General features: G+C 65.3%; 51 protein-coding genes and 1 tRNA gene (2 of these 52 cut by a window edge). 34 read left to right on the plus strand and 18 right to left on the minus strand.

Annotation, left to right across the window (positions count from 1 at the left end):
- Both lpxB and rnhB read left to right on the plus strand, forming a co-directional pair.
- On the plus strand, positions 1-173 hold the final stretch of the coding sequence (gene lpxB, locus ACNSTU_RS02090) for a lipid-A-disaccharide synthase (protein ID WP_418212037.1). The gene continues 1,000 nt to the left of window position 1, outside the view; the window shows 173 of its 1,173 coding nt (coding positions 1,001-1,173); the start codon falls outside the window, past its left edge; its stop codon occupies positions 171-173.
- Positions 170-805 carry a ribonuclease HII gene (gene rnhB, locus ACNSTU_RS02095; protein ID WP_290634674.1) on the plus strand — a complete coding sequence of 212 codons (636 nt, stop codon included), beginning with the start codon at positions 170-172 and terminating at the stop codon, positions 803-805. Before lpxB ends, rnhB begins: the two co-directional genes overlap by 4 nt.
- Positions 806-825: 20 nt before the next feature.
- Here the strand turns inward: rnhB and ACNSTU_RS02100 are convergent, their stop codons facing one another.
- The 3 genes from ACNSTU_RS02100 to lpxA are packed head-to-tail and all read right to left on the minus strand — an operon-like array spanning position 826 to position 3,676.
- Complete coding sequence (locus tag ACNSTU_RS02100; RefSeq protein ID WP_418212038.1) at positions 826-1,926, minus strand: DegT/DnrJ/EryC1/StrS family aminotransferase; 1,101 nt, start codon at positions 1,924-1,926, stop codon at positions 826-828.
- A gap of 14 nt (positions 1,927-1,940) precedes the next feature.
- Positions 1,941-2,906, minus strand: a complete 966-nt coding sequence (locus ACNSTU_RS02105; protein ID WP_290636753.1) for a Gfo/Idh/MocA family protein — start codon at positions 2,904-2,906, stop codon at positions 1,941-1,943.
- Positions 2,903-3,676: an acyl-ACP--UDP-N-acetylglucosamine O-acyltransferase gene (lpxA, locus tag ACNSTU_RS02110; RefSeq protein WP_290632729.1), complete on the minus strand. Its 774-nt coding sequence runs from the start codon at positions 3,674-3,676 to the stop codon at positions 2,903-2,905. Before lpxA ends, ACNSTU_RS02105 begins: the two co-directional genes overlap by 4 nt.
- A gap of 182 nt (positions 3,677-3,858) precedes the next feature.
- Here lpxA and dnaE point away from each other — a divergent pair, with 182 nt between their 5' ends.
- From dnaE to truD, 10 genes are all read left to right on the plus strand, one after another.
- Positions 3,859-7,368: a DNA polymerase III subunit alpha gene (gene dnaE / locus ACNSTU_RS02115; RefSeq protein ID WP_418212039.1), complete on the plus strand. Its 3,510-nt coding sequence runs from the start codon at positions 3,859-3,861 to the stop codon at positions 7,366-7,368.
- Between the two features lie 117 nt (positions 7,369-7,485).
- A complete protein-coding gene (accA, locus tag ACNSTU_RS02120) occupies positions 7,486-8,445 on the plus strand; it encodes an acetyl-CoA carboxylase carboxyl transferase subunit alpha (RefSeq protein WP_290632725.1) in 960 nt (319 codons plus the stop codon).
- Between the two features lie 38 nt (positions 8,446-8,483).
- Positions 8,484-9,794 carry a tRNA lysidine(34) synthetase TilS gene (gene tilS / locus ACNSTU_RS02125; RefSeq protein WP_418212040.1) on the plus strand — a complete coding sequence of 437 codons (1,311 nt, stop codon included), beginning with the start codon at positions 8,484-8,486 and terminating at the stop codon, positions 9,792-9,794.
- Positions 9,795-10,017: 223 nt separating this feature from the next.
- Complete coding sequence (locus ACNSTU_RS02130; protein ID WP_290632721.1) at positions 10,018-11,643, plus strand: CTP synthase; 1,626 nt, start codon at positions 10,018-10,020, stop codon at positions 11,641-11,643.
- 26 nt (positions 11,644-11,669) lie between these two features.
- Positions 11,670-12,503, plus strand: a complete 834-nt coding sequence (gene kdsA, locus ACNSTU_RS02135; protein WP_418212155.1) for a 3-deoxy-8-phosphooctulonate synthase — start codon at positions 11,670-11,672, stop codon at positions 12,501-12,503.
- 54 nt (positions 12,504-12,557) lie between these two features.
- A complete protein-coding gene (gene eno, locus ACNSTU_RS02140; RefSeq protein ID WP_290632719.1) occupies positions 12,558-13,847 on the plus strand; it encodes a phosphopyruvate hydratase in 1,290 nt (429 codons plus the stop codon).
- 61 nt (positions 13,848-13,908) lie between these two features.
- Positions 13,909-14,181, plus strand: coding sequence for a cell division protein FtsB (gene ftsB / locus ACNSTU_RS02145; protein ID WP_290632717.1), 273 nt, complete (start codon positions 13,909-13,911; stop codon positions 14,179-14,181).
- Positions 14,178-14,909, plus strand: coding sequence for a 2-C-methyl-D-erythritol 4-phosphate cytidylyltransferase (ispD, locus tag ACNSTU_RS02150; RefSeq protein ID WP_290636750.1), 732 nt, complete (start codon positions 14,178-14,180; stop codon positions 14,907-14,909). The genes ftsB and ispD overlap by 4 nt, the downstream gene beginning before the upstream one ends.
- Positions 14,910-14,911: 2 nt before the next feature.
- The gene (ispF, locus tag ACNSTU_RS02155; RefSeq protein WP_418212041.1) at positions 14,912-15,391 is read left to right on the plus strand and encodes a 2-C-methyl-D-erythritol 2,4-cyclodiphosphate synthase; all 480 of its coding nucleotides are present in this window, start codon (positions 14,912-14,914) and stop codon (positions 15,389-15,391) included.
- Positions 15,384-16,448, plus strand: coding sequence for a tRNA pseudouridine(13) synthase TruD (gene truD, locus ACNSTU_RS02160; protein WP_418212042.1), 1,065 nt, complete (start codon positions 15,384-15,386; stop codon positions 16,446-16,448). Before ispF ends, truD begins: the two co-directional genes overlap by 8 nt.
- On the opposite strand, the gene ACNSTU_RS02165 is transcribed toward truD, so the two are convergent.
- Positions 16,418-16,960 (minus strand): Smr/MutS family protein, encoded by a 543-nt coding sequence (locus ACNSTU_RS02165; protein ID WP_290636747.1) that lies wholly within the window; start codon positions 16,958-16,960, stop codon positions 16,418-16,420. The two genes, truD and ACNSTU_RS02165, sit on opposite strands and share 31 nt — an antisense overlap.
- A 157-nt stretch (positions 16,961-17,117) precedes the next feature.
- Between ACNSTU_RS02165 and surE the strand changes: the two genes are divergently transcribed.
- The 5 genes from surE (at position 17,118) to rpoS (ending at position 21,136) form a co-directional block, all read left to right on the plus strand.
- Entirely contained in the window at positions 17,118-17,870 is a 753-nt protein-coding gene (gene surE, locus ACNSTU_RS02170) for a 5'/3'-nucleotidase SurE (RefSeq protein WP_290636746.1), read from the plus strand.
- A complete protein-coding gene (locus ACNSTU_RS02175) occupies positions 17,870-18,535 on the plus strand; it encodes a protein-L-isoaspartate(D-aspartate) O-methyltransferase (RefSeq protein ID WP_290635565.1) in 666 nt (221 codons plus the stop codon). The genes surE and ACNSTU_RS02175 overlap by 1 nt, the downstream gene beginning before the upstream one ends.
- Entirely contained in the window at positions 18,532-19,113 is a 582-nt protein-coding gene (locus ACNSTU_RS02180) for a YqaA family protein (protein ID WP_290635561.1), read from the plus strand. Before ACNSTU_RS02175 ends, ACNSTU_RS02180 begins: the two co-directional genes overlap by 4 nt.
- A 75-nt stretch (positions 19,114-19,188) precedes the next feature.
- Positions 19,189-19,935 carry a peptidoglycan DD-metalloendopeptidase family protein gene (locus ACNSTU_RS02185; protein WP_290637760.1) on the plus strand — a complete coding sequence of 249 codons (747 nt, stop codon included), beginning with the start codon at positions 19,189-19,191 and terminating at the stop codon, positions 19,933-19,935.
- A 178-nt stretch (positions 19,936-20,113) separates the two neighbouring features.
- A complete protein-coding gene (gene rpoS / locus ACNSTU_RS02190; RefSeq protein WP_290635563.1) occupies positions 20,114-21,136 on the plus strand; it encodes an RNA polymerase sigma factor RpoS in 1,023 nt (340 codons plus the stop codon).
- Between the two features lie 54 nt (positions 21,137-21,190).
- Here the strand turns inward: rpoS and ACNSTU_RS02195 are convergent, their stop codons facing one another.
- Entirely contained in the window at positions 21,191-21,577 is a 387-nt protein-coding gene (locus ACNSTU_RS02195) for an Mth938-like domain-containing protein (RefSeq protein WP_290634940.1), read from the minus strand.
- A gap of 142 nt (positions 21,578-21,719) precedes the next feature.
- Here ACNSTU_RS02195 and alaC point away from each other — a divergent pair, with 142 nt between their 5' ends.
- The 6 genes from alaC to ACNSTU_RS02225 all read left to right on the plus strand — a co-directional run bounded on the left by alaC (position 21,720) and on the right by ACNSTU_RS02225 (position 31,575).
- Positions 21,720-22,922, plus strand: a complete 1,203-nt coding sequence (gene alaC, locus ACNSTU_RS02200; protein ID WP_290634938.1) for an alanine transaminase — start codon at positions 21,720-21,722, stop codon at positions 22,920-22,922.
- Entirely contained in the window at positions 22,919-24,229 is a 1,311-nt protein-coding gene (locus ACNSTU_RS02205) for a homoserine dehydrogenase (RefSeq protein WP_290634936.1), read from the plus strand. The genes alaC and ACNSTU_RS02205 overlap by 4 nt, the downstream gene beginning before the upstream one ends.
- Positions 24,230-24,267: 38 nt before the next feature.
- Positions 24,268-25,404: a threonine synthase gene (gene thrC, locus ACNSTU_RS02210; RefSeq protein ID WP_418212043.1), complete on the plus strand. Its 1,137-nt coding sequence runs from the start codon at positions 24,268-24,270 to the stop codon at positions 25,402-25,404.
- A 52-nt stretch (positions 25,405-25,456) separates the two neighbouring features.
- Complete coding sequence (locus tag ACNSTU_RS02215) at positions 25,457-26,482, plus strand: hypothetical protein (protein WP_290634932.1); 1,026 nt, start codon at positions 25,457-25,459, stop codon at positions 26,480-26,482.
- Positions 26,479-28,224, plus strand: coding sequence for a single-stranded-DNA-specific exonuclease RecJ (recJ, locus tag ACNSTU_RS02220; protein ID WP_366925965.1), 1,746 nt, complete (start codon positions 26,479-26,481; stop codon positions 28,222-28,224). Before ACNSTU_RS02215 ends, recJ begins: the two co-directional genes overlap by 4 nt.
- Before the next feature lie 120 nt (positions 28,225-28,344).
- On the plus strand, positions 28,345-31,575 hold the full coding sequence (locus ACNSTU_RS02225) for an EAL domain-containing protein (RefSeq protein WP_418212044.1): 3,231 nt from the start codon (positions 28,345-28,347) through the stop codon (positions 31,573-31,575).
- Positions 31,576-31,622: 47 nt separating this feature from the next.
- On the opposite strand, the gene ACNSTU_RS02230 is transcribed toward ACNSTU_RS02225, so the two are convergent.
- Positions 31,623-33,731, minus strand: a complete 2,109-nt coding sequence (locus ACNSTU_RS02230; protein WP_418212045.1) for a carboxy terminal-processing peptidase — start codon at positions 33,729-33,731, stop codon at positions 31,623-31,625.
- 24 nt (positions 33,732-33,755) lie between these two features.
- Positions 33,756-36,377 carry an aminopeptidase N gene (gene pepN, locus ACNSTU_RS02235; RefSeq protein ID WP_290635924.1) on the minus strand — a complete coding sequence of 874 codons (2,622 nt, stop codon included), beginning with the start codon at positions 36,375-36,377 and terminating at the stop codon, positions 33,756-33,758.
- Positions 36,378-36,541: 164 nt separating this feature from the next.
- Between pepN and ACNSTU_RS02240 the strand changes: the two genes are divergently transcribed.
- Both ACNSTU_RS02240 and ACNSTU_RS02245 read left to right on the plus strand, forming a co-directional pair.
- Positions 36,542-37,819 carry an MFS transporter gene (locus ACNSTU_RS02240; RefSeq protein WP_290635922.1) on the plus strand — a complete coding sequence of 426 codons (1,278 nt, stop codon included), beginning with the start codon at positions 36,542-36,544 and terminating at the stop codon, positions 37,817-37,819.
- A complete protein-coding gene (locus ACNSTU_RS02245; protein WP_290635920.1) occupies positions 37,816-38,682 on the plus strand; it encodes an alpha/beta hydrolase in 867 nt (288 codons plus the stop codon). Before ACNSTU_RS02240 ends, ACNSTU_RS02245 begins: the two co-directional genes overlap by 4 nt.
- Before the next feature lie 19 nt (positions 38,683-38,701).
- On the opposite strand, the gene ACNSTU_RS02250 is transcribed toward ACNSTU_RS02245, so the two are convergent.
- The 5 genes from ACNSTU_RS02250 to ACNSTU_RS02270 form a co-directional block, all read right to left on the minus strand.
- Entirely contained in the window at positions 38,702-39,214 is a 513-nt protein-coding gene (locus tag ACNSTU_RS02250; protein ID WP_290635918.1) for a DUF934 domain-containing protein, read from the minus strand.
- Entirely contained in the window at positions 39,207-40,856 is a 1,650-nt protein-coding gene (locus tag ACNSTU_RS02255) for a nitrite/sulfite reductase (protein WP_290636819.1), read from the minus strand. The genes ACNSTU_RS02250 and ACNSTU_RS02255 overlap by 8 nt, the downstream gene beginning before the upstream one ends.
- 124 nt (positions 40,857-40,980) lie before the next feature.
- On the minus strand, positions 40,981-41,427 hold the full coding sequence (locus tag ACNSTU_RS02260) for a DUF6231 family protein (RefSeq protein ID WP_290635914.1): 447 nt from the start codon (positions 41,425-41,427) through the stop codon (positions 40,981-40,983).
- Between the two features lie 70 nt (positions 41,428-41,497).
- On the minus strand, positions 41,498-42,151 hold the full coding sequence (locus tag ACNSTU_RS02265; protein WP_290636820.1) for a hypothetical protein: 654 nt from the start codon (positions 42,149-42,151) through the stop codon (positions 41,498-41,500).
- A complete protein-coding gene (locus tag ACNSTU_RS02270) occupies positions 42,148-43,860 on the minus strand; it encodes a vWA domain-containing protein (RefSeq protein WP_290635910.1) in 1,713 nt (570 codons plus the stop codon). Before ACNSTU_RS02270 ends, ACNSTU_RS02265 begins: the two co-directional genes overlap by 4 nt.
- Before the next feature lie 196 nt (positions 43,861-44,056).
- On the opposite strand from ACNSTU_RS02270, the gene ACNSTU_RS02275 reads away from it, so the two are divergent.
- The 6 genes from ACNSTU_RS02275 to ACNSTU_RS02300 all read left to right on the plus strand — a co-directional run bounded on the left by ACNSTU_RS02275 (position 44,057) and on the right by ACNSTU_RS02300 (position 48,638).
- Positions 44,057-45,115 (plus strand): quinone-dependent dihydroorotate dehydrogenase, encoded by a 1,059-nt coding sequence (locus ACNSTU_RS02275; protein ID WP_290635908.1) that lies wholly within the window; start codon positions 44,057-44,059, stop codon positions 45,113-45,115.
- A gap of 49 nt (positions 45,116-45,164) precedes the next feature.
- Positions 45,165-45,252: transfer RNA gene (locus tag ACNSTU_RS02280), tRNA-Ser, on the plus strand.
- Between the two features lie 542 nt (positions 45,253-45,794).
- Entirely contained in the window at positions 45,795-46,319 is a 525-nt protein-coding gene (locus ACNSTU_RS02285) for a hypothetical protein (RefSeq protein WP_418212046.1), read from the plus strand.
- Between the two features lie 27 nt (positions 46,320-46,346).
- Positions 46,347-46,622: a hypothetical protein gene (locus ACNSTU_RS02290; protein ID WP_290635904.1), complete on the plus strand. Its 276-nt coding sequence runs from the start codon at positions 46,347-46,349 to the stop codon at positions 46,620-46,622.
- Positions 46,607-47,542: an HprK-related kinase A gene (locus ACNSTU_RS02295; protein WP_290635902.1), complete on the plus strand. Its 936-nt coding sequence runs from the start codon at positions 46,607-46,609 to the stop codon at positions 47,540-47,542. Before ACNSTU_RS02290 ends, ACNSTU_RS02295 begins: the two co-directional genes overlap by 16 nt.
- Before the next feature lie 52 nt (positions 47,543-47,594).
- Positions 47,595-48,638, plus strand: coding sequence for a nucleotidyltransferase family protein (locus ACNSTU_RS02300; protein ID WP_290635900.1), 1,044 nt, complete (start codon positions 47,595-47,597; stop codon positions 48,636-48,638).
- A 5-nt stretch (positions 48,639-48,643) separates the two neighbouring features.
- Here ACNSTU_RS02300 and ACNSTU_RS02305 read toward each other — a convergent pair whose 3' ends face one another.
- Positions 48,644-50,908 carry a S8 family serine peptidase gene (locus ACNSTU_RS02305; RefSeq protein ID WP_290636822.1) on the minus strand — a complete coding sequence of 755 codons (2,265 nt, stop codon included), beginning with the start codon at positions 50,906-50,908 and terminating at the stop codon, positions 48,644-48,646.
- Between the two features lie 327 nt (positions 50,909-51,235).
- Between ACNSTU_RS02305 and ACNSTU_RS02310 the strand changes: the two genes are divergently transcribed.
- A complete protein-coding gene (locus ACNSTU_RS02310; RefSeq protein WP_418212047.1) occupies positions 51,236-51,898 on the plus strand; it encodes a CoA pyrophosphatase in 663 nt (220 codons plus the stop codon).
- On the opposite strand, the gene ACNSTU_RS02315 is transcribed toward ACNSTU_RS02310, so the two are convergent.
- Positions 51,891-52,766 (minus strand): fumarylacetoacetate hydrolase family protein, encoded by an 876-nt coding sequence (locus tag ACNSTU_RS02315; RefSeq protein ID WP_290635894.1) that lies wholly within the window; start codon positions 52,764-52,766, stop codon positions 51,891-51,893. The genes ACNSTU_RS02310 and ACNSTU_RS02315 overlap by 8 nt on opposite strands.
- Positions 52,767-52,875: 109 nt before the next feature.
- Here ACNSTU_RS02315 and ACNSTU_RS02320 point away from each other — a divergent pair, with 109 nt between their 5' ends.
- The gene (locus ACNSTU_RS02320) at positions 52,876-53,931 is read left to right on the plus strand and encodes a L,D-transpeptidase family protein (protein ID WP_290635892.1); all 1,056 of its coding nucleotides are present in this window, start codon (positions 52,876-52,878) and stop codon (positions 53,929-53,931) included.
- 91 nt (positions 53,932-54,022) lie between these two features.
- Here ACNSTU_RS02320 and ACNSTU_RS02325 read toward each other — a convergent pair whose 3' ends face one another.
- The 3 genes from ACNSTU_RS02325 to ACNSTU_RS02335 all read right to left on the minus strand — a co-directional run bounded on the left by ACNSTU_RS02325 (position 54,023) and on the right by ACNSTU_RS02335 (position 55,420).
- Positions 54,023-54,313 (minus strand): Lpp/OprI family alanine-zipper lipoprotein, encoded by a 291-nt coding sequence (locus ACNSTU_RS02325; RefSeq protein WP_290635890.1) that lies wholly within the window; start codon positions 54,311-54,313, stop codon positions 54,023-54,025.
- Positions 54,314-54,562: 249 nt separating this feature from the next.
- The gene (locus ACNSTU_RS02330; RefSeq protein ID WP_290635888.1) at positions 54,563-55,144 is read right to left on the minus strand and encodes a L,D-transpeptidase family protein; all 582 of its coding nucleotides are present in this window, start codon (positions 55,142-55,144) and stop codon (positions 54,563-54,565) included.
- A gap of 12 nt (positions 55,145-55,156) precedes the next feature.
- Positions 55,157-55,420: a glutaredoxin family protein gene (locus tag ACNSTU_RS02335; RefSeq protein WP_290635886.1), complete on the minus strand. Its 264-nt coding sequence runs from the start codon at positions 55,418-55,420 to the stop codon at positions 55,157-55,159.
- A gap of 158 nt (positions 55,421-55,578) precedes the next feature.
- Between ACNSTU_RS02335 and dusA the strand changes: the two genes are divergently transcribed.
- The gene (gene dusA, locus ACNSTU_RS02340) at positions 55,579-56,535 is read left to right on the plus strand and encodes a tRNA dihydrouridine(20/20a) synthase DusA (RefSeq protein WP_418212156.1); all 957 of its coding nucleotides are present in this window, start codon (positions 55,579-55,581) and stop codon (positions 56,533-56,535) included.
- A 9-nt stretch (positions 56,536-56,544) separates the two neighbouring features.
- Here dusA and ACNSTU_RS02345 read toward each other — a convergent pair whose 3' ends face one another.
- On the minus strand, positions 56,545-57,212 hold the 3' portion of the coding sequence (locus tag ACNSTU_RS02345; RefSeq protein WP_290635882.1) for a TatD family hydrolase. It continues 118 nt past the right edge of the window; 668 of the gene's 786 nt are visible here — the last part of the coding sequence; its start codon lies beyond the right edge, outside the window; it ends in the stop codon at positions 56,545-56,547.

A 57,212-nucleotide genomic window follows, 5' to 3' on the forward strand; every position in this document is an offset into this window, starting at 1 on the left:
CGGTGCTGGATCTGCTCGAACACCCCGAGAAGCGAGAACGCCTGATTGCGGAGTTCACGGCGCTGCATCGAACGCTTCGCCAGGACGCAAGCGCCCAGGCGGCCGAGGCCGTGGCGCAGCTTCTGGAGGAGCGCGGCCACGCGCGACTGACCGAGGAGGGCGGCTCCGTTTGAACACCGTTACCGGAGGAACAGCAGCGGCTGCCCTGGAGCGAGGAACCCGTTTGACCGCCGGCGTGGACGAGGCGGGGCGGGGACCGCTGGCCGGGCCGGTGGTGGTGGCGGCGGTGATTCTGGACGACCACAGCCCGGTTGCAGGGATCAATGACTCGAAACGCCTCAGTGCCCGGCGACGCGAGGCGCTCGCCGAAGCGATCCGGGCCCGGGCGCTGGCCTGGGCGATCGTGCACGCCACGCCGGAAGAGATCGATACGCACAACATCTTCCAGGCGACGCTCCGCGCGATGAAGCAGGCGGTGGAGGCGTTGACGGTGCCAGCGGAACACGCCCTGGTTGACGGCAAGCATTGTCCGGAGCTGCCTTGTCCGGCGGAGGCGATCGTGGGCGGTGACGGGCTGGAGCCGGTCATCGGGGCGGCGTCGATTCTTGCCAAGGTGGAACGGGACCGGGTCATGGTCGAGCTGGACGAGGCTTGGCCCGGTTACGGATTCGCCCGCCACAAGGGCTACCCCACCCGCGAGCACGTGGATGCGCTCAAACGCCTCGGCCCCACCCCCGAGCACCGCCGCTCGTTCGCACCGGTGCGTGACGCACTGGTAGCGCCGCCTCTGCCGTTCGACGAGTAAACTGGACTCCCGCAGTCGGCTCAGGCGTCCACCGCGTGGCGCACGGTCTCCGCAATGCGATGGATGTCGCGGTCGCTCAGTTCCGGGTAAATGGGCAGAGACATGCAGTACTCCGAGACCTTCTCCGCCATGGGCAGGCTGACGTCTGCGTAGTCGTCACGGAAAACGGGCTGGCGGTGCAGCGGCACCGGGTAGTACACCGCGCAACCAATGTTCGCGGAGCGCAGTGCAGCCATGATCCGTTCCCGCTCATGCACCAGCAGGGTGTACTGATGATAGACGTGGCGCCCGTACCCGGCGTCATGGGGGATCGTTACGCCGGGCACGCCGGAGAGCTGTTCCTTGTAACTCTGGGCGACCCGCCGCCGGCAGGCGTTGTAGCGGTCAATGCGGCGCATCTTGGCGCGCAGGATCATGGCCTGGATCTCGTCCAGGCGGCTGTTGTAGCCAACGATGTTGTGATGGTAACGCTCCCGACTACCGTGGTTGCGCAGCACCCGCAGCTCTTCGGCAATGGCCGCATCGTTGGTGGCCACAAGCCCGCCGTCTCCGTAGCCTCCCAGGTTCTTGCTGGGGAAGAAGCTGTACGCCCCTGCGGCGCCGAACGTTCCCGTCATGCGGCCGTCGATGGGGGCGCCAAAGGACTGGGCGCAGTCCTCGACCACCAGCACGCCGTGGCGGTCGGCCAGCTGCATCAGCTCCGGCATGTTCACCGGCTGGCCGAACAGGTGGACGGGCATGATCGCCCGGGTTTTCGGCCCGATGGCCGCCTCGACCTGGTTGAGGTCGATATTGAAGGTGTCTCCCTCGATGTCCACGAACACCGGGGTCGCGCCCACGTAGCAGATGGCTTCGGCGGTGGCGATGAAGGTGAAGGGCGTTGTGATCACCTCGTCGCCGGGGCCGACACCCAGGGCCGCCAGCGCCAGGTGAAGGGCGTCGGTGCCGGAGCCGCAGGAGACGGCGTGGGATGCGCCCAGGTAGCGGGCCACTTCCTCCTCCAGGGCCTGGACGTTGGGACCGAGAATGAACTGGGCATTGTCCAGCACCTCGCTGAAACCCTGCTCGAGTTCGTCGCGCAGGTCGTCGTACTGGGCCTTGAGGTCCACCATCGGAATCATCGGCCGCGCATCCTTTAGTGTTGCGGTTGGTCGGGAAGGGGATTGTCGCGTAACTGGCGCGTGATTTCGATGGCCGTGGCCAGTGCCTGCCGGCCGTCGGCGCCGGTGACCAGGGGGTCGCGGCCGCTGCGGATGCAGTCCACGAAGTGGGTGATCTCCGCACGCAGCGCGTCGCCGTCATCGAATGCCCGCTGCTCGCTGTGGATGTCTTCCATGGCGGGGGTCGCGCGGCCGCTGTTCACCCGTGAGCGGATGTCCAGACTGCGCTGCTGGAAGTCCAGGGCGATGTAACTGTTGCGCTGGAACAGCCGCATCTTGCGTTCCGCCTTGAGGCTCACGCGACTGGCGGTGACGTTGGCCACGCAGCCATTGTCGAACTGCAGGCGCGCGTTGGCGATGTCGATGTCCGACGAGATGACCGGTGCCCCGTTGGCGTCGATGCGCACCACGGGCCGGTCCACCAGCTTCAGGATGATGTCGATATCGTGGATCATCAGATCCAGTACGACACTCACGTCGGCACCGCGGGGATTGAAGGGTGCCAGCCGCTGGGATTCGATGAACATCGGCGTGCCCACCAGATCAGCCAGTTCCCGCACGGCTGCGTTGAAGCGCTCCAGGTGGCCAACCTGGAGGCGCCGGTCGTGGCGACGTGCCAGATGAATCAGGTCGTCCGCCTCGTCCAGAGAAGTGGTGATCGGCTTCTCCACCAGCACGTGGCTGCCATGGCGGAGAAACTCCGCTGCCACCTGGTGATGGAAGCGGGTCGGCACGACGATACTGACCGCGTCCACGTTGCCGAGCAGCTCCCGGTAGTCCGCGACCGCGTCGGTGCCCACCTCGGCGGCCACCTCGGCGGCACGAGCCTGGTCGGTGTCGGCGACTCCGACGAGATCAACGTTGTCGAGCGCGGCATACTTCTGCGCGTGAAAACGCCCGAGATAGCCGACGCCGATAACCCCTGCGCGGATGGTGCTCATCGCGTGATTCCCCGTTTCGATGCGCGTATGAAGCCGACCAGATGGGCGACCCGCTCATTCTCGCACGAACCGTCCTGCTCCAGTTGACCCAGCGCCTGCTCCAGCCGCAGCCCGGAACTGAAAAGCACCCGGTAGGCGGCGCGCAGTGCCTGGATGCTATCGGCGTCAAACCCTGCCCGCTTTAGGGCGCGTCTGTTCAGCCCGTAAAGCTTTGCGTGATTGCCGGACGACATGGCGTAGGGGACGATGTCCATGGGCGCCATGGTGCCGCCACCGAGCATGGCGTATTCGCCGATCCGGGCGAACTGGTGGATGGCGCAAAGGCCGGCAATATTGACGTGGTCCTCCACTGTGACGTGGCCGGCCAGGGTGGCGCCGTTGGCCATGACCACATGGTTGCCCACAGCGCAGTCGTGCCCGACGTGGGCGTAGGCCATGAACATGCTGTCGTCGCCGATGGTGGTGACGCCCCGGTCCTTCGGCGTGCCGCGGTGGATGGTGACCAGTTCGCGGATCTGATTGCCGCGGCCGATCTCCAGCCGCGTGGGCTCGTCCCGGTAGCCGAGATCCTGGGGTGGCGTGCCGAGGATGGCGTGGGGGCCGATGGTGTTGTCCGAGCCAATGGTCGTCGGCCCCTCGATAACGGCGTGGGCACCGATCCGGCAGTTGTCGCCGATGCTCACGCCCGTGCCAATGCAGGCATACGGGCCGATGGTGACGTCGGCGCCGATAGAGCAGTCATCCGCGATGACGGCAGTGGGATGAATCATGAGCCAGTATCCTTCTGCAGGTTCGCGTTGCGGCACCGGGGCGTGCGCGCGCACGTCGGGCGCACCCTACCGGAGTCGTGCACCCTGAACCACCAGTGCCATTTTCGTTGCCACGCCCCTGGGTCATAATACACGCCCAGCGCCTTCATACCCGCCGACGACCACAGGGATAGCCGGATCACATGGCGAATCAGTTCGTACACCTCAACGTCCACACCGAGTTCTCGCTGGTGGATGGGATCGTTCGCATCAAGCCCCTCGTGAAGACGGCCGCGGAGACGGGCATGCCGGCCGTGGCGATTACCGATCAGGGCAACCTGTTCGGCATGGTGAAATTCTACAAGGCCGCGCTGAACGCGGGTGTGAAACCGCTGGTAGGGGCCGATCTGTGTGTTGAGGACGCCGATGCGCCCGGCGGCTATTCCCGGTGCACCATGCTGTGCCGTGACAGCACCGGTTACACCACCCTGACGCGGCTGATCAGCCGCAGCTATCTGGACGGGCAGCAGGGGGAGCGCCCGGTGGTGCAGCGTGCCTGGATCGAGCAGGATCACCAGGGGGTGATCGTCCTCTCCGGCGGCAAGGATGGGGATGTGGGCCGCGCTCTGTTGCGGAACGACTCGGAGCAGGCCCGCGCCAGGCTGGCCTTCTGGCGCAGTCTCTTCCCCGACAGTTACTACCTCGAGCTCCATCGCTGTGGCCGGCCGGGCGACGAGGATCACCTCCACGCCGCCGTGGCCCTGGCCGGAGAGACGGACACGCCGGTGGTGGCCACCAACGCCGTGCGGTTTCTCAACGCCGACGACTTCGAGGCCCATGAGGCACGGGTCTGCATTCACGAGGGGCGGGCGCTCAACGACAGCCGCCGGCCCCGCGAGTTCACCGACGAGCAGTACCTGCGTACCCCCGAGGAGATGGTGGCGCTGTTCGAGGACCTCCCGGAAGCCATCGACAACACCGTCGAGATCGCCCGGCGTTGCAATCTGGAACTCACCCTGGACAAGGATTACCTGCCGGACTTTCCCATCCCGGAAGGCCTCACCATTGCCGAGTACCTGGCGCAGGAGTCGCACCGGGGGCTGGAGGAGCGCCTGCCCCGGCTCATCGACATGAACGCCCCCGATGCCGAGGCGCACAAGGCGCAGTACGTCGAACGCCTGGAGCGGGAGCTGGGCGTCATCAACCAGATGGGGTTTCCAGGCTACTTCCTCATCGTTGCGGACTTCATCCGCTGGGCCAAGGCCGAGGACATTCCCGTGGGCCCGGGCCGTGGCTCCGGGGCCGGTTCACTGGTGGCGTATGCGCTGGAGATAACCGACCTGGATCCGCTGCGTTACGATCTTCTCTTCGAGCGGTTCCTCAACCCTGAACGCGTCTCCATGCCGGACTTCGACGTGGACTTCTGCATGGAGAAGCGCGACCGGGTGATCGACTACGTGGCCGACAAGTACGGCCGCGAGAAGGTCTCGCAGATCGCGACTCACGGCACCATGGCCGCCCGTGCCGTGGTGCGTGATGTGGGGCGGGTGCTTGGCCACGGCTACGGCTTCGTGGACCGCATCGCCAAGCTGATCCCCTTCGAGATCGGCATGACCCTGGACAAGGCGCTGGAGCAGGAGCCCGAGCTCAAGGAGCGCTACGACAACGACGAGGAAGTGGGCACGCTGCTCAACCTCGGTATGAAACTCGAAGGCGTTGCCCGCAACGTCGGCAAGCACGCCGGCGGCGTGGTGATTGCACCCACCCCGCTCACGGACTTCACGCCGCTCTACTGCGAGCCGAACGGGCAGGGGTTGGCCACTCACTACGACAAGGACGACGTTGAAGCGGTTGGTCTGGTGAAGTTCGACTTCCTCGGGCTGCGCACCCTCACCATCATCGACTGGACGGTGAAGGCGGTGAATGCCATCAAATCGGAGCGCGGCGAGGATCTGCTGGACATCAACACCGTGCCGCTGGATGACCGCGCCAGTTTCGATCTGTTGAAGCGCTGTGCGACCACGGCGGTGTTCCAGCTGGAATCCCGTGGCATGAAGGATCTCATCAAGCGGCTCCAGCCCGACAGTTTCGAGGACATCATCGCACTGGTGGCGCTGTTCCGCCCCGGGCCGCTGCAGTCGGGCATGGTGGACGACTTCATCAGCCGCAAGCACGGCCACTCCCAGGTCGCCTATCCCACGCCGGAACTGCAGCACCCGGATCTGGAGGAGGTGCTCAAGCCCACGTACGGCGTCATCCTCTACCAGGAGCAGGTGCAGCGTATTGCCCAGGTGCTGGCGGGCTACAGCCTCGGCGGCGCCGACCTCCTGCGGCGCGCCATGGGCAAGAAGAAGCCCGAGGAGATGGCCAAGCAGCGCGAGATCTTCCTGAAGGGGGCCACGGAGAACGGGCTCACGGAGGCGCACGCCGAAGGCATCTTCGACCTCATGGAGAAGTTCGCCGGCTACGGCTTCAACAAGTCCCACTCCGCCGCCTACGCGCTGCTGTCCTACCAGACCGCCTGGCTCAAGGCGCATTACCCGGCGCCATTCATGGCGGCGGTGCTGTCCTCGGACATGGATCACACCGACAAGGTCGTGACCCTGATCGAGGAGTGTCGGGCCATGGGGCTTGAGGTGCTGCCGCCGGACATCAACCGCTCCGATTTCCAGTTCCGCGCCGCCGACGAGCGAACCGTGGTCTACGGTATCGGCGCCATCAAGGGGGTGGGCCAGTCGGCCATTGAAGCACTGGTCAGCGAGCGGGATGCGACCGGCCCTTATGCCGACCTGTACGACCTGTGCCGCCGCGTGGACCTGCGCCGGGTGAACCGCCGGGTGCTGGAGGCGCTGGTGCGCGCGGGCTGTCTCGACAGCATCGGGGCCAATCGCGCCACGCTGCTCTCCCACATCGGGCCGGCGTTGAAAGCCGCGGAGCAGACCGGGCGCAACGACGAGGCGGGGCAGACCGACATGTTCGGCGTCGCCATTGGCGGCGGCGAGGCGGAAGCCGATGCGGGCGTGGAGCTGCCCGCTCTGCCGGAGTGGGACGAGGAGGAGCGGCTCGCTGGCGAGAAGGAGACGCTGGGGCTGTTCCTCACCGGGCACCCCATCAGCCGCTACGAGCCGGAGTTGGAGCGGATCGTGACCGGGCGCATCAGTGAGCTCGGATCCGGGAACGGCAATGGCGGGGAAGGGCGCCGGGAGAAGAGTGTGGTCACTGCCGGACTGGTCATGTCCCTGCGCGTGCGCAACACCCAGAGCGGCAACAAGATGGCCTTTCTGGTGCTGGATGACCGCACCGGCCGGATCGAGGTGAGCCTGTTCACGGAGGCTTATCGCAAGTACGGGGAACTGGTGGGCAAGGACAAGCTGCTGATCGTCGAAGGAAGTCTCGGCTACGACGATTTCAGTGACTCCTGGCGCGTCAGTGCAGACAAGGTGTACGACATCGGCGATATCCGGGAAGTCTATGCCCGCCGCCTGGTGCTGCGCATGCGCCGGGATCAGCTCGGTAACGGCGCCATGGACCACCTGCAGGAGGCGCTGTCGCCCTTTCGCGAAGGGCAGTGTCCGGTATGGCTGGAGTACGAGTGCCCCGATGCCTCGGCGGTGCTGCGCTTCGGTGACGAGTGGCGCGTGCGCCCCACCGACGAACTCATCAAACGCCTCGGCGGGCTCTCCGGCGAGGGCAACGTCCGGGTGGAATACTGAATGCCCGGCGTGCTGCCGGGTTGACCACGTTCACAGGCCGGGCGTCGCGGGCTTGTCACCCGGCCTGCGACTGGCTAGGGTATGCGGCTTCCGGCCGTCAACGCGATATGCGAGACCATGAATCTGAATTTTCTGGACTTTGAGCGCCCAATTGCCGAACTCGAGGCCAAGATCGACGAGCTTCGTTACGTCGGTGACGACAACGATCTCAACATCAGCGAGGAGATCCGGCGGCTGCGGGAGAAGAGCGTCAGCCTGACCGAACAGATCTTCTCCAACCTGAGTTCGTGGCAGATCGCCCAGCTGGCGCGGCATCCGCAGCGGCCCTACACCCTGGACTACATCGAGCACCTGTTCACCGACTTCGAAGAGCTGCACGGTGACCGGGCGTTCGCCGACGATCCGGCCATTGTCGGTGGTATCGGGCGGCTCGACGGGCGGCCGGTGATGGTGATCGGCCATCAGAAGGGACGCGACACCAAGGAGAAGGTGCGGCGCAACTTCGGCATGCCGCGTCCGGAAGGCTATCGCAAGGCACTGCGGCTCATGGAAATGGCGGAACGGTTCGATCTGCCGCTGCTCACGTTTATCGACACCCCCGGCGCCTACCCCGGTGTCGGCGCCGAGGAGCGTGGTCAGAGCGAGGCCATCGCCCGCAATCTCATGGCCATGTCCCGTCTCCGCACGCCGGTCATCGCCACGGTCGTGGGCGAGGGCGGCTCCGGCGGGGCGCTCGGTATCGGTGTGGGTGACGAGGTCATGATGCTGGGCTACAGCACTTATTCGGTCATCTCACCGGAGGGTTGCGCATCCATCCTCTGGAAGAGCGCCGACCGGGCACAGGACGCCGCCGAAGCCATGGGGATTACGGCGCCGCGGCTGCGGGAACTGGGTCTCATCGATCACATCGTCGAAGAACCGCTGGGCGGTGCCCATCGGGACGTGGCCGGCATGGCCGAACGCCTGCGCAAGACGCTGCTGGAGAAGCTCGCGGTGCTGGACGGCAAGGACTTCCAGACCCTGCTCGACGACCGGGCGACGAAGATCCAGGGCTACGGACAGTTCCGCACGTCGTGACAACCATGGCGCCCCGCCGGGGGCGCCGGGATCGTGCCATGGACATTTCGGCCACGGACATTGCCGAGCGCGTCGGCGCGCTTGGCCCTGCGTCCGCTTACCGGGTCGCCTTCAGCGGTGGCCCCGATTCACACGCGCTGCTGCATCTCCTTGCGACCGCTCGGGATCGGCTGTCGGCGCCGCTGTCCGCGATCCACGTCAACCATCGCATGCACGCCGACGCCGACGCCTGGGCGACGCATTGCCAGGCCGTGTGCGAGGCCCTTGAAATCCCTCTTGTCGCACTCCGTGTCCCGGAGCCGCCGCCGCCCGATGCCGGCGAGACCTGGGCGCGGGACTGGCGTTACCGGCTGATGGCGGACGCCCTCGCCAGCGGCGAAGGCCTTCTGACTGCCCACCACCAGGATGACCAGGCCGAGACCGTGTTGCTGCGCCTGCTGCGGGGAAGCGGCGTGGACGGGCTGGTCGGCATTCCGCGCACCCGTGCCCTGGGCAAGGGGTGGGTCGGGCGTCCGCTGCTGGAGATTCCCCGCGCCGCGATCGCCGCTTACGGGTGCGACCATGGGCTGCAGTCCATTGACGATCCGGCAAATCATGACCGCCACGCCGACCGCAACTGGGTCCGTCACGACGTGTTGCCCACTCTGGTCGCGCGGTGGCCCCGGGCCGTCGGGACCATCGCCCGGTCCGGTTCCCTGGCGGGAGAGGCGGGCGCGTCCCTGGGCCGCTACGCAGTCACGCTCTTGCGGGGCATGACCGATGGCGAGCGGCTGGACGGAGACGCCCTGTCCTGCCTGGCCGATGAGGATCAGCGGCTGGTGCTGCGGCACTGGCTCCGACAGCGGGGTGCCGCGTTGCCGGACGCCCGGCAACTCGAGGCGGGCCGCCGGATGCTGGTGTATGGAGCCGACGATCGCATGCCGGTGTTCCACTGGCCGGGCGGTACGGTGCGCCGTTACCGGAGGTGGCTGTCGCTCGAGCCGGCAGGCGAGGTACCGGCACGCCAGGCGCGCTCCGTGCAATGGCTGCCGGAGACCGATCTGCGGCTTGATCACGGCTGGCTGCGGGTCACCCGCGGTGTCGGGGGGGTGGCGCCGGAGCGGTTGCCACCGTCCGGTGTGATCGTGGCGCTACGCCAGGGGGGCGAGCGGTGCCGGCCCGCGGGGCGGCCGACCCGGCCGGTGAAGAAGCTGTTCCAGGAAGCGGGCGTGCCGCCCTGGCAGCGGCAGGCCTGGCCCATTCTCATGGTGGGAGATGCCGTCGCGGCGGTGCCGGGCCTGTGTATCTGCGAAGGCTTCCAGGCAGCCCCACCGGACCGGGGGCTGCATTTCCACTGGGACCCGGACTGACCGTGCGGTCAGCGTTGTGCCGGGGTGGGTGTTCTGGTACTTTTAGCGCCACTCAGGCAGCGGGTAATGAAGCGCCAGCACGCACGCCGTACTGGACTTTGCGGTTCATGGCCGCATGGGTGACCCGCGCGGATGATGGCATTGTGTCCGCCCGGCGCGCTTCCCTTTCCGGTGTCTTTCGAATGCGGCTCCCGCGACCTTTCGTGCGAAAGACAGAGTTCCTATGACCCGATACATCTTTATTACCGGTGGCGTTGTGTCCTCGCTGGGCAAAGGCATTGCGTCCGCCTCCCTGGCGAGCATCCTGCAGGCGAGGGGGCTGAAGGTCACCATGATCAAGCTGGATCCCTACATCAACGTGGATCCGGGGACCATGAGCCCGTTCCAGCACGGCGAGGTCTACGTGACCGAGGACGGCGCCGAGACCGACCTGGATCTCGGCCATTACGAGCGTTTCGTGCGCATGCGCACCGGCCGGGTCAACAACTACACTACCGGGCGGATCTACGAGAACGTGATCCGCAAGGAGCGCCGCGGGGAATACCTGGGCGGTACGGTGCAGGTGATCCCGCACATCACCGACGAGATCAAGCGCTGCATCCGCGAAGGTGCGGAAGGCCACGATATCGCCCTGGTGGAGATCGGTGGCACCGTCGGTGACATCGAGTCGCTGCCGTTTCTGGAAGCCATCCGCCAGATGGGTGTGGAGCACAAGCGGGATTCGCTGTTTCTGCACCTCACGCTGGTCCCGTTCATCGGCCCCAGCGCCGAGATGAAGACCAAGCCGACGCAGCATTCGGTCAAGGAGCTGCGCTCCATCGGCATTCAGCCCGACATCCTGCTGTGCCGCTCCAGCCGGCCGATTCCGGAAGACGAACGGCGCAAGATCGCCCTGTTTACCAACGTCGAGCAGGAGGCGGTGATCTCCGCCCTGGACGTGGACGACATCTACAAGGTGCCGCTGGCGCTGCACGACCAGGGGCTGGACGACATTGTTGCCGACAAGCTGCAGATCGAACTCCCGCCGGCGGATCTCTCCGACTGGGAGCGGGTGGTGGAGGCGCGCTCGCACCTGGATGGCGAAGTGACCATCGCCATGGTGGGCAAGTACGTGAACCTGGCCGATGCCTACAAGTCTCTTTCCGAAGCGCTGATCCACGCCGGCATCCACACCCGCACCAAGGTCAACATCCGTTCGGTGGACTCCGAGGAGATCGAGCGCCGGGGTCCCGAGCTGCTGTCGGACGTGGACGCCATACTGGTCCCCGGCGGCTTCGGCGAGCGTGGTGTCGAGGGCAAGATCCAGGCGGCGCGCTACGCCCGCGAGCACCGCATTCCGTTTCTCGGCATTTGCCTCGGCATGCAGGTGGCGGTGATCGACTTCGCCCGCAATGTTGCCGGCCTTGAAAACGCCCACAGCACTGAGTTCCAGCCCGACACTCCGCATCCGGTCATTGGCCTGATCACCGAATGGATGACGGATGATGGCCGTGTCGAGGAGCGCGGGCCGGACGATGATCTGGGCGGCACCATGCGCCTCGGCGGGCAGCCCTGCCTGCTGGAGCAGGGGTCGCTGGTAGGCCGGACCTACGACGCCGAGAGCATCGTCGAGCGGCACCGGCACCGTTACGAGTTCAACAACCATTACGCCGACGCGCTGAAACAGGCCGGGTTGCGGATCTCGGGCCGCTCCAGTGACGGCAACCTGGTGGAAGTGGTGGAACTCCCTGATCACCCCTGGTACCTCGGGTGCCAGTTCCATCCGGAATTCACGTCCACGCCGCGCGATGGCCACCCGCTGTTCTGCGGGTTCGTCGAGGCCGCCCGCGGCCGCCACGGTGACAGTTAGACTCGGAGGTCCCGACCATGGCCAGTATTGATCTCTGCGGCTTCCGGGCCGGGCTCGGGGAGCGGATGTTCCTGATCGCCGGGCCCTGCGTGGTCGAGTCCGAACAGCTGGCGCTGGATACGGCCGGCCAGCTCCGGGAGATGTGCGCGCGGCTGGCGATCCCGTTCATCTTCAAGTCGTCCTTCGACAAGGCGAACCGTTCATCCGGCTCCAGTTTCCGCGGGCCGGGCATGGAAGAGGGTCTGCGGGTGCTGGGCGAGGTCCGGCGGCAGATCGGTGTCCCGGTGATCACCGATGTCCACGAAGACACGCCCCTGGCCGAAGTCGCCGACGTGGTGGACGTACTGCAGACGCCGGCGTTCCTGTGCCGGCAGACCAACTTCATCCAGAACGTCGCCCGACAGGGGCTGCCCGTGAATATCAAGAAGGGGCAGTTCCTGGCGCCCTGGGACATGGGCAACGTGGTGGACAAGGCGCGGGCCGTGGGTAATGACGCCATCATGGTGTGCGAGCGCGGCGTGTCGTTCGGGTACAACAACCTGGTGTCCGACATGCGCGCACTGGCGGTGATGCGCGACACCGGCAGCCCGGTGGTGTTCGACGCCACCCACTCCGTGCAGCTGCCCGGCGGCCAGGGGAATGCGTCCGGCGGTCAGCGCGAGTTCGTGCCGGTGCTCTCCAGGGCAGCGGTGGCTGCGGGCGTGGCCGGGCTGTTCATGGAGACACACCCTGATCCGGACAAGGCCCTGTCCGACGGCCCGAATGCGTGGCCGCTGGGGCGCATGGAGCCGTTGCTGGAGACGCTCGTGGCCCTGGACGAACGGGTCAAGGCGGACGGTCTGGCGGAACAGTCCCTGTAGACGCCCCAGCCGTCGCCCACCGATTTTGCAGGCAACAAGGGAACGTCACAGATCATGGCGACTATCGAGACAGTGAAGGCGCGGGAGATCCTCGACTCCCGCGGTAACCCGACCGTCGAGGCGGACGTCACGCTCAGCAGCGGCGCATTCGGCCGCGCGGCCGTGCCCTCCGGCGCCTCCACCGGTACGCGGGAGGCCGTGGAACTGCGCGACGGTGACAAGGGGCGCTACCTCGGCAAGGGCGTGCGCAACGCCGTGGAGAATGCCAATACCGTACTCGCCGAGGCCCTCAAGGGCATGGACGCCGACGATCAGCGCGCCGTTGATCAGCGCATGCTCGACCTCGATGGCACCGACAACAAGAGCCGGCTGGGCGCCAACGCGCTGCTGGCGCTGTCTCTCGCGGTGGCGCGCGCCGCTGCCGACGACCGCGGTGTCCCGCTGTACCGGCACCTGTCGCCCCAGGGGCCGCACGTGCTGCCGGTGCCGATGATGAACATCCTCAACGGTGGTGCGCACGCCGACAACAGCGTCGATCTGCAGGAGTTCATGATCCTGCCCATCGGTTTCGACAGCTTCCGCGAGGCGCTGCGTGCCGGCACCGAGGTGTTCCATGCGCTCAAGAAAGTGCTTGCCGGTCGCGGCCTGAGCACGGCGGTCGGGGACGAAGGTGGTTTCGCGCCGGATCTGCCCTCCAATGAAGCCGCGCTGGAAACCATCGCTGAAGCCGTGGCCAATGCCGGCTACACCCTGGGCGAAGACATCTGGCTTGGGCTGGACGTTGCCAGTTCCGAATTCTACGAAAACGGCAGCTACGTGCTGGCCTCGGAAGGCAAGCGTTACACCGCCGCCGAGTATGTGGACGTCCTCGCCGACTGGGTGGAGCGCTACCCCATCGTCACCATCGAGGACGGCATGGACGAGGGCGACTGGGACGGCTGGAAACTGCTCAGTGATCGTCTTGGTGAACGGTGCCAGCTGGTGGGCGATGATCTGTTCGTCACCAACACCCGCATTCTCCAGGAAGGCATCGACCGCGGCATCGGCAACTCCATCCTCATCAAGTTCAACCAGATCGGCACGCTGACCGAGACCCTGGATGCCATCGCCATGGCCGAGGGCGCCGGGTATACATCGGTCATTTCCCACCGGTCGGGGGAAACCGAGGACACCACCATCTCCGATCTCGCGGTGGCCTCCAGCGCGACCCAGATCAAGACCGGCTCGCTGTGTCGCTCGGACCGCGTGGCCAAGTACAACCAGCTGCTGAGAATCGAAGAGGATCTGGGCGAGCGCGCCGTGTATGCCGGCCGCCGTGCGTTCCCGAACCTCAAGGGCTGGTGACGAGACGACGTCGCCACCCGCGTTCATGTATGGTGGCGGCAGGTGGTTCTAGGACGATGCCATGCGAATACTGATCGGCGGGCTGGTCGCGTTGTTGCTGCTGTTCCAGATCCAGCTCTGGACCGGCAAGGGCGGCCTTCCCGCCGTCTGGCAGTTGCAGGATGCAGCCAGCGAACAGCGGGCGGAGAATGCCCGGCTGGAGCAGCGCAACCGCGCCCTGGAAGCCGACGTTGACGATCTCAAGGATGGCCTCGGTGCGATCGAAGAGCGTGCCAGGGACGAGCTGGGCATGATCCGGGACGACGAGGTCTTCTACCAGGTATCCGATGAATGACTGACCCTGCATCCCCCCGGGTCTGGGCGGTGCTTCCCGCGGCCGGCGTGGGGCGTCGGATGGCTGCGCCCGTGCCCAAGCAGTATCTTCCCCTCCTGGAGCATCCGGTCATGGACTGGAGTCTGCATGCGCTGCTGATGGAGCCCCGTGTCACCGGAGCCGTGGTAGCGCTCGGGGACGACGATGACTGGTGGCAGGAGCGCACGGCGTACGCCGGCAAGGCGCTCTACCGCGTATCCGGCGGACGGGAGCGCGCCGATTCGGTACTGGCCTGCCTGCAGTTTCTGGCGGCGGAGGTTGCCGGCACGAACGACTGGGTGTTGGTGCACGACGCCGTACGGCCGTGCCTGACGTCGTTGGCGTTGACGCGCCTGCTGGATCAGGGGCTCGCGCATGCGGACGGAGCACTGCTTGCGGTCCCCGTGCGCGATACGCTCAAGCAGGGCGGGCGCGACGGCACCGTAAGCCGGACGACGCCACGGGACTCGCTCTGGCAGGCGCAGACACCGCAGCTGTTTCCCCTCGCGGCATTGCTGGACGCCCTGACCGGGGCGCGCGACCAGGAGGTGCTGGTTACCGACGAGGCCCAGGCCATGGAACACGCCGGGTACGCGCCGCTGCTGGTGGAGGGCGAAAGCACCAACCTGAAGATCACCCGGCCGGGGGATCTCCCCCTGGCGGAATCCATATTGCGCGCCCGTGGCGGTCACCGGGCACCGGAGGAGTAGCAATGCTGCGCATCGGCCAGGGCTTCGACGTGCACCGTTTTCAGCCGGAAGGGAAGCTGATCGTCGGCGGAGTTGAGATTCCCTACCACCTTGGCATCGCCGCTCATTCCGACGGTGATGTGCTCCTGCACGCCGTGACCGACGCGCTGCTGGGGGCGTTGGCCGACGGCGACATCGGCCGGCACTTCCCGGACAACGATCCGCAATGGCAGGGCGCAGACAGCGCTGCGCTGTTGCGTCACGTGCATGCCCGCGTGGCGGCGGCCGGGTACCGGATCAATAATCTGGACTCAACGATCATCGCCCAGGCGCCGAAAATGGCACCGCACATCCCCGGCATGCGCCGTGTCCTAGCGGAGAGCCTGGACGTGGCTGAGTCCGCGGTGAGCGTCAAGGCGACCACCACGGAACAGCTCGGTCCCTTCGGGCGCGGAGAAGGCATTGCCGCCCAGGCGGTGGTGCTGCTGATCAGTGATGTCTGAGTCTGCCCCTGACCTGGCGGGGGCCTGGCACGATCTCCCACGCGCGCTGGGACCACCGCCCGCGACCGCCCTGCTGCGTGCGACGCCCGCGGACTTCCGCGTGATGGAAGACCCGGTGATGGAGCCGGAGGGTGCGGGCGAGCACCTCTGGTTCCTGATTCGCAAGACCGGCTGGAACACCGCCGACGTCGGGCAGTGGCTGGGCCGGACAGTGGGTGCCAGGCCTCGGGACGTGAGTTGGGCCGGCCTCAAGGACCGCCACGCCGTGACCGAACAGTGGTTCGGCGTCCACCGTCCGGGCGGCAATGACATTCCGGAGTTGCAGGAGCTGCCCGCGGGCATCGAGATACTGCGGGTGGCTCGCCATGGTCGCAAGCTGCGTACCGGCATGCTCCAGGGGAATTACTTCGACCTGACGCTCCGTGCGCTCGATCGTCCTCCGGAGCTGCTTGGTCCGCGCCTCGCCATGATCGCAAGGTCGGGAGTGCCCAATTACTTTGGTGCGCAGCGCTTTGGCCGCGACGGTGGCAATCTGGATGCCGCATGGCGGATGCTTGACGGGATGCCCGTGCGCAACCGGCAGCGACGTGGTCTGTTTCTCTCGGCGGCGCGCTCGTTCCTGTTCAACCAGGTGCTGGCGGCGCGCGTGCGTGCGGGGTGCTGGGACCGTCCGTTGTCCGGGGATCTCATGACGTTCACCAGCAGCAACAGCCTGTTCCCGGCGGCCGGGTTGAGTGCCGGCGATCCGCGGCTGGCGTGGGCCGACGTGCATCCCGCGGGGCCGCTGCCCGGCCGTGGCGGCATGGCGCCTGAGGATGCCGCCGGTGCGCTGGAGGCAGAGGCGCTTGCCCCATGGCGGGAGCAGATCGAAGCGCTCGGGCGGCTCGGTGTGGACGGGGCGCGGCGGGCGTTGCGGTTGCCGGTACAGCGGCTGTGGTGGCGGCGTGAGGACGCCTCCACGCTTCGGGTCGGTTTCTGGTTGCCGGCGGGGGCGTTTGCCACCGCCGTGCTCAGGGAAGCCTGTGATTACCGCGAAGGCGCACGGAGCAGCACGTAGACAGCACCGGTGCCGCCGTCCACGGGGCGTGCGGATGCAAACGCGATGACTTCGTCAAGCTGGCGTAGCCAGCGGTCCGCCAGCCCCTTGAGGACAGGACCGCGGTTGTGGGAACGGAGCCCCTTGCCGTGAACGATCCGGACACAGCGCACATCGCGAGCGCGGCAGTCGTTGATAAACTGGCGCAGCTGAGCACGGGCCACCGGCACGGTCATGCCGTGGAGGTCCAGTTCCGCCTGCACCGGAAACTGCCCGCGGCGAAGCCGGCGAAGCACGCGGCGTTGCACACCTTCGCGCAGGAAGGTCAGCTCTTCGCCGGTTTCCAGGTCGGCCGGGTCGATGGGGCCGTCCATCAACTCGTCCATGACGCGCCGCTCATCGGCCTCGCGCTGGCGGGGCACCGGGCGGGGACGGGGAGATGGGGTGGTGGCCTGATCGTGACGCAGCGGGCGGACATCACCCATGGCGGCGCGGAACAGGGCGCTGTCGTCCTGGTTGTGGTCGTCCGTCATTGCTCGCCTCCGGCCGTCGGTCCCCGGCATTGGCCCGATTATACGGTGTCAGCTGGCATGAGAGCGACCGGGCGGCTGCCAAGGGGCGGGTGGCCCGGTATACTGTCGCGCGCCGGTTCGCCGGTGCGCGGTTACGCACACGAACACGGGGTCATGCATGCATATACTTGTCAGCAACGATGACGGTTATCAGGCGCCGGGCATTCAGTACCTGGCGGAGGAGCTGAGCCGACTCGCGAAGATCACGGTGGTGGCGCCGGATCGCGACCGCAGTGGCGCGAGCAACTCACTGACCCTTGATCTGCCGATACGGGCCGTGGAAATGCGCGCGCGCTGGTTTCGCGTGGAAGGGACACCCACCGACTGTGTGCACCTTGCTGTGACCGGACTGCTGGACAGTGATCCGGACATGGTGGTGTCGGGAATCAACGCCGGTGCCAACATGGGCGATGATGTGCTCTATAGTGGCACCGTTGCGGCGGCGACCGAGGGCCGGTTCCTCGGTCTGCCGGCCATCGCGGTCTCGCTGGTGACGCACGATCCGACCCATTACGAGACTGCGGGCCGTGTTGCCGCATTACTGGTCCAGCGGCTGGTCAGCGATCCGTTGCCGGCGGACACGATTCTCAACGTCAACGTTCCGGATGTGCCATGGGAGCAATTGCAGGGATTCGAGGCCACTCGCCTCGGTCAAAGGCACCGCTCCGAACCGCTCATCCCGGCGCGCGACCCGCGCGACCGGCCGATCTACTGGATCGGGCCGCCCGGGTCGGAGCAGGATGCCGGCGCGGGCACGGATTTCCATGCCGTCCGCCGCGGGTATGTGTCGGTCACGCCGATCCAGGTGGACCTCACACGGTATCAGGCCCTGGACAAGATCGCCGGCTGGGTTACGGGACTGAACGAATGATGGATGACCATCGCCGTCGCGGTATCGGCATGACCTCGCAGCGGACGCGTGAACGCCTGGTGCAGCGTCTGCGGGACGAGGGGATACGCAACGAGACGGTGCTGTCCGTCATCGGCAGTACGCCACGCCACCTGTTCGTGGATGAAGCGCTGTCCAGCCGCGCCTACGATGATACCGCGCTGCCCATTGGTGATGGTCAGACCATCTCCCAGCCCTACGTGGTGGCGCGCATGACCGAGGCGCTGATCGACGAGGGCATTCCGCAGAAGGTCCTTGAGGTCGGCACCGGCTCGGGTTATCAGGCGGCGGTGCTGGCGCAGCTTGTGCCTGAAGTCTACAGCGTCGAGCGCATCCGCAGGCTTCTGGAGCAGGCGCGCAGACGGCTGCGCGAGCTGGGGTACCGCAACGTCCGGGTGCGGTTTTCCGATGGCAATGCCGGCTGGGAAGGGGACGGACCGTTCGACGGCATCATCGTCACCGCCGCGCCTCAGGGCGTGCCGCAGGAACTGCTGGACCAGCTTGCCGATGGCGGTCGACTGATCGCGCCGGAGGGCGGGCAGGGGGAGGCCCAGGAGCTGGTCTGCTACCACCGCCAGGGTGCCGACGTGACGCGCACGCGGCTCGGTCTGGTGAGCTTTGTTCCCATGCTCGGCGGCACCCAATGAACGGTCCGTTCACGCGGCTGTATCTGTTCACCCTGCGCCTGGCGGCACACCGGCATGCCCCGCGCTACCTGGCGGGGCTGAGCTTTGCGGAGTCCTCATTCTTCCCCATCCCCCCGGACGTCATGCTCATGCCCATGGCGCTGGCGCAGCCCCGCAACGCCATGCGCTTTGCGCTGATTACCACCATCGCGTCGGTGCTGGGCGGCGTGCTCGGCTACATCATCGGCTACTTTGCCATGGAGCTGGTGGAGCCCTGGATCGTGAGCGCCGGCTACGGGGGAGCGCTGGAACAGGCCCGGGAATGGTTCCTGATCTACGGTTTCTGGATCGTGCTGATCGCCGGGTTCTCACCGGTGCCCTACAAGGTATTCACCCTGGCCGCCGGCGGTCTGGCCCTGCCCTTGCTGCCGTTCGTGCTGGCATCCATCGTCGGTCGTGGCAGCCGCTTCTTCCTGGTCGCTGCGCTGGTCGGCTGGGGCGGACCCAGGCTGGAACCCTACCTCAAGCAGTACATGGACTGGATCGGGTGGGCGACCGTTGCCCTGCTGGTCGTGGCGTATTTCGTCTACCTCCACTGAGCATGGCAGCGGCCGAATGGATGAACGTGCCAGAATACCGGGAGCCTGCCGCCACCAACGGATGACGATCACGTAATGGACTTCGGGCGTTACTGGAAATCCCTGCTGCTGCCGCTCACAGTGATGTTCGTCATCGGTTGCGCCGCTGATGGCCCGGCACCGGTTCGCGATATCGGGGGAGGGGTGCGTGGGGACGCCCTTTACGAAGTCCAGTCCGGGGACACGCTCTACGGCATCGCCTGGGATCACGGTCTGGATCACAACGACCTGGCTGCCTGGAACGACATCGACTCGCCTGATCAGTTGCGGACCGGGCAGCGGTTGCGCCTGCGGCCGCCTTCAGAGGAAACCGGGCGGGCGTCACGCCCGGTTTCCGCGCCATCACCCACGCCACCACGGGACGAGCCCGCGCCGTCCGCGGATGGGCCCGAGCGCATCGCCGAGGGTGACGCGCCCGGCGACTGGACGTGGCCCACGGACGGGGATGTGGTCGAGGGCTTCGTTCGTCAGGACGACGGCAAGCAGGGGATCAATATCGGCGGGTCCGTCGGGCAGGACGTCCGTGCGGCGGCCGCCGGACGCGTGGTCTACAGTGGCTCCGGGCTGGTGGGTTACGGCAACCTGATCGTGCTCAAGCATGGTGGTGACTACCTGAGCGCCTACGGGTACAACAGCCGGCTGCTGGTGGAGGAGGGGGGCGAAGTGGACGCCGGCGATGTCATTGCCGAGATGGGCAACGCCAGCGGCTCCAGCGAGGCCCGCCTGCACTTCGAACTGCGCCGGGCGGGCCAGGCAGTGGACCCGGAAGACTACCTGCCCTGACCCGCCCCCGATCCCGGGGAAAAATGCCTTTAGATGCGGCCATTGCCGGCGATCGAATCCTGTCGTTGCACCTGCTTTTGCATGGGCATATAGTGGATTCGAAGGCGTGGAGAACCGCCTTGACTCCCCTTCGCTGCGGCGTTGCCACGCCCGTTGCGAAGGGCGGGCAAGTGGAGGGATGGCCATGACAAAAGAAACAGTGGCAGAAGCGGCGCTGGACAACTTCGACGACGAGTCACTAGCGACCAGCGACGTTTCCGGAGGGGACGACATGACCATGGACGGCGCGGGAAAAGAGATCACGGACGAGCCAGAGCAGGATTCCACGACTGAAGAGACGCGTTTCAGCCCGGGAGAGGGGGCAGGGACGAGTCTTGACGCCACCCAGATCTATCTCAACGAGATCGGCTACTCGCCACTTCTGACCGCCGAAGAGGAAGTCTACTATTCGCGTCGCGCCCAGCGCGGCTGCGAGGATTCCCGCAGACGCATGATCGAGAGCAATCTGCGCTTGGTGGTCAAGATCGCGCGCCGCTACATGAGCCGTGGTCTGGCGTTTCTGGATCTCATCGAGGAAGGCAACCTCGGGCTTATCCGTGCGGTGGAGAAGTTCGATCCCGAACGCGGTTTCCGGTTCTCCACCTACGCCACCTGGTGGATCCGTCAGACCATTGAGCGGGCGATCATGAATCAGACCCGCACGATCCGGTTGCCCATTCACGTGATCAAGGAGATCAACCAGTGCCTGCGGACAGCAAGAAAGCTCACGCAGACACTGGATCACGAGCCGTCGGCGGATGAGATCGCCCGTGTGCTCGACCGTCCGCTGGCCAACGTGCAGCGGATGCTCGGGCTGAACGAGGGCACCACATCCGTGGATACACCGATCGGGAAGGACGCGGACCGGGTGCTTCTGGATGCCATTCCGGACGAGAACAACCCAGACCCGTCCGCATTGCTCCAGGACGGCGACGTGCTCAACCATATCGATAGCTGGCTCGCCCAACTCACTGAAAAACAAAGGGCTGTTGTCGAGCGCCGTTTCGGGTTGCACGGCCATGAACGTTCCACGCTCGAAGAGGTGGGGCGTGATATCGGCGTTACCCGGGAGCGGGTGCGCCAGATCCAGATCGATGCGCTGCGGAAGCTGCGTGAAATGATGGAGCGGGAAGGTTTCTCCCAGGACGCCGTGTTCGGTTAAGCGGCGCCTGCTGGCATGGCGCGCCCCTGCGGGGTGCGCCATGCCAGCGACGGGTCAGCGTGAATCCGCCTCGATCATGAACAGCACTGCCGCTACCTGCCGTCCCTCGGCGGCGAGCACGTTGTAGGTGCGGCAGGCGGCCTCGGTGGTCATTACCTCAATCCCCAGCCCGGCCTGGATCGTCCGGGCCATCAGTCTGCGGTCGGGGAACTGTTGCCGCCGCCCCGTGCCGATCAGCAGCAGCTCCGGAGCCATCGCGGTGATGGCGTCCATGTGGTCGTTGCCCAGCTCGCCCACGTCGGCCGGCCCCCAGCCATCGTGCAGCTGCTCCGGGGTGAGGAGCAGGGTGCTGGTGACCTCCGTCTCGTTCACGGTGATGGTTCCCACGTCGTAGCTGCGGATGCGGTTCGCTTCGCCGGTATTCTCAAGGGTCAGCTTCATGGCGGATCCGTTGGCGTCGGTGTCGTGTCTGGAGAATGACTGACTCCCAGTGTACCGCCAAGAGCCCGGTTTCGGCAGGGTGGTTCTGATCACGTGCCCGGGCTAGTACAATGCGCCGATGCTGCTGACCGGGTGAGTGAACGTGGATACCGAATTTCCCAGAATCAAGCGACTGCCGCCTTACGTTTTCAACATCGTCAATCAGTTGAAGGCGGAAGCGCGTGCGCGTGGTGAGGATATTGTCGATTTCGGCATGGGCAACCCGGATCAGCCCACGCCGAAGCACATCGTGGATAAGCTGACCGAGGCCGCGCAGCGGCCCGACACCCACAGGTATTCGGTGTCCCGCGGCATTCCCCGCCTCCGGCGCGCCATCTGCAACTGGTACGCGGACCGTTTCAATGTAAGCCTGGATCCGGAAAGCGAGGCCATTGTCACCATCGGCTCCAAGGAGGGGCTGGCCCATCTGGCCCTGGCAACCCTGGACGCCGGCGACACCGTGCTGGTGCCGAACCCGGCGTATCCCATTCATCCGTATGGTGTGGTCATCGCCGGTGGTGATATCCGCCACGTCCCGCTGGTGCCGGGTGTTGATTTCTTTGCGGAACTGGAGCGCGCCATCCGTGAGAGCTGGCCGCGGCCGAAGATGCTGGTGCTCAACTTTCCCGGCAATCCCACCGGCCAGTGCGTTGATCTGGAGTTCTTCGAGAACGTGGTGGCGATCTGCCGGGAGCATGGCATCTGGATCGTGCACGATATCGCCTATGCCGAGATTGTCTTCGACGGCTATCAGGCGCCCTCGATTCTGCAGGTCCCCGGTGCCAAGGATGTGGCCGTGGAATGCTACTCGCTGTCCAAGTCCTACAACATGCCGGGATGGCGGGTCGGTTTCGTGTGCGGCAATGCGGAGCTCATCGCCGCCCTTGCAAGGATGAAGTCCTACCTGGATTACGGTATGTTCACGCCCATTCAGGTGGCGGCCATTGCCGCGCTGGAGGGCCCGCAGGACTGCGTCGACGAGATCCGGGAGACCTACCGGCGCCGCCGGGACGTTCTCTGCGACGGGCTGGACGCCCTGGGCTGGCCAGTGGATAAGCCACGGGGCACCATGTTCGTCTGGGCCCGGATACCGGAGCGATACCGGGCCATGGGGTCCCTGGAATTCGCCAAGAAGCTGTTGCGCGATGCGAAGGTTGCCGTCTCGCCGGGGGTTGGATTCGGCGAGTATGGCGACGATCATGTGCGCTTCGGACTGATCGAGAATGAACATCGGACCCGCCAGGCGCTCCGGGGCATCAAGGCGATGTTCCGCCGTGACGCCGAGGCGGGGGAGGTAAGTGCGTGACTGCTGTAAAAGTTGGCCTGCTCGGCCTCGGGACCGTGGGTGCCGGGACCATCAATCTCCTGGAACGGAATAACGACGAGATCGCCCGTCGCGCCGGCCGCGGTATCGAGGTGGTTGCAGCTGCCGCGCGCAACCTCGATCGGCCCCGGGGCTGCTCCACCAAGGGGATTCGCCTGACCACGGATCCGTTCGAGGTCGTCAACGACCCGGAAACCGAGATCATCGTCGAGTTGATCGGTGGTTACGAGCCGGCGCGGGAGTTGGTGATCCAGGCGCTCAAGAACGGCAAGCACGTGGTTACGGCCAACAAGGCGTTGATCGCCCTGCACGGAAACGAGATCTTCGGCCATGCTCGGGACAACGGCGTCACGGTGGCATTTGAAGCCGCGGTGGCCGGTGGTATTCCCATCATCAAGAGCATCCGCGAGGGGCTGGCGGGCAACCGCATCGAATGGCTGGCCGGCATCATCAACGGCACCGCCAACTTCATCCTCTCGGAGATGTACTACGAGGGGCGGCAGTTCGGCGACGTACTGGCCGAAGCGCAGCGCCTCGGGTACGCTGAAGCCGACCCCACGTTCGACGTGGAAGGCGTGGATGCGGCTCACAAGCTGACCATTCTTGCCTCCATCGCTTTCGGTATTCCGTTGCAGTTCGACAAGGTGCATGTGGAGGGGATTACCCACATCAGCCGCGAGGATGTGGCCTATGCCGAGGAGCTGGGCTACCGGATCAAGCATCTGGGGATCTGTCGCCAGACCGACGAAGGCATCGAACTGCGCGTGCATCCCACGCTGCTGCCGTCACGCCAGCTGCTATCCAGTGTGGACGGGGTCATGAACGCCGTGATGGTCATGGCCGATGCCGTGGGGCCGACTCTTTATTATGGCGCAGGCGCCGGCGCGGAGGCCACCGCCTCGGCGGTGGTGGCCGACCTGGTGGACGTGGTGCGCGAATTCGAGCTGGATCCGGTGAATCGGGTTCCCTACCTGGCGTTCCAGTCCACTGCGCTGTCGGACAAGCCGGTGCTTCCGGTATCCAACATTGTCACGGCCTACTACCTGCGGATGGAGGTCGCGGATCAGCCCGGTGTGCTGGCGGATATCACCCGTATTCTCGGCGAAGCCGGCATCAGCATTGAGGCCATCCTGCAGAAGGAGCCCGCGCCGGGTGCCGAGCACGTTCCTGTCATCCTGTTGACCCATCCCGTGCGCGAGCGGCAGATGGATGAAGCGCAGGAGCGTATGGAAGCGCTGGAGGCTGTGCAGGGGCGCATTACACGTATTCGCCAGGAACAGTTGCAGTAACCGCCGGAGAATCCCGGCCGCACCCAGGGAAGCAGACAATGCCTTTTCGAACGCGTTATACCGGCCTCATCGCCAAGTACCGTGACCGCCTGCCGGTGAGCGATGACGCTCGCCCAATCAGCCTCGGCGAGGGGAATACGCCGCTCATCCGGCTGAACAACATCCCCAAGGATCTGGGCTGCGACGTCGATTTGTACGTCAAGTATGAAGGGCTCAACCCCACCGGCTCGTTCAAGGACCGGGGGATGACCATGGCGGTGACCCGGGCGCTGGAAGAGGGCAGCCAGGCCATCATCTGCGCATCCACCGGGAACACCTCCGCGTCTGCCGCCGCATACGCCGCCAGGGCCGGGATGAAGGCGTTCGTGCTGATCCCCGATGGCAAGATCGCCATGGGCAAACTGGCCCAGGCCATCATGCACGGTGCCGAGGTGCTACAGATCGCCGGCAACTTCGACGCCGGCATGCGGATCGTCAAGGACATGGCCGATCACGCCCCGGTGACCATCGTCAACTCCATCAACCCGTACCGCCTGCAGGGGCAGAAGACGGCGGCTTTCGAGATTGTCGAGGAATTGGAGCGCGCACCGGACTACCACTGCCTGCCGGTGGGTAACGCGGGCAACATCACCGCGCACTGGATCGGTTACTGCGAATCCGCAGGCCGCCGCAGTGATCACCTGACGGATGCCTGCTCGTTCTGCCATGGCCAGTGCCGGTACGCCAGCGCCATCGTCGGTGATCGCCCGACCATGGTGGGCTACCAGGCCAGTGGCTCCGCGCCGTTTCTGCGTGGTGAAATGATCGAAGATCCGGACACCGTGGCCACGGCCATCCGGATCGGGCACCCGCAATCCTGGGATTACGCCTGGAAGGCCAGCCAGGAGTCCGGTGGCTGGTTCGACGAGTGCACCGATGAAGAGATCCTCGAGGCGCAGCGCTGGCTGGCTGCGCGGGAAGGGGTGTTCTGTGAGCCGGCGTCGGCGGCATCCGTGGCCGGCGCCATGCGCGACATCCGCAGCGGCAAGATCCCCGAGGGCAGCACTGTCGTCTGCACGCTCACGGGTCACGGCCTGAAGGATCCGGATATCGCCATCCAGCAGTCGGCCAACGCCATCACCACCATTCCCGCGGAACTGGACGCTGTCCGCAGCGCCATTCTTGATCGGCTGTAAACCCGGGGCGCCACGGGTTGCCGTGGCGCCCCGGGACGGAGGCTGACAGCGTATGGCCGAGTCGGTGCTCTATCTTCGTTTGCCGGGATTGCTCGGGCCATTGCCGGCGGATGCAGTCAATCTCATTGCGTCCGACGCGCCGTTGGAGCGGTTTGCCGGGTTTCTCTCCCGCGGGCGGCGGCAACGCTCCAAGCGGCACCAGCCTTTGATCGCCCCGGGGTTCACCCTGGCTCCGTCCTCGGAGCGGCCGCCCGTGGGGCCGCTCAGTTTTCTCGGCGATGGCGGGGACCCGGGGGCCGGGTACTGGCTGCGGGCGGATCCCGTGCAGCTCGTGGCTGACCGGGATCAGGTCCGGTTGCTTGGCCCGAATACCCTGGCTCTGCAGGCGCACGAAGCCGACCGCCTTGTGCGGGATTTCAACGCGTTTTTCGGCGGCGACGGTATCGAACTCCACATCGGTGCGCCGGGACGCTGGTATCTGCGCTGCACCGCCACGCCCGACCTGGAGACCACGCCGCTTCACTGTGTGCTCGGGGGGTCCGTGGATGCGGCGCTGCCCACGGGCGACGATGCAGCGACGTGGCGGGCGCGGCTTAACGAGATCCAGATGTTTTTCCACGCGCACCCGGTCAATCAGGAGCGGGAGATGCACGGGATGGCGCCGGTCAACGGGATCTGGCCCTGGGGCGGGGGCCACCTGCCGGAAGTGAGCAGTCGCTGGGCCCGGGTATTCAGCGACGATCCACTGGTGACAGGGCTCGGCCTTCGTGCCGGCGTCATGGTGAGCGGCTGGCCTGCGTGCCCGGATGAGTCCCTGGTCGCGGGCGAGGGCGATACGCTGTTCGCGGGCGCGATGCCGGTGGTGAGCGATGGCGAGACCTTTCAGGAGTGGGAGGCCGCGCTGTCGGGGATTGCCGGCGGCTGGACGCCCGTTCTCGACAGGGCGCTCGCCGCAGGGGCGTGTGATGCGGTGCAGATCGATACCGGTGCTGCCGGTGTCTGGACCATTCGTCGCCGGGATCGCTGGGCATTCTGGCGGCGGTCCCGATCCCTGGCGCGGCTGCTGTTGACGGAATGATGCACGGACGGGTCATTCGCAGGCGCACCGTGGATGCCGACGACGTCGAGCGGATCGATGGAGTGCATCCCGTGCTGCGGCGCGTTTATGCCGCCCGTGGTATCCGCAGCGCCGCCGAACTCGACACGGAACTGGGCAGACTCGCGTCGCCAACGGCGCTTTCCGGTCTGGATGCTGCTGTCCAGGTGCTCGCCACGGCGGTGACCCGTGGCCAGCGAGTCCTCATTGTCGGCGATTTCGATGCGGACGGCGCATCCAGCTGCGCCGTGGCGATGCTCGCGCTGCAGGACATGGGTGCCGCGGCGGTGGATTTCCTGGTGCCGAACCGATTCGAGTTCGGCTACGGCCTCAGCCCGGAGATCGTCACCGAGGCGCTCAAGCGCCGTCCAGATGTGATCATCACCGTCGACAACGGGGTCTCCAGCATCGATGGTGTGGCCGCGGCCCGGGACGCAGGGGTCCGGGTGGTGGTCACCGATCACCACTTGCCCCCAGAGCATCTGCCGGCCGCCGACGCACTGGTCAATCCGAATCTTCCCGGTGATGCCTTCCCGAGCAAATACCTCGCCGGCGTGGGCGTGATTTTCTATGTGCTCGCGGCGCTGCGCCAGCATTTGCGTGACGCGGGCTGGTTCGGCAGTCGGCCGGAGCCCCGCATGGCGGATTACCTGGACCTGGTTGCCCTGGGCACGGTGGCGGACGTGGTGCCGCTCGATCACAACAACCGGGTGCTCGTGGAACAGGGGCTGCGGCGCATTCGTGCCGGCCGTTGTCGCCCCGGCATCCGCGCGCTTCTGGATATCGCCGGCCGGTCGGGGGATGCGTGCACTGCCGGTGATCTCGGCTTCGCAGTGGGCCCCCGCCTGAATGCTGCGGGACGCCTGGATGACATGGCGGTCGGAATCCAGTGCCTGCTGTCCGCAACGGTCAGTGATGCAAACCGGCATGCCCAGCGCCTGGAGGCGCTCAATCGCCGCCGTCAGCATATCGAGGCGCAGATGGAGGCCGAAGCCGTCGCGGCAGTGGATGACCTCAGCCGCTCGCTGGATACGGAGCAGGGCCCCCCGACAGCCATCTGTGTCGCGGACCCGGGATGGCACCAGGGCGTTGTCGGGATTGTTGCGTCGCGACTGAAGGAGCGCTTTCATCGACCAGTGATCGCCTTCGCACCGGTTGGCAACGGCGAATTGAAAGGCTCCGGGCGCTCTGTCGGCGGACTGCACCTGCGCGATGCTCTGGAGCAGGTGGCAACCCGGCAGCCAGGCCTTATCCGCCGGTTCGGTGGCCATGCCGCCGCGGCTGGCCTGAGCCTGGACGAAGCTCTGCTGACGGCCTTCCGTGAGCACTTCCAGGCCGTGGTGGACGCGCGTCTGGGTGATGGCGCGCTTGATGGCGTGTGTCTTACTGACGGCGCACTGGCGCCCGCCGATCTGACCTTGGAGATGGCCCGGGCGATCCGCCACGGCGGCCCCTGGGGCCAGGAGTTTGCCGAGCCGCGTTTCGACGGTGTGTTCGAAGTCGTGGGCGCCCGGGTGGTGGGGGAGCGTCACCTGAAGCTCCGTTTGCGTCCCGAGGGTGGACGGGAAGCTGTCGACGCAATCGCTTTCCGTGCCGTCGATGCGGGGTGGGGGGAAGACCTTGATGGTCACGTACACGCTGCGTATCGACTCGAGGTCAACACCTGGCGGGGACGCGAGTCGTTGCAGCTGATCGTGGAACAGTTGCAGCGCGCGGGAGTGTGACCCGGCTGGCAGATTCGTCCGCGGGGGCGTGGTTTTGACCGCGGCTTGGTTTAGCATGTCGGAGCAGGGCGCTGGCGGAACTACACGGCCAGCAAGCTCAGGCAACACGGCCGGTGGTGAATGACAGAGCGTGGAACGGACGACTCCGCTCTCGAAGGGGCGGGGGCGATTGGCGAAGGAATCGAATCGGCGCTGGCCGACGAGCGCTGCGATTTCCTGCGCGTGATCGCCGACCTCGCGAGTCGTTTCATCAGTGTGCAGGCGTCCGACGTCGGCTCTGAGATCGATCGTGCGCTACGCGATATCGCAACGCTGGCCGAGGTGGATCGGGCGTACCTGATTCAGCGCGAGGCCAACGCCGACGGACTGCGGTGTACACACGAGTGGTCATCGGAATACGTCCACCCCACCCGCCATCGGTTGCAGCCTTTGCCCGGCGACACCTTTCGGTGGGTTTCCGGCGAGCTTGATGCCGGGCGCATCGTCAATATCCCCGATGTGCGGCGGATGCCTCCCGATGCGAAACGGGACCGTGAGGTTCTGGAGTCGCATCAGGTGCGCGCTGTCCTGATCTGCCCATTGATCGTCAATGGACAGCGGATCGGTTCCGTTGGATTTGATATGGCACGGTGGGCCAGAGAGTGGACCACCGACCTGGAGCTGTTGCTGTCCTTGACTGGAAAGATGATTCTGGGGGTTCTCAAACGCCAGGAGATGGACCAGTCCCTGATCGTCAGTCGACAACGCTATCAGGACCTCATTGAGAACTCCGCCGAGGCGATCATTGTGCTCGACCTGGCGACCAACCGCATCGTGGATGGTAATGGCAACACTACCCGGTTGTTCGGCGTCGACCGCGACGAGCTGACCGGGGTGAATCCGGAGCGCTTTCTTCCGCCACGCCAGCCGGACGGCAGCGATTCCCGTCGACGGGCGCGAGAAGTCATCCGTCGCTGTCTGGATGGTGAGCGCGTGGTCCTTGACTGGTCTTTCCAGGATCAGGGCGGCCAGGAAATCGCCTGTGAGGTCCGCGCCGTCTCCCTGCCGGCGAGTGACGGTCAGCGTATCCGTCTGTCCGTTCTCGACGTCAGTGACCGCAAGAAGGTCGAGCGCGAACAGATGAATTACCTGCGCCGGACCCGGGAGCAGCACCTGCGCCTGGGGCAGCTGGCGACCAGCCGTGCGCTCGCGGATGGCGATCTCAAGGCTATCTACGAGGAAGTCACCGCGGCGGTGCAGATGGTACTGCGGGTTGAGCGGGTGAGTGTCTGGCTGTTCAACACCGCCCATGATGCCCTGTACTGCGCCTGTCTGCGTGCGTTCCGCGGGCAGGTCGAAACCGACGATTTCGTGATCAGTACCGACGCCAACCGTGGTTATCTGACGGGGCTTCAGAGCGGGCGCGCGGTGGCAGTGGAGTGCACCGAGCGGGATGCCCGTGTCGCAGGGCTGCGGGAGACCTATCTGCGGCCCCGTGGCATCACGGCGATGATCGATGCGCCGATCCGTGTCTCTGGCCGGATGGTCGGGATCGTCTGTGTGGAGAAGGTCGACGGCGAGCGTGCGTGGCAGCTGGATGAAGTGGGTTTTGTCGGCGCCATGGCGGACCAGCTCGCGCAGGCGCTGATCAATGCCGAGCGGGCGGAAGCCGCAGCGGCTCTGCGGCAGAGCGAGCAGCGGTACCGTGCGCTCTACGATGACAACCCCTCCATGTTCTTTACGGTCGACGAAGCGGGGTTCATCCAGTCGGTGAACCGGTTTGCCGCTCGTACGCTCGGTTTCGGGATCGAGGATCTGGTGGGGCTGCCCTTCGACGTGCTTCACAATGGCGACGCCGCGCCGGAGGTTGACGACAACCTACAGGAATGTGTCAGCTCACCGGGTCGGGTGCACCGCTGGGATTCACAGCTGCGCCGGCGGGACGGCGCTGTCATCTGGGTCAGAGTGAGTGCCCGGGCGCAGGCGGACGCCGCAGGCGCGCTGCCGGTGCTGGTGGTCTGCGAAGACATCACCGAGGCGCGCAAACTCTCGGAAGAGCTCAGTTACCAGGCGAGTCACGACGCCCTCACGGGGCTATTCAACCGCCGGGAGTTCGAGCAGCGCCTGCGGGCGCTACTGGAGCAGGTGCGGGACCGTGATGCCGAGCACGTGCTGTGTTACCTGGATCTGGACCAGTTCAAGGTCATCAATGATACCTGCGGGCACATGGCCGGTGACGAGCTACTCCGCCAGTTGAGCACCATGCTGCGGGAGAAGATCGGCGAGAACGACCTGCTGGCCAGGCTGGGGGGCGATGAGTTCGGTGTGTTGCTGGAAGACCGTGATGAGGCCAGCGCGCACGCGGTGGCCGACGACATGCGCCGCGCAATCGGCGATTTTCACTTCAGCTGGGGCGGGCGCAACTTTGGCCTCGGGGTGAGTATCGGGTTGGTGCCGATACTGCGTACGGCGGGCACCCTGCACGACATCATGAGTGTCGCCGACACGGCCTGTTACGCCGCCAAGGACCAGGGGCGAAACCGCATCCACGTCTACCGGGAGGATGACGCCGAACTGGCGCGCCGCCACGGGGAGATGGAGTGGGTGAGTGGTATACGGGAGGCGCTGTCGGAAGACCGTTTCCGGCTTTACTACCAGCCTATTGTCCCCCTGCAGGGTGACACCGCTGAGGTGCACTACGAACTGCTTCTGCGGATGGAAGGTGATAGTGGTGCGCTGACCATGCCCTCGGCATTTCTGCCCGCCGCCGAGCGTTTCAACCTCATTCCCGGAGTCGACCGCTGGGTGGTCGACCGGGCGTTGTCCTGGCTGGAGGCGCGTCCGGGGCACATGGATGTGCTGAGTACCTGCGCCATCAACCTGTCCGGTCTATCCCTTGGCGAGGAGGATTTCCTGGGCTGGATCCTCTCCCGCCTGGACGCCGCTCGGATAGATCCGGGCAAGATCTGCTTCGAGATCACTGAAACCGCCGCCATCCGGAATCTCTCCGTGGCGACCGACTTCATGCGACGGCTGCGGCAGCTTGGCTGCCGGTTTGCGCTGGATGACTTCGGCAGCGGGCTGTCGTCATTCGGCTATCTGAAGAATCTGCCTGTGGACTCGATCAAGATCGACGGAGTCTTCGTGAAAGACATGGTGGCGGATCCGGTCAGCCGCGCCCTCGTAAAGTCGATCAACGAAATTGGCCATGTCATGGACAAGCGAACCGTGGCGGAGTTCGTGCAGAGTGACGCCTTGCGACGGGCCCTCACTGAAATCGGGGTGGATTACGCTCAGGGGTTCGGTATCGCCATGCCTCGCCCGATGGTCGAAATGGACCACCAGTCCGGCTGGGTGTTCAGCAGCCACTGATCCCGGCGCGCCTGAGCGTACGCGCCGGGGCAGTGGGCCGGTGAGCGTCAGTCGTCGGTGCTCAGTCCCCAGCGCTGGGCGGTCTGCGGTTCGTGTTTCAGCAGGTAGAAATCCGCCAGAATCTCCGTGCTGACGTCCAGTACGGTGTCCGGACCGTCCTCACGCTCGAGATCGTCGATGCTATCCAGCGGTTCCAGGCCCTGAATCTCCCGGTGCTCGTTCGCCTTGCGCAGGCGTGCTTCGTTGCGCGCCTCGCGCTCCTGTTCCCGAACACCCCGGTTCAGGGAGACCTCGGTGCGGTTGCGTGCCTCCCGAATCTGCTCCAGTTCGTCCAGCCACGCGTTGTAGGCCTGGTGATCGGCAACCCGGTGGTCGTGCCGCTCCTTGAGCAGGGGCAGTAGATTGCCCGGCTCGTCAAGGCGGGTGAAATCCACCGGTTCGATCTCGTCCCAGGGCAGCGGGTTGTCGGCCGCGCCTTCGCCAAGCTCGTCGTCGTCGAAGGCGGACGGGAAACCGATGTCCGGGATCACGCCCTTCTTCTGCGTGCTGCTGCCGGTGACTCGGTAGAACTTGGCAATGGTCATCTTCAGGCGGCCCGTCTCGGCCGTGGGATCGTTGCTGAAGCGGCTCAGGTCGACCATGGTCTGCACCGTTCCCTTGCCGAAGGTCTGCTCGCCGAGCACGATCCCGCGACCGTAGTCCTGCATGGCGCCGGCGAAGATCTCTGATGCCGATGCGCTTTGACGGTCGACCATGACCGCAAGTGGCCCCTCGTAGGCGGTCTCCCGGTCCTGGTCGCGCATGATCTCGGTCTGGCCGTCGCTACGGCGGATCTGCACCACCGGTCCCCCGGGCATGAACAGCCCGGTCATGTCCACGGCTTCCTGTAGTGAGCCGCCGGAGTTGCCGCGCAGGTCAATGATCAGCCCGTCGACCCCTTCCTCCTTGAGTTCATCGAGCAGGCGACGCACGTCGCGTGTGGTGCTGCGATAGTCGTCGTCACCGGCCTGGGCAGCGGCAAAGTCGGTGTAGAAGGTCGGAATCGTGATCACGCCGATACGGTGCGTCCCATCATCCCGTTCGATTTCCCGAACCTCCTTCTGCGCGGCCTGCTCTTCAAGCGCGATTTCGTTGCGCTCCAGCGTTACGGTGCGGGGCGCGGAATCGGAGTCATCGCCGGGCATGATCCGCAGGCGCACGGTGGACTCCTTTGGTCCGCGGATGCGATCCACGACGTCCTGCAGCCGCCAGCCGACCACGTCCACCATCTCCTCGTCTTCCTCGGCGACCCCGATGATGCGATCGCCCGCGGAGAGTTCGCCGCTCTGGTCAGCCGGGCCGCCGGGCACGAGTTCCATGATCTCGGTGAAGTCGCGGCGAGTCCGCAGCATCGCCCCAATGCCTTCCAGCGACAGCTGCATCTGGATGTCGAACTCTTCCGAGTTGCGCGGCGAGAGGTAGTTGGTGTGAGGATCGAATGAACGGGACCAGGCGCCCATATAGTTTTCGAAGATCTCCTCCGAATCCGAGCGCTCCATGTTATCCGCGACGTTCTTGTAACGGCTCCGGAGCAGTTCCATGGTCTGCTCTTCGTCTTCTCCGCCTAGGAGCATGGTGAGGGCGTCGTTTTTGATGCGCTGCCGCCAGAGCCCGTCAAGCGCCTCGTCGTCGGCAGCCCAGTCTTCCTCGAAACGGTTCAACTCCAGTGTCTGGTCCGTGTCGAAGTCGATGCCGCCGTCGAGTACGTCGTGCGCAAACTCCGCCCGCTCGATGGCGCGCCGCTTGAGGCGGTCATAGATCCGGTAGGCCAGATCGATGTCCCCCTCCATGAGCATGTCATCCAGGTCGTGGCGGTGATTGCGGAACTCATCGACGTCCTTCTGAGTGAAGTAGTAGCGCTCGGGGTCGAGAACATCCAGGTAAGTATCGAGTACCCGCTCGGAGAGTTCGTCGTCAATGGAGAGTTCGCCGAAGTGCTGATGCGCCAGCAGTCTCGCAATCAGGCGCGCCGTTTCCGGGTGGCTGCTGGAGGGTTCGACATAGCCGTTGCTGTCGGTGTCCGCCCAGCTCGCGCTCAGGCCGCCGGCCAGCATGAGCGCCATGGCCGGGATCAGGATGCGGCGTAGCAGTGAGTTCAGCATTGTATTACCTATCATTCAGGGCACGTATCCGAGTATTGGTCAGGAGGCCAGGCTCTTCGTAATCACTTCCTGCAGGTCTTTCGACAGCTTAGGCGCATTTCCGATCCGTTCCAATTGTTCAAACATGCGGCCGGCCCTAGCTGGATCCAGCCGGCGCCAGCGGGCCAGGGGCAGCACCAGGCGCGCGGCGACCTGCGGGTTCATGGCGTTGAGCTTGATCACGTGGTCGGCCAGCAGTTGGTACCCCGCGCCATCGGCCCGGTGGAAGGCGGCCGGGTTGGACTGACTGAAGGCACCCAACAGGGCGCGCACCCGGTTCGGGTTGCGGATGTCGAACCCGGGGTGGTCGGTGAGCCGCCGAACCCGCTCGAGGGCGTCACGTTCCGTTGCGGTCGCCTGCAGGCGCAGCCACTTGTTGACCACCAGCGGTTCGTGCCGCCATTCATCGTAGAAAGCGGCGACAAGATCGTCCGCTGCGGTACCTCCATGCTCAATCACTACCTCCAGCGCGGCGAGACGGTCGCTCATGTGGGTGGCGCCGTGATACTGCCGGATGGCGAGTTCCAGCCCCTCCTGACCGGCTGCCCCGAGGTATGACAATGCCAGGTTTCGCAGGCGGCGGGCTGCCGCGCCGTTCACATCTGCGGCATTCGGGTCGCATTCGGTGTGGATGGCACGCCACGCCCCGGCGAAGGCGGTGCCGAACCGGGTTCTCAGGGATTCGCGCGCCGAATGGATCCCGTCCACGTCCGCGATGGCCTGCTGCTCCGCGATGTAGTCCTCACCGGGCAGGGTGAGGACCTCCGCGACGAAGGCCGGATCCGTCTGCCAGCGTGACAGGACGCGGTCCACGGCGTCCCGGAGCGCTTCGGAGAGGTCCGGCGCGTGGTTGTGTTCCACGCTGGAGAGCAGCGCATCGAGCAGCAGTCGCTGCCCAGCGTCCCACCGGTTGACGGGATCAGGGTCGTGGGCGAGCAGCGTCACCAGCTCGGCCGGGGTGTGGGGGTAGTCGAGCAGCGCGGGCGCCGAGAGGCCGCGCAACAGGCTTGGAACCGGCTCCTCCGGAACATCCTCGAAAACCAGTTCCATGCTGGTGTCCCGGAGGGCGACAACGCGCTCCAGCGGCGTCGTTCCGGTGTCGTCGTGCAAGCGCAGTGGCAGTGGACGGCCGTCACCGCCGAGCAGCCCCAGCCGTACCGGGAGGTGCAAGGGGAGGGCGTGCGGTTGGCCGGGCATGGCGGGCGTGTGCTGGCTCAGCTGCAGGTGGTAGCGGCGGCCTGCGGAGTCGTAGTGCCCTCTGGCCCGGAGCACCGGCGTGCCGGCCTGGGTATACCAGCGGGCGAACTGATCCAGGTCCATGTGGTTGGCGTCCGCCATGGCGGCAAGAAAGTCCTCGCAGGTGACGGCCTCGCCGTCGTGGCGCCGGAAGTAGAGATCCATGCCGCGGCGGAAACCGTCGTCGCCCAGCAGCGTGTGGTACATGCGGATGACTTCCGCGCCCTTGTCGTACACGGTCGCGGTGTAGAAGTTGCTGATCTCCAGGTAGGACTCGGGCCGCACGGGGTGGGCCATGGGGCCGTCATCTTCCGGAAACTGGATGGACCGCAAAAGCCGCGTGTCCTGGATCCGCTTCACCGCCGGCGATCCCATGGCAGCGCAGAATTGCTGTTCGCGGAAGACCGTCAGGCCCTCCTTGAGACTGAGCTGGAACCAGTCCCGGCAGGTGACGCGGTTGCCGGTCCAGTTGTGGAAGTACTCGTGGGCCACCACGGCTTCCACGGTCTCGAAGTCGCCATCGGTGGAGATGGTCTCGTCGGCCAGCACGCAGACCGTGTTGAAGATGTTGAGTCCCTTGTTCTCCATGGCGCCCATGTTGAAGTCGTCCACCGCGACGATCATGTAGGTGTCCAGATCGTATTCCAGACCGTAGGTATCCTCGTCCCACCGCATGGCCTTGCGGAGGGAGCGCATGGCATGCGCCGTCTTGCCTGCGTTGGCGTGCTCCACATACAGGTGGAGCTGTATGGTGCGGCCGGAGCGTGTGGTGTAGTGCTCTTCATGCCGGTGGAGGTCACCCGCCACCAGCGCGAACAGGTAGGTGGGTTTTGGGTGCGGGTCATGCCACGTGGCCCAGTGGCGGCCGTCGGCAAGCATGCCGCAATCGACGCAGTTGCCGTTGGCCAGCAGCGCCGGGTAGCGTTCGGCATCGGCGATCAGCGTGACCGTGTAGGTCGTCATGACGTCGGGGCGATCGGGAAAGTACGTGATGCGTCGAAAGCCCTCGGGCTCGCACTGTGTGCAGAACAGCCCCCCGGAGCGGTACAGGCCGTCCAGCGCGGTGTTGTCCTGCGGGCGGATCACGGTCACGATCTCGACGATGGCGTGATCAGGCGGCGTCAGCAGCGTGAGGCTTTCGGCGTCAATCAGGCAGGCGTCTTCCGGCACCGGCGCGCCATCGACCCGCAGTGAGCGCAGTTCCAGGTGTCGGCCGTGCAGACGCAGAGGCTGTGCATCCTCGCCGGCGGGTACATTGGCACGCACTCGGAATCGGGACCGGACTTCTGTACAGGCGTCACCGAGTTCGAATGTGAGTTCCAGGGCATCCACCTGATGGGTTGGCGGCGTGTAGTCCCTGAGCCGAACCGGCTGCAATGACGTCATTGGCTTCCTCATCATCAGCGTAAAGCGTCCCTGCTGCGCGACAGACACTGCAGTCAGGCATGCAGAATGTCGGAATCGGCACGATAGCAGTACGGCCCGCTCCTGTCCCTTGCATCGTCCTGGAATTGCTACTATCTGCGCTTTCGAACGGATGGGGGTGGGCATTGAGTCACTCGGCGAACGAACAAAGGGGGGCGGCGGAGAGCAGGGCGCGGGACTTCTCGCTCTGGCAGCTGTTCGTGATGGTGTTCCTGCCCTTTGCGGCGGGGTATTTTCTGTCGTACCTGTTCCGCACGGTCAACGCGGTGATCGCCACGGATCTCGAACGCGACGTGGGCCTTTCCGCATCCGATCTCGGGCTGCTCACGGCGGCATACTTCCTCTCGTTTGCCCTGTTCCAGCTGCCGCTGGGGGTGCTGCTGGACCGGTACGGTCCGCGCCGCGTGGAGGCGGTGCTCCTCGTGATTGCGGGGGCGGGTTCCGTGCTGTTTGCGACGGGGGAGGGCATGGCCGAACTCAGCGTCGGGCGTGCGCTTATCGGCCTCGGCGTTTCTGCCTGTCTCATGGCCAGCTTCAAGGCGTTCAGCGCTTGGTTTCCGGCGGAACGACTTCCGCTGGTCAACGGCTGTCTGCTGGCGTTCGGCGGATTCGGTGCCATGGCCGCCACCACCCCCGTGGAAATGGCGCTGGGATGGACGGACTGGCGAACCATCTTCCTGGGGCTGGCCGTCGCCTGCGTGGTCACGGCCCTGGCGGTGTGGTTTGTCGTCCCGGATGAAGATCGGGATGCCCGCGGAGGCGGGCTCCGTGACCAGCTCGCCGGTCTGCGGCATGTCCTGACCAGTACCTACTTCTGGCGCATCGCGCCGTTGGCCATGCTTACCCAGGGTGGCTCGCTCGCCATCCAGGGGCTGTGGGCAGGGCCGTGGATGCGCGACGTTGCGGAAATGTCCCGGCAGGCTGTGGCAGACACGCTGCTTCTGATCGCACTCGCCATGGCCATCGGTTTCGCTGCCTGGGGCGTCATCAGCGACCGTCTCGTGCGCCGGGGAGTGCAGCCGGTACAGGTTCTGACACTGGGCGTCGCCCTGTTCCTGGCGTGCAAGCTGTTTCTCGTGCTGCAGCCGGAAGCGGGTGTGGTGCCGTTGTGGATGGCGTTCGCATTCTTCGGCACCTCGGGCACGCTGGTTTACGCCATGATCTCGCAGCAGTTTCCTGCCGCGCTCTCCGGCCGGGCCAACACGGCGGTGAATCTTGCTGTGTTCGCGGGCGCTTTCGTGTTGCAGTGGGGTATAGGGTTTGTGATCGAAGTCCGTGAGTTCCCTGATGGTGAGGGGTATGCTCCATCAGGATATGCGCTTGCATTCGGGGGTGTACTGGCCCTGCAGGTCGCAGCCTTTATCTGGTTTCTGCTGCCACGGCGGTACAAGGGGGTGACATGATGTTTGGATTTTTCGGTTTCGGGTCGTTTGCTGCCCTGGAGCAGCCGGAACTGGAGGTTGTCCATCGCGCTCCTGCCGCGGAGAACCGCCGCGACGCGCCGCCTCTGCTGTTCGTCCACGGCGCCTACGCCGGTGCCTGGTGCTGGGACGAGCACTTTCTGCCCTGGTTCGCGGAGCAGGGATTCGACGCCTACGCCGTAAGCCTGCGTGGTCACGGAACCAGCCATGGCCGGGATTCCCTGGATCAGGCTGGCGTGCGCGACTACGTGGCGGACGTCCATAACGTGGTCGAATCCATGGATCGCCGTCCGGTGATCATCGGCCACTCCATGGGCGGTATGGTGGTGCAGAAGTACCTGGAGCAGTACGAGGCGGCGGGTGCGGTGCTTATGGCGTCCGTGCCGCCGGGCGGGCTCAGCAGCTCCGTAATGCGTCTGATGACGTCCGATCCGCTGCTGTTCGCACAGATCTCCATGGTGCAGGGCGGCGCGCGCGAGCTGGTGGACACCGAAAACGCGGGTCGTGCGATTTTCTCCGATGATCTGGACCCGGTACTGCGGGACGGTTATGGGGCGCGCATGCAGAGCGAGTCGCAACGTGCCCTGATGGACATGACCTTCATGGATCTGCCGCGCCGCTGGCGCATGCACATCCCTCCCATGCTCGTGCTGGGCGCCGGTCGGGACGCGTTGTTCTCCATTAGTGAAGTCAAGCGTACGGCGCGTAACTACCGCGCGGATCTGCAGATCTATCCCGACATGGCCCACGCCATGATGCTGGAGACGGGCTGGTCGTTGCCGGCGCGGGCAATCCGCGACTGGATCATCGAGCGCGGCGATGAGCTCCTGACCGAAGCCGCCTGAGCGGCATCGACAACAGGCCTCAGCCGGCCGCCACCGCGGCCCGACGCTGCTGGCGCCGCGTGTCGCGGGCGATCGGGCCGTGCGGGTTGATCTGGTAGTAGCCCGAGAACTCCTTGAACGCGTTGAGTGCGTCTGCAATGGAGCGGTCTTCACGCACCTCGAACGCGTTGATGCCGACCCGGGACATGTACATGAGCTGATCCCGCAGCACATCCCCGACCGCGCGCAGCTCCCCCCCGTAACGGAACCGCTCCCTGAGGACGCGCGCATGGGAGTAGCAGCGCCCATCCTTGAATGCGGGAAAGTTCAGGGCGATCAGCGCGAAGTGTTCCAGATCGTCGACGATGTCGAGGAGGCTGGTGTCACCGTCGATGCGGATGCCAACGCGCCCGTCGTGGCGAAGCAGCGCATCCCGTTCCTGCTGCCAGCGGGCGAAGCCGACGATGATGTCCCCGGCGGGCAGGGCAGCGTCATCCGCCACGTGCTGCCAGTGGTCCTCGGCAATCGCGCCATCGCGAATGATCTTACGCATACGCCGCCTCCTTGAACGGTTTCACGCCAATGCGGCGGTAGGTATCCAGCAACGGTTCGTCACCTTCCCGGTGCTCCACGAAGGTGTGCAGAATCGACTCAAGGGTGTCGGCCACCTGGTCCTTGGGCACGGCCGGGCCGATCCGCTCGCCCATGCCGGCATCGTTGGACGAGGAGCCGCCCACGGTGATCTGGTAGAACTCCTGTCCCTTCTTGTCCACGCCGAGAATGCCGATGTGCCCCACGTGGTGGTGGCCACAGGCGTTCATGCAGCCGGACATGTTCAGGCGGATGTCGCCCAGGTCGTAGAGGTAGTCGATGTTGTCGAAGCGTTCGTTGATGTCCTTCGCCACGTCGATGGAACCGGCGTTGGCGAGGCTGCAGAAATCCAGCCCCGGACACGCGATCATGTCGGTCATCGTGCCGATGTTCGGCGTGGCGAGGTTGAGGTCGCGCAGCGCCTGCCAGAGGGCGTGGAGCTGGTCCTTGCGTACGTCGGCCAACACCAGGTTCTGGGTATGCGTCACGCGGACCTCGCCGAACCCGAAACGTTCCGCCAGGTCTGCAACCGCGTCCATCTGCCGGTCGGTCATGTCCCCGGGAGCGATGGCGGGTGCTTTCAGTGACAGGAAAACCGCACGGTAGCCATCCTGCCGGTGGGCCTCGGTGTTGTGTCGATGCCAGTTGGCGAACGCCCTGTCGGCATCAAGCTGCGCCTGCAGATCGCCTTCACCGGCATCGGTGTCGTAGGCCGGTGGCTGGAAAAAGCCGCGCATGTAGGCCACGTCCTCCTCTTCCAACTGCAGTTCCGGATCGTGACGCAGGTGCTGCCACTCGGCCTCCACCTGGTCACGGAAGGCCTCGATGCCCATGGCGCGGACCAGGATCTTGATGCGCGCCTTGTGCATGTTGTCCCGGCGGCCGTTCAGGTTGTACACCCGGAGAATGGCCTCCAGGTAGGAAATCAGCTCGCGCACGGGCACGAAATCGCTGATCCGCTCGCCGACAATGGGGGTTCGGCCGAGGCCGCCGCCCACGTAGACCTCGAAACCGAGCTCACCGGCATCATTGCGGACGATCTGCAGACCGATGTCGTGGACGCGGATGGCGGCGCGATCCTTGTCCGAGGCGCTGACGGCAATCTTGAACTTGCGCGGCAGATAGGAGAATTCGGGATGCAGCGTCGCCCACTGCCGGATCAGCTCGCAGTAAGGCCGCGGATCGGTCAGTTCGTCTGCCGCCACACCGGCCAGGTGGTCGGACGTGATGTTGCGAATGCAGTTGCCGCTGGTCTGCATGGCGTGCATCTCGACCTTTGCCAGATCGGCCAGGATGTCGGGCACGCGCTCCAGCTGGGGCCAGTTGTACTGGATATTCTGGCGCGTGGTGAAGTGGCCGAAGCCGCGATCGTATGTGCGCGCAATGTGGGCAAGCATGCGTAGCTGATCGCTGCTGAGAAGGCCGTATGGAATCGAGACCCGCAGCATCGGCGCATGGCGCTGGATGTACAGCCCGTTCATTAGCCGCAGGGGGCGGAATTCCTCCTCGTTCAGTTCACCCGCGAGGAAGCGCCGGGTCTGCCCCCGGAATTGCTCAACCCGTTCGTTGACCAGCGCCTGATCGAAACTGTCATACCTGTACATAGGATTCCGTCGTGTCCTCAAGGGGGCCGCCAAGTCTGGACGCACCGTAGCAGTGGCCGGTTATACGGAAAAGGAATATTTGGCTATAAATTAAGGCGGTGCGGTTATTTGAGGGCGTTACGGATTACCAGCGGTATTTGTCCCAGAGCTCGGGATTGGCCCAGTAACGGGGGTTGAGCCAGTCGGGCGTGGTCTTGTAAGAGGCGACGTCGAATCCGTAGAGGACGCCGTCAGCCGGGTCCATCTCCGCGAGTCGGGTAAAACCGAAGGCGGTCATGTCATTGTGTCGCCAGGTGCCGCCCAGCACCACCCGGGCGAGCACGCGGCGGGCATAGACGTCGCGCAGCCGCGAAAGAAGGATTTCACCGTCTTTGCGTGGCAGCGCCTCCAACCCGCCAACCAGTACGAGATCCTGGCGTCCGAGTTCGGTCAGCAGGTCGGTCGCTGCCTCCAGCGCGAGGCCCGTCGGCGCCGGGCCGTCGGCGACATCCGGGCCGGGGTCAAGCGGCGCAGGATTGCCGATTACCAGGTAGGTTGCCGGCTGTTCCTGATGAAGCACGTTGGCCAGCATCCGTTGCGCTGCATGGTGATCTGCCATCGTCTACGGTGGCCCTGGAGTCCGCGAGTGAAAGGGGGCCGCGCTACTGCTCTTCGGGGCCGGCAAGCTGACCGGATTCCATGCGCTGCCGGATCTCCTGCGCCGAGAGTTCGCGGGTGCCGTCCTGCTTGATGCCGAACATCGCCGTATATTCGGCGAACACCTGGTTGAGTGTCTGCCGGTACAGCTGGATCTCCTCCAGCATGTCCCGCTTATCGTAACTGGGAGTCGGTGTGGAATCACCATCCGATACCTCTTCGCCGGCATCGGAGGCGCTGTCGGCGCCAGGTGTGGCGATCGCCGACGCCTTGGTATCGGGCTCCACCGCCGGCTCCATCTCCGTGTACGGGCGGATGACGTCCTGCAGGTACTGGTGAACCCGCTCGGCGGACTGGGGGTCCCGGTTCAGATAGAGGTCGAGAAAGCGCGAGTAGAACTGCTTCTCCGCCTCCAGCAGTCGGTTGACCTGCGCTTCCAGCTCCTCACCGGCGTAGCCGTAGCGCTCTTCCAGAAGATGCCGCAGCCGCTTGTCGCGGGTTCTTTCCGTGCTGCGGACGCTCTGGGCCAGGTTCTCTGCGGCGCGCTTATCCCGCGCGCGACGCCTGCCACCCATGAACATGGTGAGGAGCAGGATGAGTCCAACGATAAGGACGAGTTCACCCAGAATGATCACCAGAAGTAGTTCGCTGCCACTCATGCCTTCTCCGATGCAGTTTCTGAAGTTCCGGTGCCTTCATCCGGGCCGCCCAGGTGAGGTGGCTGCCGGCGGCGCCCCTGGAGGATGTAGAAGACCAGCCCGATGATGCCGAAGAGAATGACGTTCAGCGTAAACAGCAGGCCGCCGAGCAGGCCCCAGTGCGGGTCCGCCCCGCGCGCATCCTCGCCGAGTCCGTCGCTGTCGAATGTCTTGACCGTGGCGCGGAAATCTCGCCCGTCGACCATTTCGCCAACCGCCTCCACCGTGATCTGGAAATCCAGGTAGGGGTCGAGGCTGTCCAGAGCGATCCGCCATTCGCCGTCGTCGTCGGGCTCAGCGTATCGCACGACTTTCGCGTCGCGATCATCCGCCTCAACGGTGATCTCGACCTCCAGCGCATCGGTGTCCACGGCGTCGGATACCGGGCTGATACGCAGTTTCCGCTCCAGATCAGGGTCATCGGACAGTTCGCTGCGGCTCATGATCAGTGGCGTGTCCACCACGTCCACTTGCTGCCGGACTTCCCGCGCGAACGTCTCGGACGAAGCCGTCAGCGTAAAATGCTGCGTACCCGGCTCCGGGGAGTGGGCGCGGCGGTGCAGCGCGGCACCATCAACGCGCGGCAGATCCAGGGTGCCTGCATCGCCTGCCTCAACCTGGAAGCCGGTTACCCCCAGAAAATCATCGTCGTTGATGGGCGCATCGCCCTCGGTGAGATGGCCGGCAAGATCCAGTGGTTCGCCGGCGATGGTGTAGGGGGGCAGGGGCTCCATGTGCAGCTGCAGATCGGTGACGATCATCACCCGGTTGTCCGGGTCTTCCGCCCCCAGTAGCCCCCACTCGCCACTCGGGGGAGCGTCCATGGTAATCAGGTCATGGTGGGCTTCCGAGCGCCATCGCAGCCCATCACCATCGGCCATGGTGGCCTCCAGTGTGTCGCCGTCCGGCATTTGCAGCTCTACCGGGTCGCCCTCCGTTTCCCGGAACGCGAGTACCGTCATCTCGGAGACGGAATCGTCGATCATGAACGTATTGTCGGCCAGCGGCACCGAATCACGGGGAGCGACCTGTTCGAACAGGCGGAGAAAGACCCGCTCCAGTCGATCCGCGTCCTCCGTTACCGCCATCCGGCCGCCAGTGCCCTCCGCGAGCAGCTCCAGCAGTTCGTGGTCGATCTCGTCGGACAGGCCGATGGTGTGAACAGTGATGTCCCGGTCGTTCAGCGCCGGCATCAGCTCATCAATGATGCGGCGGCGTTCGGCGGCATCCTCGTCGTCGTCGATGGAGACATTCACGTGGCCGTCCGTGAACAACACGATGTGCCGCGACTGGTCGTCGGCCGCAGGGCTTTCCATCCACGTGTCCGCGGCTGCCTCCAGAGCCGCGCCGATGTCGGTTGCCTGGCCGCGGGAGTGAATCAAGTCGGCCGCGGCAAGACCGTTCTCACGCCACGTGTCATCAACCGACGAGACGGGCAGCATGACGTCGACATCATGTGCGAACGCCCAGACCCCGGCGTCAGTGCCGTCCGGAAGCAGCTCCGCTGCGAGTCGCATGGCCGGCCGGCGGAGATCGTGGGGGTCGGTGCGTTGCATGCTCGCCGAGACGTCCATCAGCAAACGGACCTGCGGAGCCTGGTCGGCGAGTGCGGGGGCCCAGGGCATGGGCAGGAGCATCAGGGCAATGATGATGAATGACAGCCGGTACAAGATTCGTCTCTCCGGTGCAGGCGCATGGATTGCTCGAACAGGGGTATCGGCGGCGCAGCCCGGGGCTTGAGAGGTGCATGGCGGGCTCGGTTGCCCGGCGTTCGATTCTGACCGAAAATCCATGCGATGTGCGCGGCTGCCTGGCAGTCGGGCAGAATCCGACACGGCGCCGCTGGCGCCCCGACAGGATCGTGATATGAGTTACCGGTTGCTGCGCCGTCTACTGTTCCAACTCGATGCCGAACGCGCCCATTCCGTGGCTCTCTCCGGTGTGCGGGCCACACACGCGCTGGGGTTGAACCGATTGATTGCCGGCGTGGTGCCGACCCTTGAGCAGCGGGTGTTCGGGCTGCAGTTCAGCAATCCGGTTGGCCTGGCTGCAGGTCTCGACAAGAACGGCGATGCCATCAATGCGCTCGGTTCCCTGGGGTTCGGGTTCATTGAGGTGGGTACGGTCACGCCTCGCCCGCAGGAAGGTAATCCCAGGCCCCGTCTATTCCGGCTGCCGGAAGAACGCGCCCTGATCAACCGGCTTGGTTTCAACAACAAGGGTGTCGATTATCTGGTCGGTCGACTGCGCCGTTCCACCTACAAGGGCGTGCTTGGCGTCAACATCGGCAAGAACCGGGATACCCCCGTGGAGCAGGCGCTTGATGATTACCTGGCCTGCATGACCCGCGTGTACCCACATGCCGATTACATCACCATCAACGTATCGTCGCCCAACACCCCCGGTCTGCGCGACCTCCAGCACGGCAGTTTGCTGGACGATCTGCTGGGCGGCCTGAAGGCCGAGCAGCTTCGGCTCAGCGTGGCGTGGGATCGTTACGTCCCGCTGGTGGTCAAGATCTCACCGGACATGGCCGATGAACAGTTGCTGGCCATGGCGGACGCGCTGGTGCGCCATCGCCTGGATGGTGTGGCCGCCACCAATACGACTCTGGAACGGCCCGGGGCAACGGCGAGTCACCGGCATGGTGATGAAGCCGGAGGGTTGAGTGGGCGACCGCTGATGGAGCGCTCCACAGACGTGGTCCGGCTGCTCAGCGATCACCTCCGGGGGCAGTTACCGATCATCGGGGTGGGGGGTGTGGCCTCCGGTGCTGACGCGCTGCGTAAACTCCATGCCGGTGCAAGCCTGGTGCAGTTGTACACCGGCCTGATCTATCAGGGCCCCGGTATGGTTGCCGAGACGATTCGGCGGATTCATGCCGCGGAGACAAGCATCTCACCTGTGGTGAGTGACGCGTACTGAAGGGCCGGTTTGCCCTCGGCGGGCTGAATGGAGACAATACCGGTTCCGCGGAGAGGTGGCTGAGCGGCCGAAAGCGGCGGTCTTGAAAACCGTTGACCCGCAAGGGTCCGTGGGTTCGAATCCCACCCTCTCCGCCATTTTCAGTTAAGCGGTGCCGAAGGCACGGCTGATTCCCCCCCTGTCTGTCTTGCTGCGCTGTCTGTGCGGTGGCGCACAGACGTACGTGCTCACCGACGCACATTCTCGGGAAGTGTGAACTGGTTGGCGAAAACGATTTGGATCCGGACGGTCACATCGTCCCGGTTTTCGCCGGCAAACGGAGAGTGCACATTGGCTGCAGTACCGAGAGAGGGGGTAGCCCATGGATGCTAAGGAGCCAAAGGAGTCGGATCTCGAGAATGGCCGGCCAAATCCGGCTGAAACCGAAAAGGTTGATCGCCGCAGGCGACGACTGACCCAGGGGCTCGTCGGTGGCGTACCGGTGGTCATGACCCTGGCTCACCGACCTGTCTGGGCAAATGTCAATTGCACGGCGTCCTCGGTCGCCTCCGCCAATTCCTCCCTGAATCCCGGCTGGGAAACCTGCGCACTGGGTTGTTCCGCCGCGTTCTGGCGAGGTGATGGGAGCGTCCGGCGGGTGGGGGACGTGGAATGGAACCAGGCGTGGCAGGAGACGGGCGTGAGCCCAAGCGCCAGTTTTGCCCGCGTTTTCCGCCTCGATGAGATCCTGGGCCCGGACGAGCTGTCGCGGTGGGCAGCCGTATCCATGGCTGATGCAGTCTCCGGCAACGTCGGCCTGGGCATGATGGACCTGAGTACAGAGTCGGCCATGCAGGAGTGCGTGTACCAGACTGCGGCGGCTTACCTGAATGCGTCACATCCGGTTATTGCATCCGGCTACAGCGTGAATGGTTCGATGGTACATCGCGACGATATCGTCGACGCGTTTCACCGTGCATACGGGGCCTATCTTGGCGCGGCGGAAGGGTCCGGTGGTTCCCGTCATGGGCAGCAGTCAGACGGCGGTGGCAGCGGCGTGATCACCGGTCAGTCGCGAATCAGCTCGCTGCAGGGCATGTCAGCATTCGCCGATCAACAGGGCGACCTCGGCGAGTTGCAGTCGCTCAGCGCTGAGCTGGCGGAGGCCAACAACCAGGTGTGCGTGCTCGACGCCAGAAACTACGAAGGCGACACGCGGATTTAGCCGCGGACAGTCATACGAGGGCGGCCCTTGAACTACCGCGTCGTGCCGGAGGCCCTCGTGACCGCCTGGGCCGGAGACCGGCTCCTGGTATTTCTCCGTGACGAGGAAAGTACTCACCTGCTCTCGCCAGAAGCCGGTGTGGCGCTGAGCGTGCTTGTAGAGCGTGCCGGCGTGCCGCTCGGCGTGCATGACGTCGCAGGTGCCTGGCCGGACGGTCACTTGCCGCCGGGCGAGCGCGAGCTGCTGCAGGTGCTGACGGGGCTCTCGCAGGCGGGGATCATCGAACAATGTCCACGCCATTGACTGTCTCCACGCTGTCAATCGGTGCCTTGAGGCGCGTGCTCCGCGGCCCGGGGCTGGGCGTGCGGGCCGGGACTCTGGGGCTGCGTGTGTTCTCGTCCCTGAGCGCCGTGGCGCGGGGCATTCACACGCTCTACTCCGACTATCCGCTGCTGGAGCCGGACGCGTTCGCGGACTTCCGCGTCCGCGTGGATGGACCGCCTGGGCCACGGCGCTGGCTGCGCCCCCAGGCGCAGTTTTACCTTGGCCGCACCGCCCCATTTCAGCCGCTGCCGCGTCACCATGCCATGGCAATGCTGGAGTGGGGGGTGAACTGGTGTGTGTCGTCGCATCTCCATCGCTATCTGGTACTGCATGCCGCCGCCGCCGAGCGGGATGGCCGTACGTACCTTTTCCCGGGCGCGTCGGGCAGCGGCAAAAGTACGCTGGTGGCCGCCCTCATGTTTTCGGGGTGGCGCCTGCTGACAGACGAGCTGGTGCTCCTGGACTTGGATACCGAGACCGTGAAGCCGTTTCCGCGACCCCTGGGCCTCAAGAATGCCGCCATTCACGTCATCCGGCGCGATTTCCCCCCGGCGACCCTGGGAGAGGTGGTGAACGACACGTCCAAGGGCCAGGTTGCCCATCTTCGGCCCAACGCGCGCAGCGTGCAGCAGGCGGATCTGCCGGGGCACATTGCAGGCGTGGTTTTTCCGCATTATCGCGCCGGCGCCCGGGCCGAGCTGGAAGAGGCACACCCCGCTGATACCTTCCTGGCGCTCGTGAATCAGAGCTTCAACTATCAGGTGCTGGGCGAGTGTGCGTTTCGGCTACTTTCCTCGGTCGTGCGGCGCGTGCCGGCCTATCATGTTCATTACGGTACGCTGGATGAAGGTCATGGGCTGATTCGGAAGATCGATGCGCAGACGTCCCCGCCCTTATAACGCTGGCGCAAGTCTCGTGGCGCTCGTGCGGTCACCCGCGACTGTGCGCGCGATGCCACTGACTGACTGGGAGCACGTGATCGCCGCAGGGCGGGAGTCGGGATTGCTGGGGCGTTTGTACTGGACGCTGTGGCGGGCGGGTGAACTTGGGGCGGTGCCTGCAGCGCCGGCGGCCCATCTGCACTCGGCCTGGCTGGCGGCGGAGGCGCAGCGGCGCGCGGTAATCCGTGAGGTGGACTACCTCGTTGACGTACTTGCGAGTGTGGCACCACGGGTCGTACTGCTGAAGGGCGCAGCATACGCCCTGGCCGGGCTGCCGCCCGCCTGCGGACGCCAGTTCTCGGATATTGATCTCCTCGTGCCCCGCGCCGCGCTGGACGCCGTGGAGAGGCGCCTGAACCGCGCCGGGTGGCTTGGGACCCATCACGGTGTCTACGACCAGCGCTACTACCGGGAGTGGATGCACGAGCTCCCGCCATTACGCCACCCCCAGCGCGGCTCGACGCTGGACGTCCATCACACGATCCTGCCGGAGACCGCACGGTTCAGGCCGGACGCGGACGCGCTGGTCTCGGCGTCGCGTAGTGTACCCGGTCATCCAGGACTGGCGGTTCTCGCGCCGGAGGATATGGTCATCCACAGCGCGACCCATCTGTTCGTGGATGGCGAGATTCCCAACGGCTTGCGCGACCTCCTGGATCTGGATGCGCTATTGCGCCATTTCGGTGGTGACGCGGCGTTCTGGGAGGCGCTCCCGGGGCGTGCGCGCGAACTGGAACTTGGTGCACCGCTGTGGCTTGCCCTGCGTTACTGTCAGCGGATGCTGGGCACACCCATTCCCCGGGGCTGTGGCGATGGGTTGGTGGCCGACGCGCCGTCAACGGCGGGGCTGGCAATGCTGGATGCCTGTTACGGCCGGCTGCTGGTGCCGCAGGTGCCCGAGGCGCGTGGCGGCATCGGCAGGAATTCTGCCGCCATGGCGATTTTCCTGCGCGGTCACTGGCTGCGAATGCCGCTGCCACTTTTGGCGCGCCATGCGTTCCGGAAGGGCGTGGTCGTTCCCCTCTTCGGCGATGGGGCCTCGTCGCGGCCCTGAGGCCTCTAAAAACGCAGCTGGTAACCACCGGCGGCGGCCCAGGCGGGCGCGGCGTCAGCCACGTGGCCTGGTTCCAGCTGATACATCACGTTCAGGCGCAGCGCGCTGTGATGGCGGGGGAGGGGGCGATCCATGAACAGCTCGAAGTTCTGTTCCCGGCCACTGGGGTCGGCGCGCACCGTGTGTTCCGCGAAGCGCACGCCGCCGTTGCCGTCGAAGCCGTGGGGGATGGCCAGATCCACGTTGCCGGAGCGCACCCGCAGGGGCTCACTGTAGACGAATCCCCAGCGGGTGTCGGTGCGGTCCTGCCAGATTGCACCCAGTGCGGTAGAGCGTGTCTGCAGGCGGTCGAAACCGCTGATCAGCCCGTTGGTGTCGTCCACGTCGGTCCAGCCATGTTCGTAGCGGGAGAAGAGTGTCAGTGGCTCCGCGGCCCGCCACTGGATCGTTGCACCGGTGGCCGTGGTGGTCGAGCCCGTGCCCGGTTGCAGCGCGGCGCTTCCATACCCTCCGAGCAGCCCTTCGGACTGGTTCTGCTGGGCGACGTCGACTCCGATCAGCACATCCGTGACGGGGCGGATCGCTGCCATGAGTTCCGCCCGGTGTACGCGGGGGTTGTCGTCGATGTGGCGGTAGGGGGTGTCGCCGTCGTGTCCGGTCCAGACCTGGCTGCCCAGCGTCAGTTTCGGGTTCGGGGCCCAGGCGAGAGAAGCGCCTGTCGCCTCGCGCCAGCTTGCCATGTGCGCCGCGCCCGGCGCGCCACCCATGAGGCGCACACCGTCCAGCTCCGGCAGCGCCGAATAGGCCGTGGCGAGATACGGGTCGGCGTGGCTCTGCAGCGAGACCGTCCACGGGCCGGTGTCCATCCACACGCTCATGGAGTCGTAGCCGCGCTGGTAGCTGTCTGGCGAAAACCCCGACGACTGCCCGGTGGTGATCTGGTAACCGCCGTAGGGCGTCTCCTCGCCATGGCGCCAGCCCATGTTCGCGAGCCGGTCCATGTGCCGGTCGAGGGCCCACGACTCGTGGCTGCGCACGCGGCCGCGCAGATCCAGCAGGAACGGCCAGTCACCGGAGTCGACCGCCAGCACTCGGGCGAGCGCCGGCTCGTCGCTCAGTGCGTCCCCGAACGCGGCGCCGAGCTGTGTCTGCGACGCGGGCAGGGAATGGTGCTGCATGCCGGCGGCAGTGGTGGTGCCTTGCACCTCCGTCAGCGCAGCGCGGACGTCGAGGAGGCCACGCCCGTGGGTGGCAGGGTCGTACCTTGAAAACGACCGGTCCGCGGTTTCCAGCAACCGGTTAGTTACCTTTTCAGGTGAAGCTTCTACTCCGGTCACTTTCTCGTGATAACTGTTCAGTACCGCTGCCGAACCGGCCACCAGTCCCATGGCGGCGAACGAGCCGGAGTATCGGGCGCTGTCACTGCCATTGCCCAACGCTCCCGGCACGGCGACCCCCGGGGCGACAAGAAAGCGGTCGCGTGCAGCAGCCGTGGGCGGCACGTCGGCGTTGGACGGTCGGCGGTTGTTGCGGGCCACATCGCCGACGATCAGCAGGTTCTTGAGAGTGGTCTCGTCGAAGTGACGGGTCGCATCAACGCTGTTGCCGCGGAGTTCATCCCGACTGGGGACAGGGACGACCGCGATCCTCTTGGCGTCACGAATCGCGCGACCAAGATCCCCGGCTTCGTCTGTATCCGTAACAACGGTGTGGATGGCGAGGATGTCTGCATGGTGTTCTGTCGCATGCTTGATGCCGTCAAGCATGTCTTCCGGCTTGATGGTGAGATCGAAGGCGCCGCCCCGCTGGTCGTAGCCATCCGGTTGGACCACGCCGACGCCAAGGATGTCAGCGTCGCGGGCCACTCCGAATTGTCGGCCCGCCGCGAGGCTTGCCACGGCGTTGGCCGGATTGACCGCATCCTCTTCTGCTATGCCGGCCAGGAAAGCGCCACCGTCTTCATAAAGGTATCGCGACTCTTCGTGCACGCGGGAGCGTGAGCCGTTCCCCGACTTGAACTCCCGGTGATCTCTCCCAAGGTCGGTACTCAGAACGGCGATGGTCTGGCCCTCGCCGTAGTTACCGGGCTCTACCACCGTCTCGTCGTGCAGCCGGGATCGAGGGACCACGTTGATGTGCCGCAAATGCCCATCGTCACCTTCGAATCCGGGCAGGGAGCGGGACCCGCCACCACTGGAGGAGCACGCGGCGAGGGCGAGAGTCGCGAGGGCAAGGGGCAGGGCGAAGCGCAGCGAGCAGGGCGTTGTCATGGGCACATGCCTTCCGCAACTGGCGGTCCGCCGGGAACCTGCACGGCCGGACGGGCCGGGCTATCAACAGCGTTACATCCCCGGGGCCTGGCACCGCCGCTTGTTGTACTCGCGCAGTTCCATGCCCGTAGTCTCGAATTTGAGCAAGGACGTGCGAACCGTCTGTGCGCTAGCGCACCAACAGCAGGTGTCGCCAGAGTGCGCCGTTTGCCAGGCGGTCGGAGGAGGGCTGACAATAACCAGTCATAATAGCGCCGGTGCGCGGTGAGTGCGGAACTGCATCACCGTTCAGAGGTGTCAGGGGCGGTACGCTGTGGGTTGAGGACGATGGCCATCATCAAGGATTACATGACTGACTCGCAACGCTTCTGCACGGCGATCTCCACCTGTCTGCGCGATATCGACGACATCCATCGGCCAGGATTCCCGGTGGATACCTCGGGTCTGCGGGACGCGGCCGTGCTGGTGCCGCTGGTGGAGCGCCGCGGCGGGTTGCAGGTCATTCTCACGCGGCGCAGCGAGGCGTTGACCAAGCATGCCGGTCAGATCAGCTTCCCCGGCGGCCGTGTCGACCCCGGTGACGCCACGCCCGTGGCCGCGGCGCTGCGGGAGTGCCACGAAGAGATCGGACTGCTGTCCAGCGGCGTCCATGTGCTCGGCAGGCTGCCGCGTTATCCCACGATCAGCGGCTTCATGATCCATCCGTTCGTCGGGCACGTGCACAACCCCGGCCGGCTGCGTGCAGAGCCGAGTGAGGTTGCGGAGATCTTCGAGGTGCCGCTGGCGTTCTTTCTCGATCCGGCCAACCACCAGCCCCATCACGTGGAGGTGGACGGCGAAACCTACCGGCTGCATGCCATGCCCTATGGCGACTACTACATCTGGGGAGCCACCGCTGCGATTCTGCGCGAGCTCTACCAGCGTCTGCACGCCGGTGCGCCCGACGTGTTTGCGGATACCATGGCGCCGGTCACGCAGCAGGTCAGGTAGCCGCGACGATCCGGTTACGGATCACTCCGACGCCCTGGACGCCGCACTCCACGATGTCTCCGGGCTGCAGGTAGCGTGGAGGGTCCTGGGCAAAGCCCACGCCGCTGGGCGTGCCGGTGGCGATGATGTCACCGGGCTCCAGGGTCATCACGCGGGAGAGGATGGCGATGGCCTCCGGGATCCGGAACAGCTGATCGGCCGTTGTGCCCTCCTGTTGCCGTTCGTCGTTGACGTCGCACCACAGTGCAAGGGCATGCGGATCCGTGATCTCGTCCGTGATGACCGGGCCCATGGGACAGCTGCCGTCCAGGCTCTTGCCCAGGAAGAACTGCTTGTGGCGGAACTGCAGATCCCGCGCCGAGAGGTCGTTGACCACGGTGTAACCGAAGACGTGCTCCAGAGCCTGTTCCTCGGGGATGTTGCGCCCGCCAGCGCCGATGACCACGCCCAGCTCAACCTCCCAGTCGAGCTGTGTGGTCAGTGAGTTGTCCAGGGGGATGTCCGTGTACGGGCCGGTGACACTGCTGGTGGCCTTGGTGAAGACCACCGGGTGATCCGCCCGCTGGAGTTCCTGCCCCTTGGCACGCTGGGATTCCGCCGCGTGGTCGGCGTAATTCAGGCCGAGGCACATTACGTTACGCGGCGGGCGGGGAAGTGGTGCGATGAGCTGAACGTCCTCCTTGCGCCAGACTTCGCCGAGACCGGCCTGTAGCTGATCGGTTTGCCGCTGACGGGCGGCCGCATCGCCGCGAATGAACGCGAGAAGGTTGACTGACCAGTCTTGATTCCGTGGCGCCAGGAGAACGGAATCACCACTGAAAATGCCCCAGCGCTCGGAAATACCGTCATGAACTGATACATACTGCATAGGGACTATGCTCCCGGGTTGTGCTCTGGCTTTCGTCACGGAGTATACTGGACGCTGGATTTGCTGTGGGTTGCCGCAGCCAAACGTATGAAATGTCATGGAGAAATGCATGCTCTCTGACCGCGCCCCGAGTCACTGGCTGGTCGCGTTGATTTTCTGCTCGTTTCTGGGCGGTCCCGCCGTCTCCGCCGATGACACGCTAGAAGGTGACTCCGTGGACGAGAGGGATGCCGGGCGTGAAGAGGAAGACGCCGAGCGGATCTCCAACGACAGGAATGTCTACGAGCTGCCGGATGCCGATGTTGACGTGGTCGGTGAGGTGCGGACCGTTATGGCCCGGCAGGAGGACACGCTGCTCAGCATCGCTCGGCAGCATGGTGTTGGCTACCAGGAGATTCGCCGCGCGAACCCCGGCGTGGACATCTGGCTGCCGGGCGAGGGCACGCCGGTGACGATACCCACGCGATTCGTGCTGCCGCCCGGTCCGCGTGAAGGAATCGTGGTCAATCTGCCGGAAATGCGCATGTACTACTATCCGGAGCCCGATGCCGACGGCAAGCGGGTGGTGGAGACCTATCCCATCAGCATCGGGCGCATGGACTGGTCAACACCCATCGGCGAGACGGAAGTGACCCTGCGCCTGGAAGATCCCGCCTGGTTCCCGCCCGACTCCGTTCGTGAACGCGCGGAGTCGGAAGGGCGGGCATTACCCCGGCGCGTCGATCCGGGGCCGGACAACCCGCTCGGGCGTTATGCCATCGGGCTGGATGTTCCGGGCTATTTCATCCACGGCACCAATCGGCCGGCCGGTGTCGGCATGCGCGCGACGCACGGCTGTATCCGCATGTTTCCCGAAGACATCGAATCCATCGTCTATCGCATCGGTCGCGGCACCAATGTTCGTATCCTGAACCAGCCTTTCAAGGCCGGCTGGTCCGAGGAAGGCGATCTGTATCTGCAGGCCTACCCTGGACTGGATGAAGATGAGGACGAGCTGGCGCAGAAGGGTGTAACGCCGGTGGTGGAAGTCGTCGCAGAACGGCTCCGGGAACGTGCCGCTCGGGTGGATTACCCGCGCCTCAAGGAAGTGGCCGCGGAAGCCAGCGGGCGCCCGAAATCGATCACCCGTGAGCCGGTCAGGGAAGATCTGGCGCAAGCGGACTAGCGGGCCGGGCGCTGTACGGAACCCTCCCGACCGGAACGATGCACATAAAAAAACCCCGCCATTGGCGGGGTTTTCGGGGAAGACGTGCCAGTTACTTCTGCATGGACTCTTCGAACATACGGTCGATCTTCTCGTCGAGCTCTTCGATCCGCTCTTCGTTACGGTTGGCCTTGTACTCGGCAGCCTTGGCAGTGCCTTCGGCTTCCAGAGCAGTCTCGCGAGCCTCGTTAGCCACGTCCAGCGCTTCGCTGGCCTGGGCCTGGGCATCTTCGACCATCTGGCGGGTCTCGGCGTCGTCACCCTGGGCGGCGCAACCGACGAGCACGCCCATGGAGAGGCCAAGCGCGGAGAGCTTCAGCAGAGATTTAAGGCTGTGCGACATCTTTTAACTCCTTTCGCGTTGTTGTCTTGCCGAACAGCTTGAACGGCAATCGCTGGTCATTCTAGAGCCATTGCGACGTTAAATAAACAAACGGCGCTATGGCCGGATCACTATCTGACACACTACGTACAACCAAAATAGAGGGTGAAACCATAACGCTACCCTCAGAAGTAATCCTAACAGTGGTGTATAGACCATGCGCGGTGTTGCGTATCGGCGACATGCCCATGATTCCGCTGTCGCTGGTCGTCAACGGTCGTAGGAGGAGAGCAGTGCGGTGATGTCTTCTTCAGCGGTAATGACGACGCGGGTACCCACATCCACGAACCCGGCCAGTTCGTCCATTTCGTCGTTCGTGACGGCCACGCACCCTTGGGTCCAGTTGGCGCGGTTATGTAGATTACGATCGCCATCGCCGATGCCGTGTATGCCGATGTGCCCGCCCACTGACGTGCGCTGAGGAGGTAATCTGCGGTCACGCACGGCGTCGATGACCGAGAAATACTCTTCCTGTTCCATCAAACCCTGATTGTAGGCCATCCGGGCGTGACTGAAATGGGGGAAATCCAGCCCGAAGAAGAGGTGGAAATCGCTATCCTCGTTGATCCAGGCCACACGGAACTCACCCAGTGGCGTGGTGCGGTCGCCACGCTGGCGCAGTTCCGACACGCCGCCGCGGCCAATGGCAATACGCGGGAGGTGGAGGACTTCGTATCCGTCTTCGAACACCCGGATCTCCTGGCGCTGGGTGTCCACCAGAACCCAGGCGTCGCTGGCGCTGACAGTGGCCGAAGTGAAAATGAGAAGCAGAGCAGTGAGCAGCCGGGTCATTGATCCAGGTACCTAGTCGAGTGCCAGTACGTCATCCGCGGAGAACGGCCAGTCGAGTTCGCGCCCGTCGCGACGCTGTCGTAGAACCGGAATCCGTTCGCCGTATTGAGCCATCAGGGCTTCATCATGGGCAATGTCGATCTCTTCGACCGTGACGCCGTCCACAGGTAATACGTCGAACAACAGCCTGGCGGCATCCTCACACAGATGGCAGCCAAGCGTGCCGTAGAGCACGAAGGGCGGACGGTGGCTCTGTTGCTGATGTTCGTCTACCATGCGATTCCTGATTTCGAGGTACATGCCCGAGGTGGGGCGCTCTAACCATAGCAGCGACCGGCCCCTGGCGGGAATACGGATCCATGGCCATGTCGACCCAGCCAGCAGACCAGACGCAGGCGCCGGCCGCACTTGATCGGCGACTCAGTGTCGCGCCGATGATGGACTGTACCGACCGTTACGCACGGTACCTGCTGCGGCTCGTGACCCGGCGGACGCTGCTCTACACCGAAATGGTGCCGGCCGCCGCCATCGTGCACGGCCGCGTCGACCTGTTCCTGGCGTTCGACCCGCGCGAGCATCCCGTGGCGATCCAGTTCGGCGGCTCTGAGCCCCGGGAGCTGGCCGAGTGTGCGCGCTGGGCACACCGTTACGGTTACGACGAAGTGAACCTGAACGTCGGTTGCCCCAGTGACCGGGTGCAGTCGGGGCGCTTCGGCGCCTGCCTGATGGCCGAGCAGGATCGGGTCGGCGGCTGCGTGGCGGCCATGGCCGACGCCTCCCCCTTGCCGGTGACCGTGAAAACCCGCATCGGCATCGACCACATGGATTCCTGGGCGTTCCTGCGCGATTTTGTCGGGGCCGTGGCCGAGCGCGGTTGCCGCAGTTTTGCCATTCATGCCCGCAAGGCGTGGCTGCAGGGGTTGAGCCCGAAACAGAACCGCGAGATCCCGGCGCTGGACTACGACCGTGTGTATCGGTTGAAGGCGGCTTTTCCCGAGCTCGAGATCGCCATCAACGGTGGCGTGACCACACTGGATGCCGCCTGCGAGCATCTGCAGCGGGTGGATGGCGTCATGATCGGTCGTGAGGCCTACCACAACCCGTACATGCTGGCCGAGGCGGATCGGCGGGTGTTCGGCGATGCCCTGGCGCCCCGGTCACGCCGGGACGTGCTTGACGCCTATCTGCCGTTCGTGGAGGAGCAGATGCGCCAAGGCGCTCCGCTCAACGCCATGAGCCGCCACGTGCTCGGGCTGTTCCAGGGGGTGCCCGGAGCGCGGGCATGGCGTCGCTACATCAGCGAGAATGCCCATCTCCCGGGCGCCGGACCGGAAGTCCTCGAGTCGGCTGCCGCCCGGGTGCAGGATGGTGGCAATCGCGTCGCGGGGTGATGGTCCGCGCTACAGACGGAAGAAGCGCCGCGCATTCGCCGTGGTGGTCTCGCTCACGACATCGACGGATTCCCCGCGATGGTGCGCGACGGCGGCCGCAATGTGCGGGAGAAACGCTGGCTCATTCCGCCCCTTTTCCGGCTTCGGGCGCAGATCCCTGGGCGCCAGGTAGGGTGCGTCGGTTTCGACCATGAGTCGCTCCGCCGGAATATCACTCACGATCTGCTGCAGCTCCCGCCCGCGGCGCTCGTCGCACAGCCAGCCGGTGATGCCGATGTGCAGGTCCATGTCCAGGTAATCCCACAGCGCCTGGCGGGTATCGGTGAAACAGTGAACAACGGCATCGACGAGGTGGTCGCGGTACTCGGCGAGAATCGCGAGCAGGCGGTCGTGGGCGTCGCGTTGATGGATGAACACCGGCAGCCCCAGTTCGGCCGCCAGTTCGAGCTGCCGCGCAAACGCTGTCTCCTGAGCGGGGCGGGGCGAGAAGTCGCGGTTGAAATCAAGTCCGGTCTCGCCGATGGCAACTACACCCGGTGAATCCGCCAGCGCACGCAGGGTGGCGCCGGTTTCCTGGTTGTAGGCCCTTGCGCCGTGAGGGTGAACGCCGGTCGTGGCGTACAGCACGCCGGGGTGGTCGCGGCTCAGCGCCTCGGCCTTCTCGCTCTCCCGGACGC

Source organism: Aquisalimonas sp. APHAB1-3 (assembly GCF_048323695.1).
Taxonomy (GTDB): domain Bacteria; phylum Pseudomonadota; class Gammaproteobacteria; order Nitrococcales; family Aquisalimonadaceae; genus Aquisalimonas.

Coding starts and splice junctions, on each gene's coding strand:
- ACNSTU_RS02100 (WP_418212038.1), bottom strand. CDS start 1,926: ATGATTCCGATGGTGGACCTCAAGGCCCAGTACGACGACCTGCGCGAC.
- ACNSTU_RS02250 (WP_290635918.1), bottom strand. CDS start 39,214: ATGCGTAAGATCATTCGCGATGGCGCGATTGCCGAGGACCACTGGCAG.
- pepN (WP_290635924.1), bottom strand. CDS start 36,377: ATGACGTCATTGCAGCCGGTTCGGCTCAGGGACTACACGCCGCCAACC.
- surE (WP_290636746.1), top strand. CDS start 17,118: ATGCATATACTTGTCAGCAACGATGACGGTTATCAGGCGCCGGGCATT.
- ACNSTU_RS02310 (WP_418212047.1), top strand. CDS start 51,236: ATGGCCATCATCAAGGATTACATGACTGACTCGCAACGCTTCTGCACG.
- ACNSTU_RS02275 (WP_290635908.1), top strand. CDS start 44,057: ATGAGTTACCGGTTGCTGCGCCGTCTACTGTTCCAACTCGATGCCGAA.
- thrC (WP_418212043.1), top strand. CDS start 24,268: ATGCCTTTTCGAACGCGTTATACCGGCCTCATCGCCAAGTACCGTGAC.
- recJ (WP_366925965.1), top strand. CDS start 26,479: ATGATGCACGGACGGGTCATTCGCAGGCGCACCGTGGATGCCGACGAC.
- ACNSTU_RS02325 (WP_290635890.1), bottom strand. CDS start 54,313: ATGTCGCACAGCCTTAAATCTCTGCTGAAGCTCTCCGCGCTTGGCCTC.
- ACNSTU_RS02195 (WP_290634940.1), bottom strand. CDS start 21,577: ATGAAGCTGACCCTTGAGAATACCGGCGAAGCGAACCGCATCCGCAGC.
- accA (WP_290632725.1), top strand. CDS start 7,486: ATGAATCTGAATTTTCTGGACTTTGAGCGCCCAATTGCCGAACTCGAG.
- ACNSTU_RS02315 (WP_290635894.1), bottom strand. CDS start 52,766: ATGCAGTATGTATCAGTTCATGACGGTATTTCCGAGCGCTGGGGCATT.
- ACNSTU_RS02225 (WP_418212044.1), top strand. CDS start 28,345: ATGACAGAGCGTGGAACGGACGACTCCGCTCTCGAAGGGGCGGGGGCG.
- tilS (WP_418212040.1), top strand. CDS start 8,484: ATGGACATTTCGGCCACGGACATTGCCGAGCGCGTCGGCGCGCTTGGC.
- ACNSTU_RS02335 (WP_290635886.1), bottom strand. CDS start 55,420: ATGGTAGACGAACATCAGCAACAGAGCCACCGTCCGCCCTTCGTGCTC.
- ACNSTU_RS02265 (WP_290636820.1), bottom strand. CDS start 42,151: ATGAGTGGCAGCGAACTACTTCTGGTGATCATTCTGGGTGAACTCGTC.
- ACNSTU_RS02215 (WP_290634932.1), top strand. CDS start 25,457: ATGGCCGAGTCGGTGCTCTATCTTCGTTTGCCGGGATTGCTCGGGCCA.
- ftsB (WP_290632717.1), top strand. CDS start 13,909: ATGCGAATACTGATCGGCGGGCTGGTCGCGTTGTTGCTGCTGTTCCAG.
- ACNSTU_RS02245 (WP_290635920.1), top strand. CDS start 37,816: ATGATGTTTGGATTTTTCGGTTTCGGGTCGTTTGCTGCCCTGGAGCAG.
- eno (WP_290632719.1), top strand. CDS start 12,558: ATGGCGACTATCGAGACAGTGAAGGCGCGGGAGATCCTCGACTCCCGC.
- rpoS (WP_290635563.1), top strand. CDS start 20,114: ATGGCCATGACAAAAGAAACAGTGGCAGAAGCGGCGCTGGACAACTTC.
- ACNSTU_RS02130 (WP_290632721.1), top strand. CDS start 10,018: ATGACCCGATACATCTTTATTACCGGTGGCGTTGTGTCCTCGCTGGGC.
- ACNSTU_RS02185 (WP_290637760.1), top strand. CDS start 19,189: ATGGACTTCGGGCGTTACTGGAAATCCCTGCTGCTGCCGCTCACAGTG.
- ACNSTU_RS02255 (WP_290636819.1), bottom strand. CDS start 40,856: ATGTACAGGTATGACAGTTTCGATCAGGCGCTGGTCAACGAACGGGTT.
- ACNSTU_RS02175 (WP_290635565.1), top strand. CDS start 17,870: ATGGATGACCATCGCCGTCGCGGTATCGGCATGACCTCGCAGCGGACG.
- dnaE (WP_418212039.1), top strand. CDS start 3,859: ATGGCGAATCAGTTCGTACACCTCAACGTCCACACCGAGTTCTCGCTG.
- truD (WP_418212042.1), top strand. CDS start 15,384: ATGTCTGAGTCTGCCCCTGACCTGGCGGGGGCCTGGCACGATCTCCCA.
- ACNSTU_RS02320 (WP_290635892.1), top strand. CDS start 52,876: ATGCTCTCTGACCGCGCCCCGAGTCACTGGCTGGTCGCGTTGATTTTC.
- dusA (WP_418212156.1), top strand. CDS start 55,579: ATGATGGACTGTACCGACCGTTACGCACGGTACCTGCTGCGGCTCGTG.
- ACNSTU_RS02330 (WP_290635888.1), bottom strand. CDS start 55,144: ATGACCCGGCTGCTCACTGCTCTGCTTCTCATTTTCACTTCGGCCACT.
- ispF (WP_418212041.1), top strand. CDS start 14,912: ATGCTGCGCATCGGCCAGGGCTTCGACGTGCACCGTTTTCAGCCGGAA.
- ACNSTU_RS02260 (WP_290635914.1), bottom strand. CDS start 41,427: ATGCTGGCCAACGTGCTTCATCAGGAACAGCCGGCAACCTACCTGGTA.
- ACNSTU_RS02300 (WP_290635900.1), top strand. CDS start 47,595: ATGCCACTGACTGACTGGGAGCACGTGATCGCCGCAGGGCGGGAGTCG.
- ACNSTU_RS02295 (WP_290635902.1), top strand. CDS start 46,607: ATGTCCACGCCATTGACTGTCTCCACGCTGTCAATCGGTGCCTTGAGG.
- ACNSTU_RS02105 (WP_290636753.1), bottom strand. CDS start 2,906: ATGAGCACCATCCGCGCAGGGGTTATCGGCGTCGGCTATCTCGGGCGT.
- ACNSTU_RS02165 (WP_290636747.1), bottom strand. CDS start 16,960: ATGACGGACGACCACAACCAGGACGACAGCGCCCTGTTCCGCGCCGCC.
- ACNSTU_RS02305 (WP_290636822.1), bottom strand. CDS start 50,908: ATGACAACGCCCTGCTCGCTGCGCTTCGCCCTGCCCCTTGCCCTCGCG.
- ACNSTU_RS02230 (WP_418212045.1), bottom strand. CDS start 33,731: ATGATAGGTAATACAATGCTGAACTCACTGCTACGCCGCATCCTGATC.
- ACNSTU_RS02180 (WP_290635561.1), top strand. CDS start 18,532: ATGAACGGTCCGTTCACGCGGCTGTATCTGTTCACCCTGCGCCTGGCG.
- ispD (WP_290636750.1), top strand. CDS start 14,178: ATGACTGACCCTGCATCCCCCCGGGTCTGGGCGGTGCTTCCCGCGGCC.
- lpxA (WP_290632729.1), bottom strand. CDS start 3,676: ATGATTCATCCCACTGCCGTCATCGCGGATGACTGCTCTATCGGCGCC.